Genomic DNA, 56,260 nt, shown 5'->3' on the forward strand with positions numbered 1-56,260 from the left:
GTCGTCGGAGTCGTTCAGCAGGCGGGCGTAGGCCCCGCTCAGCGGCTGTCCGTCACGGGTGACCGTGCCCTGGATGACCGCCTGGTTCCCGGCGTCGACATCGGCGAGGGCGACCCCGCCGACCGGCGCTCCGCAACTGTCGCTCACTTGGCCTCGGCCTCCCCCAGCTCGACCGGGACGCCCACGAGGGAGCCGTACTCGGTCCACGAGCCGTCGTAGTTCTTGACGTTCTCCAGGCCCAGGATCTCGTGCAGGGCGAACCAGGTGTGCGAGGAGCGCTCGCCGATCCGGCAGTAGGCGATGATGTCCTTGTCCAGGTCCACGCCCGCGCCGGTGTAGAGCTCGCGCAGCTCGTCGGCGGTCTTGAAGGTGCCGTCCTCGTTGGCCGTCTTGGCCCACGGGATGTTGCGCGCGGTCGGGATGTGGCCCGGGCGCTGCGAGGTCTCCTGCGGCAGGTGCGCGGGAGCGAGCAGCTTGCCGGTGAACTCGTCGGGCGAGCGCACGTCGACCAGGTCCTTGGTGCCGATGGCCTGCACGACCTCGTCGCGGAAGGCGCGGATGGAGGCGTCCTGCTCCTGGGCGGTGTACTGGGTGGCGGCCCGCTCGGGGACCTCCTTGACGAGCTCGCGGGAGTCGAGCTCCCACTTCTTGCGGCCGCCGTCCAGCAGGCGGACGTTGGTGTGGCCGTAGAGCTTGAAGTACCAGTACGCGTAGGCGGCGAACCAGTTGTTGTTGCCGCCGTACAGGATGACCTGGTCGTCGTTGCCGATGCCCTTGGCGGACAGCAGCTTCTCGAAACCGGTGCGGTCCACGAAGTCGCGGCGGACCGGGTCCTGGAGGTCCGTCTTCCAGTCGATCTTGACGGCGCCGGGGATGTGGCCCTTGTCGTAGGCGGACGTGTCCTCGTCGACCTCGACCAGGACCACGTCGGCGTCGTCCAGGTGAGCCTCCACCCAGTCGGCGTCCACGAGGACGTCGGAGCGGCTCATGGGGAACCTCCTGTGTTTCTTGTGCGGTGTCGCGTGTGCGGGTCGGTGCTCCCGGGGGCTGCCGTCCCGGGAGCGGGGATGTCGAAAGTCTGCGAAGTGGTGCGGGGCTCGCGGTTCCGGCGCGGGCCGGAGCCGCCGGACGTGCTCCCACGGGTCGGGGACACGCCGGATCCCGGACGTACGGGGAACGCGGACAGCAGGTTGCGGAGCGGTTGCCGGACCCTCCCGACCACCGCGCCCGCGCAGGACGGAGGACGGCGGCCGAGGACGCGAAGGTCGGCGGCTGCCGGGGCTCCGGCTGGTACGGAAGTGGTCAGGGCAGGCGCGAGGCGCTGCCCGTGAGGGTCGACCCGCATGTGTGCTGTCCCCGGATGCGTACGCGGAAGAGGAGAACCAGTCGCACGGAGGGGGCGTGGGCTCCGGGGCCCGTCCGCCCTAGGGACACAGACAGAGCGCGGTGGCGACGCGGCAGAAGTCCACTGCCCGTCGCTTCGTCAGATACGCGCTCGTCAAAGAGGTCACACCGAAGACGCTACAGGCCCCGTTACGCGTTTGTCACTGGTGGCCTGGATCACAAAGAAGTCGTACGCGCCGGCGCGGCGTCCTCGGGGAGGCGGTTCAGAGGACGGCCGCGCCGATCGCGGCGATCACGTCCGCCTTGCGGGGCTGGCCCGCCGCCCGGCACACCACGCGGCCGGAGGCGTCCAGGACCAGGACGGTGGGGGTGCCCGTGACGTCCAGGCGGCGGACGAGGTCGAGACGGGACTCGGCGTCCACCTCCACGTGCGCGACGCCGCCGACCATGCCCGCGACCTCGTCGAGGACGCGCCGGGTGGCCCGGCAGGGCTGGCAGAAGGCGGTGGAGAACTGCACGAGGGTGGCCCGCTCCCCCAGCGGGGCGCCGACCTCCTCCGCGGTGAGCACGTCGCCCGCCGCGTCCGCGTCCTGTCGCGCCATGGCGCTTCCCCTCCCCTGGTGTGTCCTCTTCCCCGGTCCTCCGGCCGCCGCTCCCGCCGCGCGGGCCGCCGGGGCCGGCGTCAGACCGCGTCGGCGCCCATGAGCGGGACGTCCGAGCCGGTGCCGGTGACCCGCAGGCCGCTGGAGGTGGCCTCCATCTCGGTCACGGTCAGGCCGAACGGCAGCTGCGGGGCCTGGGCGCTGAAGGTGAGCATGGTCGCGGCCATGCCGCTGAGGTCGACGGGGGCGTCACCCACCTGGACGTCGACGGGGGTGACGGTCACGGTGTCGCCCTCGACGGAGAACTCACCGCCCGCGTTGACGGAGGTGCTGATGCCGAACTCGGGGAACGCCAGCTCACCGGTGATACGGGGCTCGCCGCCCTCGGTCGTGATCGTGATGCCCTCGGGGAGGTAGGCGTTGAAGAAGGAGTAGGGGACGGTGAAGGAGCCGTCCAGCTGCCCCGCCACCACGGTCGGCTGGTTGAGCAGGTCGGCGGGGGGCGCGTCGACCTCGGTGGCGGTGACGTCGATCTGCTCGACGGTGATGCTGTCCATGGTGGCCGAGGCGGCGGTGATGTTGACCTCGGAGTAGGTGCCGCCGACGGCCTGCGGCAGGAAGGCCCAGCCCTCGATGGACACCTCCGGCTCCTCGGCCATCTGGAGTCGCTGGGCCAGCTGGCTCGCGACCATGTTCTGCGCGAAGCTGCGTGCCCCGATGTCGGCCGCAACCACCGCGACCGCCAGGAGGATCAGGAGAACGACGAGAAACTTACGCATCGGAGATCCCAGCACACTTTCTTTCGTTCCGGCGCGCTCTCGGCTGGGTCATCCCGCCGGTCGTGGTCACACGCCATCGGCGCCCGACGGGCGCCGGTCATGGAAACCTGTCGGAAAGGCTACTTCACCACAGGTGGGACGCCCGGGGTCTTCCACCGGTTTGTCCCGACTGGACAACTAGACCGGTTCGAGACCTCTCGCGGGGCGAGAAGGGGCGCTGCGGCCCCGTCCGCGGGCCTTACGGGCCCTGCTCAGCGGGGCATCAGCATGGCGGCGAGGCCGTCGCTGGCCGCCGCGCCCGCGAGGGAGAGTTCGATCACGTTGGTGGCGACCACGTGCTGGGGGCTGAGGCGGGCGAACTCCAGGACGTGCGGCTGCTGCTCGTGCTCCTCCTGCGCCAGCTCGTCGCGGTACATCGCGTAGACGATGCGCTGGAGCGGCGCGCTGGGCACCGTGTGGCAGGCGAACAGCAGGGTGTCCGGCTCGCTGTGGGAGACCTGGGCGACGAGGGCGTCGGCGATGCGGTCGAAACCCGGGCCCTGGCCGTCGGCGAGCGTGTAGATGGTGATGACGCCGCGCAGCTTGCCGGGCGGCGCCTGGCGGACCGGCGGACCGTCGTAGTAGTCGTCGTAGGGGTCGGCTTGGCGACGCTTGCGGCGCACGGGCTCCTCCGGGAGTTCGTCGTCGGGGTCCGCGCCCCCGTCGTCGTCGTAGTCGTCGTAGTAGTCGTCATCGTCGTAGGGGTCGCGGCGCGGGCGCGCGGCCATGGCGGCGGCCCCCCACAGCGCGGCGACGGAGCCGAGCATCAGCAGCGGTCCCCCGAAGCCGAGGCCGAAGCGGCCGACCACGACGGAGAGCAGCGCGGCCAGGCCGACCAGCCCCAGCACCGTCAGGTCGGTGCGGCGGTGGTCGGAGGCGCGCCTGGCGACCGCGACGAGCGCCGTGACGAGGAAGACCGCGACGAGGACCTGCGCGAGGTTGACGAGCGAGCGCGGGATGAGGTCGTAGTGGTCGCCCATGGCGGGGTAGGAGGCGTCGAAGCGGGTGCTCACCCGGTCGACGGACAGCACCACCAGGGGGACGATGGTGAAAGCGCTCAGGAACAGCCGCGAGGTGAACCGGCCGCGGGGCGAGCGGACGCCGTACTCCAGCGCACCCCAGGCCATGTAGAGCGGGCCCAGGAGGCTGATGCCGATATGCAGCAGCCGGAAGGTGATCCCGCCGAAGTCGAACATCGCGCCGATCACGGCCGCGCTGAGGCCGACCGTCGTACCCAGTGCGGCGACGAGCCATCCGACCGCGGCCACACTGGGACGGCGCTGGGCGTACGCGGCGAGCGCGGCGGTGGCGCTCCAGCCCACCAACGCGCTTATGAATGCCAGTCCTACCGTCACCATCCCGACAATGATGCTGCACGTTAGCGGGTGGATGTGCACTAGATACAGATTCGGGGGGCCAGTGTGGGCGACGATCCCGCAGAGTGGAGGCCACAACGGGGATTTACACTGTGATCTTCATCACCGGGTTTGCCGCCGCATCCCAGGGGCCCCACCCTGCCCGCGGGTGGCCGTAGGCTCGCACTACGCGGGGAGCGCCGCCCCGACACCGAAGGGCCGCTTCCCCCACCCAAGCCAGGAGAGAACCGTGTCACACGACGCCGTGTCCCCGAACGCGCGCGGGGCCGCCTTCTTCGACGTGGACAACACCCTGATGCGGGGTGCGTCGATCTACCACTTCGCCCGGGGCCTGGCCTCCCGGGACCTGTTCACCACCCGCGACCTGATGCGGTTCGCGTGGGGGCAGACGGTGTTCCGGGTGACCGGCAGCGAGCAGCCCGAGCACATCAACGCCGCGCGTGAGGCCGCGCTGGCGTTCGTGGCCGGACACGACGTGAACGATCTGGTGGCGCTCTGCGAGGAGATCTACGACGACACCATGGCCGACAGGATCTGGGAGGGCACCCGGGCGCTCGTCCAGGGGCACCTGGACGCGGGGCGGCCGGTGTGGCTGGTGACCGCGACGCCGGTGGAGCTGGCCCAGATCATCCGGCGGCGGCTGGGCCTGACCGGCGCTCTGGGCACCGAGGCCGAGTGCGTCGACGGGGTGTACACGGGGCGGTTGAACGGGGACCTGCTGCACGGTCCGGCCAAGGCCGTGGCGGTGCGCGCCCTCGCCCACAGGGAGGGGTGGGACCTGGCGTCCTGCTCCGCCTACAGCGACTCCTCCAACGACCTGCCGCTGCTGTCCCTGGTGGGGCGTCCGCACGCGGTCAACCCGGACACCGACCTGCGCAGGTACGCCCGCACGCACGGGTGGCCGGTGCACGACTTCCGGCGGCACCGGAACGCGCTACGGGTGGCCGTTCCGGCCGCCGTGGGCGCCGTAGCCGGTGCCGTGGCGCTGCGAGCGGTCAGACAGAGACGGACCGGCTGAGCCGGGACGGAAGGGCCGGGACGGAAGGGCCGGTCACCGGGACCGGACAGGTCGGGCCGAGCGGCCCGGAGGCGGGCGGGACCGAGCGGACGGGGCGACCGGTCGAGCCGGGTGACCGAACGGGCGGGGTGCCCGCGCGTCGGGGGGCCGCCGCACGGGGGCGGGCCCGGGACCGGAGTCGTCCACGGGCCACGCGCGGGCGTGGCGCTGGCGGGCGACCGCCTGGTGGAACGGATCAAGGGGCCCAAGGGCCCGGGACACCTCATGCTGCCCGCAAAGCCCTCAAATGCGCTTTACGGGCGTTTCGCACCGTGGGCCGCACCCAGGGCCGACCGGAGGCCCCTCAGCGTCCCAGCGTGGCCCTGGCGAGGGCGAGCACGTGGACGGGCCGCAGACCGCCTCCGCGCGAGGACGTGCCGCGGCGGCTGCCCGCGTAGGTCTCGAAGGCCTCCACCGAGCTGTAGGCGGGCGACCAGTCCAGCACCCGCTCCAGGGAGTCGGTGCGCATGCCCGAGGTGTTCAGGCCCGCGCGCACGGCGCGGGAGGTGCTGGAGCTCGCGTAGTCGATCCGGCCGTGCTTGGCCAGGCCGCGCAGCACCCGTAGGCCGCGTGCCGGGACGGGGAGCCGCTGGCCGCCGACGCGGCGCAGGCAGTGCGAGAGGCGGACCGAGTCCTCGCCCGCCACGTCGAAGAACCCGGTGCCGTCGCTGAGCGCCATGCGCACCAGCGCCTCGGCGCCGTCGTCCTCGTGCAGGAACTGCACGTCGGGGTCGCTGCCGAGCACGGTGGGCACGAACCGCGAGTCCAGGTAACGCGTGAGCGGGGTGCTCACGGAGGGGCCGATGAGGTTGGCGAACCGCAGGACGGCCACCGAGAGGTCGGGGCGGCGGCGCTGGAGGCCGCGGGTGTGCCGCTCGACCTCGGCCGCGTCGTCGGCGTCCAGGGTGGCGCTGGACCGCACCACCAGGCGCCGGACGGTGGTGGAGCGCTGGGCCGCGCCGAGCACCCGCATGGTGCCCAGGACGTTGTCCTCGCGGTTGGGACGGCCCGTGGTGTCCAGGCCCAGGTGCAGGACGAGTTCGGCGCCGGAGTCGGCGACGATCCTGTCCAGGCTCCCGTCGTGCAGGTCGACATGGGCGTACTCGACCCCCGGCGTGTCCGTGGGCGGCGGCGAGGAGTCGGCGCCGATCACCCGGCGGACCCCGGGCTCTTCGCTCAGGGTCTGCGCGACCCTGGCGGCCAGGGGTGTGGAAACCCCGGTGACGAGTACGACACGAACCATGGCGACACGTTCCTTGGGAGGAGACGGGAGCTGTTCCGGCGGGTCCGCGGACCGTTCACCCCCCGGGGGTGAACCGGCGACCGCGACCCGTGAGGCACAACAGCGCCTCACCCAGAAAATTCCATTGCTCCGGCAAAGGCCGGGCAAGGACGGCGGTGTCTCCGCGTCCGGGGCGTGCCTGGAGCGCGCCCGCGCCCGCGGAGAGACGACGTTCGCCGCTACCGGTCCTACTTCTTGTTGCGACGCGCGACACGCGTGCGCTTGAGCAGCTTGCGGTGCTTCTTCTTCGCCATCCGCTTGCGGCGCTTCTTGATGACGGAACCCATGGGATCACCTTCTCGCTGACGGAGGTTACGGACATGCCGCACCGCTGGGCGGTGGAAACCGGCAAGGGGCTCGGATGCGGTCACCGGAGCCGTTCGGACACCGGCGTGCCCGGGCCCGGATCGGCCGGTGCGACCGGGGTGGTGTCCCCCGGGTCCGGCGCTGGAGAGCGCGCACCTACCGCACCCGAAGGCCCAGCTTACCGTTACGGGTGCGCGCTCCGGGTCACGCCCCGGGAAGTGCGGGCTCGTCCTTGTACAGGACGGCGGCGGGTTCCGCGTAGCTGACGCTGGTCAGCCGCTGGTCGCTGAAGGTCAGCGACGTCACGCTCGCCAGGTTGCACTCGCGCAGGTCGGGGCGGTGCCAGAGGCGTTTGCCCTCGGCGGCGCGGCGGGTCATCCAGATCGGCAGCTGGTGGCTGACGCACACGGCCTCGCGGCCCCACGCCGCCCGGCGGGCGACCTTGACGGCCTCCACCATGCGCGTGACGATCTCGGAGTAGGGCTCGCCCCAGGACGGCAGGAACGGGTTGTACACCCGGCTGAACACGCGGGGATCGCGCACCGACCGCCGCGACAGGCTCATCCCCTCGAACTTGTTGGCCGCCTCGATGAGCCGGTCGTCCAGGGTGACGGGCAGGTCCGTCGCCTTCTGGAGGGGCACGGCGGTCTCCTGGGTGCGGTCCAGCGGCGAGGAGAACAGCGCCGCGATGTCGTGGCCCTCGAACCACTCCGCGGTCATCTCCGCCATCTGCTGGCCCCGGTCGCTGAGGTGGAAGCCGGGGAGTCTTCCGTAGAGCACCTTGCCGGGGTTGTACACCTCTCCGTGTCGCAGCAGGTGCACGACGGTGGTCGTCGTCATCGTGAGTGTCTTTCCTTCGGGGTCGTGGGCGTCGGGGCTGTACCGGCCCTGGGCGTCAGCCCTGGGCCTCGGCCGCGGCGCGGGCCGCCCTGGGCAGCGCCGAGACCACCCGGTCCACGGCGGCGTCGTCGTGCGCGGCGGAGAAGAACCAGGCCTCGAAGGCGGCGGGCGGCAGGTACACGCCCTGGTCGAGCATGGCGTGGAAGAAAGCGGAGAAGACCGCGGTGTCGGTGGTGCGCGCGGTGTCGAAGTCGACGGCCTCCTGGTCGGTGAAGAACACCGTGAAGAGGTTGCCGCCGTTCTGGAGCCGGTGGACGACCCCGGCCTCGCCGAGCGCCTTGGAGACCTCGGCCGCCACCTGGGCGGAGACCTCGTCGATGCGGGCGTAGACCTCGGGGGTGGCCCCCCGCAGGGTGGCCAGGCCGGCGGCGGTGGCCAGCGGGTTCCCGGACAGGGTGCCCGCCTGGTAGACGGGGCCGTTCGGCGCGAGGCGGTCCATGATCTCGGCGCGTCCGCCGAACGCGGCGGCGGGCAGGCCGCCGCCCATGACCTTGCCGAAGGTCATGAGGTCGGGGGCGACGCCCTCCAGGCCGAACCAGCCCGAGGCGCTGACGCGGAAGCCGGTGAGGACCTCGTCGAGGATGAGGAGGGCGCCGTTGGCGTGCGCGATCTCCTTGATCCGGGCGTTGAACCCGTCCCGGGGTGCGACGACGCCCATGTTGGCGGGGCAGGCCTCGGCGATCACGCAGGCGATCTCGTCGCCGTGCTCGGCGAAGGCGCGCTCGACGGCCTCGGGGTCGTTGTAGGGCAGCACGAGGGTGTCGGCGGCGCTGGCCCCGGTCACGCCCGGGGAGTCGGGCAGGGCGAAGGTGGCCAGACCCGAACCGGCGGAGGCCAGGAGGGCGTCGACGTGGCCGTGGTAGTTGCCCGCGAACTTGACGATCTTGCTGCGCCCGGTGAAGCCGCGCGCGAGGCGGATCGCGGACATGGTGGCCTCGGTGCCGGAGTTGACGAGGCGGACCTTCTCCACGGGGGTGCGCTCGACGATCAGCTCGGCCAGCTCGACCTCGCCGGGGGTCGGCGCGCCGTAGGAGGTCCCGGCGTCGACCGCGCCGTGGAGGGCCTCGACGACGGCGGGGGCCGCGTGGCCGAGGATCAGCGGCCCCCACGAGCACACCAGGTCGACGTACTGGCGGCCGTCGGCGTCGGTGAGGTAGGGGCCCTCGCCCTTGACGAAGAAGGGCGGGGTGCCGCCGACGGCGCCGAAGGCGCGGACGGGGGAGTTCACGCCACCCGGCACGACGGCGGAGGCACGCTGGAAAAGCTCTGCTGAAGTCTGTTGAGTACCCACCTCACCAGTGTGTCAGCTGTGTCCTGTACCAGGACCATGACCCGCCCCGCGTCGGCCGAGGACCCGGCGTCGGCGCCTGGACCGGTGTCGGGGTCAGGGGCGGATCAGAGCACGGACCAGCTGGTGGATCCGTGTGCTGGGGTCGCCCGTCGGCGGCAGGCGCTCGGCGCGCTCGCAGGCCTCCTGGAGGTCGTGGGCGAAGTCCTCGAAGCGGGTCCCGCCCTTGTTCCACCTCGGCAGGAGCGTCCTGAGCTCCTTCTCGGCCCTGGCCCCGGTGACGAGTGCGGACCGGTGGTCCCTGAGGTGGAGGAGGAGCCAGGTCTCGAAGGTGGGGGTGGAGGGAGCGGCCTCGATCCCCTCCCGCGCGGCGGACGCCACGAGCGCGGCGACGTCCTCACCGTCGGTGTCGAACACCGCCCAGCGCTCGGTGTAGTCGTCCCGCTCCGCCTCGGCCGCGCTCCTGACCACGACCTCGCGCTGGGGGTGTTTGGCCTTGCGGGCGTGGACGGTGTGCAGCCGCACGTCCGGGTGCTTCTTCATCGTGTCGAAGTAGCGCTTCTCGGTCTCGCCCTCGCAGACGACGAGGTAGACGCGTCTCTCCTCGCGGTGCGGCCTGCGGCGGTCAAGGCTCGTCTCCCGCTGCTCCCTCTTGCGCCGCTTGCTCCGACTCCCGTGACTGCTCGCGCCGGTGTAGGGCGTCCCGGAACAGTTCGTCGTCCACGTCCGGAACCGCGCCGTAGCGGCCCGTGAGGTAGCGCCGGGCGCGGTTGTCGTCTCCCCGGGGCCTGAAGTCGCTGAGCGGGTAGAGCGAGGTCCGTCCACGGTCGTCCTTGTCCACGAACCAGATGTGGTCGCGCTTGAGGACCTCCTCACCGCGTACGCGCCCGAGCAGGGCCGCGTCGTGGCTGGTGAAGATCAGTTGGGCGCCCTTGGGGTTGTGCTCCTCGTCCTGGAAGAGGGAGATGACCTTGGCGGAGAGGTAGGGGTGGAGGCTGGCGTCGATCTCGTCGACCACGAGGGCTCCGCCCGTTTCCAGTACACGCTGGGCGTCGAAGCCGATCGTGGTGAACGCCCGGGTGCCCAGTGACTCCTCCTCCCACAGGAGCGGGGTCGCGGACTCCTCTCCCCTGTGGTGGAAGAGGAGTGTGGTGCGTTCGCGGATCAGGTTTTCGAAGAGCGCCAGATAGCTCGCCGTCTTACCGCTGCCCGTCGCGAGGTGGTGGACGACACTGGATCCGCGGTCGTCCCGCCGCTCCTGTGAAGACTGCTTCCCAGCCCACAGACGGGGCCCTTCCCCTGCGGCCAGCACTGCTTTGGAGGTTGCCGTCCCAGGCCCGGAACCGGAACCCTGCTCATGCAGTTCCACGGCCTCGATGCCGGTGTCGGCGGACTTCAACAGGCGGCCGAGAGCGGTCATGCGCTCCTCGGAGGCCGCTCCTCCACGCAACCAGGCCGGGTGGTCCGGGCTGCGTTCCGTGGCGGACACCAGGCTCTCGGAGAACCAGCGGTAGGCCGGTTCCACCTCCGCGTTCGAGGCGCGGGCGGCGACGGTGAGGAAGAGGACGTTCCGACCGGTGATCTCCTTGACCTGGCGCAGTTTCCCCGAGGCCTGGTCACCGAAGGAGAACTCCTGCCCGTCGCGCTCGAACACGACGCGCTTGCGCTGTCTGGGGTAGCTGTACAGCCACTCCTCCACGACCCGCTCGTCGTCGACCCCGAAGCCGTAGGTGTGGCGGACCCGGTCGATCACGAGGTCGACCACGAACGTGGAGGGCTCCTCCCGGGCGTCCGCGCTCAACTTGAAGGGGTGGCGCTGGATGCCGCTCCCCGGCTCGTTGTGGCTCATCGACCACCGGACGGTGTCCCGCATGAAGGAGAGCGCGTCCAGCAGGTTCGACTTGCCCGAGGCGTTGGCCCCGAAGATCCCCGCGACCGTGGCTGCCTCCCAGTCGGCCTCCTGCGGGCGGGCGTCGTCGTAGACGGGAGTGAGCAGGAGCTGTTGCTCCTCCCGGATGGACTTGTGGTTCTCGACGCGGAAACTCAGCAGCATCGCGGCACTCTCCCCGGAAGTTGAGCGGCTTCACCGCGTTTCACGCGGGAAAACCACACACGACAAGCATGCCATGTGGTCGTGGCCACATACGCGTGTGCCCCGCCCCCGGGGCGGGGACGGGGCACGCGGGAGTCCGCTCAGTGCCGGGCGGCGTAGCCGTCCCGGGCGGGGGCCTCGGGCGGGGGCGGCGCGCCCGTGTCGGAGGCGGCCGGGGCGGCCGGCCGCTCGGCGCGCACCAGCGGGCGCAGGCGGTCGTTGCGGGCGAGCAGCTCCACGAGGGCGGTCATCGGGCGGGAGGCGGCCAGGGAGACCAGGGCCGCGACGGTGGCGCCGACGAGGAGGCCGACCGTGACGTCGTGCGGGTAGTGGGCGCCGACGAAGACCCGGGAGAAGGCCTCCAGGACGGCGAGCAGCACGGCGAGGACGGCGATGCGGCGCCAGGCCAGGATGAGCGCCGCGGCGGCGGCGCCCGCGATCGCGGCGTGGTTGCTCGGGAAGGACCAGTCGCCGAGCGGGTCGCAGGTGGCGATCGTGGTCAGGTCGGTCATGGCCTGACAGGGGCGCATCTGCTCGAAGAACGTCTTCACCGTGCGGCTGACCGTGTAGGCGACGACGGTGGCGACGGGAGCGAACAGGGCCAGGCCGACCAGGCGGGAGTCCACGGAGCGGGCGCGCCACCAGGCGGCGAGGAAGAGGACGGCGAACACTCCGAGGAAGAGGTCGGTGCCCACGTAGGCGACGCTCTGCACCCAGGGGTCCAGGTCCGCCGTGAACTCGATCAGGGCCCGGGACCAGGCAGCGCTGACGGCGAGGATCTCAGAGACCATCTCTCTCCATTGGGTCGTTCAGGGGGGGAGGGTCGCGCGCAGGGGGGAGGATCTGGGCGACGCCCCGTCCGAAGGTGACGGGAATCCCATGATTCGGTGACAGGAAAGGCTTCATCCTGTCATCAACCGGGGCTTTCCGGGCCCGTGAAACGGCCGTATCGACGAAAGAGACGGAGGGCACCGACGAAGGAGACGCCGTGCCGCCCGAGAGGTCCGGCGTACCGATGAGTAGCTTGGGGGTGACCACCCTCCCGGCGGCACCCATCCGCCCTCCCGAGACGGAGCCCCGATGACCTCGCACTTCACCACCGCGGACCTCATCGACGACCACGGCGACACCCTGCGCAGCTGCTCCACGCAGTTCCGCCGGTTCGGGGGGCGCGCGGTGTTCTCCGGCCGGATCCGCACCGTCCGCTGCCACGAGGACAACGGCCTGGTCAAGCAGGTCCTCAACACCCCGGGCGACGGCGCGGTCCTGGTGGTGGACGGCGGCGGCTCGCTGCGGTCGGCCCTGATGGGCGACATGATCGCCGAGGCGGCCGTGGCCAACGGCTGGGCCGGAACCGTGATCTTCGGCGCGGTCCGCGACACCCGCGCCCTGGGCGGGCTGGACCTGGGCGTGAAGGCGCTGGGCTCCAACCCCCGCAAGTCCCTCAAGGACGCCGCCGGTCGCCTGGACGTGCCCGTGACCTTCGGCGACGTCACGTTCGTGCCGGGCGAGTGGCTCTACAGCGACGAGGACGGCGTGGTGGTGAACGCCGAGGAGATCCGGCTCTGACGCAGGGCCAAGCGGAGGCGAACGGAGGAGGTCGCGGGGATGACCTCCCCGGAACCTCCCCGGTGCGTCTCCGGCACCTCCTGCCGAGCCCTCGGACACCCCCAGCGGGCTCCGAGGCCTTCCGCGCGCCCGGCCACCATCCACCCCCTCCTCACGCCCGGCCACAACCCGCCCCTGCCCGACCTGCGCCTCAGGCCCGACCGCGCAGGAGCGGAAGCACCACGGCCGCGCACATCGCGGGGAGCAGCAGCAGCGGAACGAGGAGCCACGCCAGCGTGTGGTCGACGAACAGGACGACCGCCGCCTGCGCCAGGCCGACCAGCACGAACCCGGTTCTCATGAGGCGGTGGGCGGCCGACCACCAGCGGACGAGGGGCCCGTCGTGGTCCGCCCCGGGCTCCGGCGCGGGCAGGACGGCGCCGACACCGACCAGGAACAGACCGGTCGCCACGCCCAGCACCCGGCTGATCGGGAGGTCCCATCCGGCCTGGCCCAGGACGAGCACGCCGTGCGTCACGAGCAGGAACAGGGACAGCAGGCCCAGGAGGGCGCTCATGCCCCGCGCGGCGCTCCGCGCCGTCGGCGCCGCCGGTAGCCCCAGCGCGCCCTGGAGGCCGTTCTGGAGACGGGTTCCGAAGACCACCGCGGCCGACAGCACGACCGCCAGGAGGCCGGTCGTCAGGGGCAGGGCCAGCGCGAGCACCGCCCGGGGGACCGTGTCGGGGGTGCCGTCCAGGTTGGTCCGTCCGCTGAGCACCGTCCCCGGCAGATCGGGCCAGGCCGTCCAGGAGACGAGGGCCATGAGGACGACCGAGACCGCCGTGACGAGAATTCCCGCAAGGGGAATGCGGGGCCTTTCCACATTCGCCTCCACCGGGTTGTCCGTGCCGCTCATTCTTTTTCTTCCTCTCCTTCGCCGTTCTCGTGGCACAACACTAGGAAAAGGGGTTTCGGAACCGCATCGACCGCGAGGCACGGTGCGGTCACGCGGTTCGCGGACACCGGACATGCCTGAGGTCATGGTGCGGACATGCCACTGACCATGACCTCCTCCGGCGGTCCGCGCGGGACCGTTCCGACTACGCTCGGAAGAATGCGCACCCCCGGATCCCCGACCGACCCGTCCTCCTGGGTCACGCTGCACGAGAACCGTCCGCCCCGCGTTCTGGAACTGCTGTTCTGGGGCGCGGTGGCACTCACCCTCGGCCTTTACGCGCTGCTGTTCCTGAGCGGCCAGATGCGTTTCCACGGCGGCGATCCGGTCGCCAACACCGCCGTGCTCGTCAGCGTCGGCGTCCTGCTGCTCTGCTGCGCGCTGTGGCCGTTCCTGGCCTGGTCCCCGGCGTCCCCGTGGCCGCGCAGGGCCGTCAGCGCCGCCTTCCTCGCCCTCACCGTGCTCTGCATGCTCAGCAGCAACCACACGACCTTCCTGCTGTTGTGCGTGGGCACCATGAACGCGGTGGCCGTGTTCGGGCTGCCGGGCGGCATCGGCTACGGCTCCGCCGTGCTCGTGTTCAGCGTCGGTCTGACCCTGGTGGTCCCCGACCTGCCGTTCGCGGTGGGGCTGTTCGCCGGGATGATCCTGCTGTTCATCGTGGCGGCGTCGGGAACGGTGTTCCTCGGCCTGACCGTGGCCGCGCGGCGGGCCGAGCACACACGGGAGCTCCTGGCCGCGCTGGAGGAGGCCCACGGGGAGCTGCGGCGCCGCTCCGACCGCATCCGCGAGCTCACCGTGGCGGAGGAGCGCGCCCGCATGTCCCGGGAGATGCACGACAGCACCGGCCACTACCTGACCGCGCTCACCATGTCGCTGTCGAACGCGCTGCGCTTTCGCACCGCGCGGCCCGACTCGGCGTGGGAGGAGGTGCGGCAGGCCCGCGAACTCGCCCGGGAGGCGCTCACCGACACCCGGCGCTGGGTGCGCGCGCTGCGCCCCCTGGTGTTGGAGGGGCGCGCGGGGCTGGCCGCGATGCGGGCGATGGCGGCCTCCTTCGACGGCGGGGGCGTCCGGATCGGGTTCGCCGTCACCGGCGACGGGGTCTGGCCCGACATGTCGGAGGAGGCCGAGCTGGTCTGCTACCGGGCGCTCCAGGAGGGTCTGACCAACGCCATGCGCCACTCGGGCGCCGACCTGATCGAGGTGGAGGTGCTGACCCGCGCCGATGGGGTCGCGGTCACGGTGACCGACAACGGCGGCGGCGCGGCGGAGGAGGCGGTGCGCGCGGGGTTCGGGCTGCGGGGTCTGTCCGAACGGGTCGCGGCCGTCGGCGGGACGGTACTCAGCGGCAACGTGTGCGCGACCGACCGGACGCGGGAGGACACGACGCCGGAGGGCCGAGCACGGGAGGGCACGACGCCGGAGGGCGGAGCACACGGGAGCCCGACCTGTCGGGAGCGCGCGTGTGGGGCCACGGCACCGGGGAGCATGCCTCCGGCGGGCCCCCTCGGCTTCCGGCTCCGCGCGGAGGTCCCCGCGGACGCCGGTACGCGGGAGACTGTTCCCGGCACGGCTGGGGGCACCACATGACCACTGTTTCGGTCCTGATCGTCGACGACCAGATCCTGATGCGGCAGGGCCTGCGCAAACTGCTGGAGATCGAGGAGGGCGTCGACGTCGTCGGCGACGCCGCGGACGGCGTCGAGGCCCTGGAGTTCCTGTCGGCCGCCGACCCGCTCCCGGACGTGGCCCTGGTGGACGCCCGCATGCCGCGCATGGACGGGGTGGCCCTCATCGGGCGGATGCGCGCGGAGTACCCGGACGTGCCCGCCCTGGTGCTGACCACGTTCGACGACGACGAACTGGTCTTCGGCGGCCTGCGGGCCGGAGCGCGCGGCTACCTGCTCAAGGACGTGCCGCCGGAGGAACTGGTGGCGGCGATCCGCCGCGTCGCCCGGGGCGAGACCGTTCTCGGCGGTCCGGCGGCCGAGCTCCTGGTCGCCGCGCTCGGCGAAGGCCCCTCCACCGTCCCCGCGGCGGACCCGCCTCGCCCGTCGGGGCGCGAGGAGGCGCCCCGGTTGTCGGAACGCGAGGAGGAGGTGGCCCGCCTCGTCGGCACGGGCGCCACCAACCGGGAGGTCGCGCGGGCCCTGTTCATCACCGAGGGCACCGCCAAGAACCACGTCACGAGCATCCTGCGCAAGCTGGGGCTGCGCGACCGCACCCGGCTCGCCCTGTGGGTACGGGAGCGCCGGGGCGGCTAGGCAGTGTTCTTCGGGCCTCCGCCTCGCTTCGTCCCGCCCGTCGCCCGCCGCCACCCTCGACAGAACCTGGGGCCGGCCCTCGAACGCCGAACGGACCCGGCCCCTTGAAGACCCTCCGACGCGTGCGCCGGGCTCGGCCCGGACGTTGAGCGCCCCTCGCGGGCGCGGAGGGGCGCCGGAGCGCTGTCCGCGCTCGCCCTCCGGCGAAGTGACCGGCGGTCCGGCCGTGACCCCACTCTCAGAACCGGTATAGTATGGCCGGTATAGTTATTGGTTGCGTGAGAGGCCGCCGCATGATCGAGATCCTGAAACCCGCCGAACTCGCCCGAGCCAAGGACGCGGGCGCCCTGGTCGCCCACATCCTCCGGACGGCACGGAGCCGCGCCACGGTCGGCACCAACCTCCTGGACATCGACCGGTGGGCCCGGGAGATGATCGCCGAGGCCGGAGCACAGTCCTGCTACGTCGACTACGCGCCCTCCTTCGGGCGCGGGCCGTTCGGCCACTACATCTGCACGGCCGTCAACGACGCCGTGCTCCACGGGCTGCCCCACGACTACGCGCTCGCCGACGGCGACCTGCTCACGCTCGACCTCGCCGTCTCCCTGGGCGGGGTCGCCGCGGACTCCGCCATCAGCTTCGTCGTGGGCGAGTCGAGGCCCGCCGAGAGCGTCGCGATGATCCGTGCGACCGAACGCGCGCTGGAAGCGGGGATCGCCGCCGCCCGGCCCGGGGCCCGCGTCGGCGACGTCTCCCACGCCATCGGCTCGGTCCTCAGCGCGGCGGGGTACCCGATCAACACCGAGTTCGGCGGTCACGGCATCGGGTCGACGATGCACCAGGACCCGCACGTGGCCAACACCGGACAGCCCGGCCGCGGCTACAAGCTGCGCCCCGGCCTGATGCTCGCCCTGGAGCCGTGGGTCATGGCGGACACCGACGAGCTGGTCACCGACGCCGACGGGTGGACGCTGCGCAGCGCGACGGGCTGCCGGACGGCGCACAGCGAGCACACGATCGCCATCACCCGCGAGGGGGCCGAGATCCTCACCCTGCCCAGGTGACCGCCCGGCCGCCGCTCGCGCGTCCGAGCGGTACCGCCACCGGTACGCCCGGCGCGCGCCCCCGGGGTCAGGCGGGGAACTCCTCGCTCGCGTCGGCGAGGATGTCGAGCACCACGATCGGGTCGGGCAGCACCACGGCCCCGTCCTCGGCACGCGGCGGGCGGATCCAGGTGACCCGGTCGCCGGAGGGCAGCAGCGAGGGGGCGCCGAGCACGAAGCTGTCCCGGCAGTGCCAGCGCAGCCCCGGCATCTCCTCCACGGCCTCGGGCACGCAGTCCAGGTGGCAGGACCACCACTCGTCCTCGTCCACCGGCGAACGGGTGGCCACGAAGAACAGGTAGCGCGAGGACTCCACCGCCGCGACCGGGCCCGCGGGGACGCCCGAGCGGCCCATGCGCGCCAGCGCCATCACACCCGCCTCACGGGGGACGTCGAACACGTCGAAGACCCGCCCCGTGGGCAGGATGATGTTCGCGTCGGGGGCGGCCGTCCACCACCGCCGGATGGTGTCGGTGTCGGTGCTGGCCTCCACGCCCCAGGCCATCGTCACCGGGTGCGCCGCCGGGTCCGGACAGCCCATCCGGTCGCAGCTGCACGCGCGGTCCTGTCCCGGCGAGGTGCCGCGCGCCACCGGCCAGCCCAGCTCGGCGTAGCCCAGGGCGGCGGCCAGCATGCTGGCCGCCGCATGGCGGCGCTTACGTCGGTACAGAACCTCGGCCATGGAGCCTCCCCGGTGTTCGCTCGTGTTCCAGGCGCGGCCTCGCCGTCGTGGGAGGCCCTGCGCCCGGGGACCGCGGCCGGGGCGAGGGGCCTGGTCGCGCTACCGCAGCAGGCGGGCGGCCTCGGTCGCCCAGTAGGTGAGGATCTGCTCGGCCCCGGCCCTGCGGTAGGAGGTCAGGGTCTCCACGATGGCCCGCTCGCGGTCGATCCAGCCCCGCTCCGCGGCCGCCTCGATCATCGCGTACTCGCCGCTGACCTGGTAGGCCGACACGGGTACCGGGGAGGCCTCGGCCACCTTGGCCACGATGTCGAGGTAGGCCAGGCCGGGTTTGACCATCACCATGTCCGCGCCCTCGGCGACGTCCAGGGCCACCTCGCGCAGCGCCTCGCGCGCGTTGGCGGGGTCCTGCTGGTAGCCGGAGCGGTCGCCGAACTGCGGCGCGCCCTCCGCGGCCTCGCGGAAGGGGCCGTAGAACGCCGACGCGTACTTGGCGGCGTAGGCCAGGATGGGCACCTGGCCGTGCCCGGCGCGGTCCAGCCCGGCGCGGATCGCCGCGACCTGGCCGTCCATCATGCCGCTGGGCGCCACCACGGCGGCGCCCGCCTCGGCCTGGGCGGCGGCCACGGACGCGTACCGCTCCAGGGTGAGGTCGTTGTCGACGTGCCCGTCCGCCTCCAGCGGGCCGCAGTGGCCGTGGTCGGTGTACTCGCACAGGCACAGGTCGGCCATCACCACGAGGTCGTCGCCGACCTCGGCGGACAGGTCGCGCAGGGCGGCCTGGACGATCCCCTCGGGGTCGTCGGCGGCCGAGCCGTGCGCGTCCTTGCGCGCGGGGATGCCGAACAGCATCAGCCCGCCGACCCCGGCGGCGGCCGCCTCGTGGGCCGCCTTGCGCAGGCTGTCACGCGTGTGCTGCACCTGGCCGGGCATCGAGGAGACGGCCACCGGCTCGGTGATGCCCTCCTTGACGAACATCGGCAGGACGAGGTTCTCGGGGCGGACCCGGGTCTCGGCGACCAGGCGGCGCAGCGCCGGACCTCGGCGCAGGCGGCGCGGCCGGACCACGGGGAAGGCGGCGTCGTTGCTGGAGGCGTTCATCACGGGGCTCCCGGGAAAGGTTCGTGCGTCGGTGGCGGTGTGGTCTCTCAGAGCTTGCGGCGGCGACCGCGTCTCTTCTGACTGGGCTTGAGAACGGGCTTGCCCGCCTCGACCGCCTCGCGCCTCTTCTCGGCACCGTACTCCGAAAGGGCCTGTGCGAGGGCGGAAACCGAGGCTTTGGGCGCCACGACGTCGACGCGCAGGCCGAACTCGATCGCGGTCCTCTCCGTCTCCGGGCCGATGACGGCGATGGCGGTGGTGTTGTGCGGCTTGCCCGCGATCCCCACCAGGTTGCGCACCGTGGAGGAGGACGTGAACAGCACCGCGTCGAAGCCGCCGCCCTTGATCGCCTCCCGGACGGGCGCGGGCGGGGGCGCGGCGCGCACGGTGCGGTAGGCGGTGACGTCGTCGACCTCCCAGCCGAGCTTGTCCAGCCCGGCGGACAGGGTCTCGGTGGCGATGTCGGCGCGCGGCAGCAGGACCCGCTCGATCGGGTCGATCTCGGCGTCGTAGGGCGGCCACACCGAGACCAGGCCCGAGCTGGACTGCTCCTCCTCGGGCGGGGCCAGGTCGGGCTGGATGCCGAACTCGCGCACGGCGCGCGCGGTGGCCTCGCCGACGACGGCGACCTTGACCCCGGCGAACGCGCGCGCGTCCAGGCCGTAGGACTCCAGGCGCTCCCGGATGGCGCGGACCGCGTTGACGGAGGTGAAGGCCACCCACTGGTAGCGGCCGGTGACCAGGCCGCGGACGGCGCGCTCCATCTGCTGCGGGGTGCGCGGCGGCTCCACGGAGATGGTGGGCACCTCCTCGGGCACCGCGCCGTAGCCGCGCAGCTGGTCGGACAGGGCGGCGGCCTGCTCCTTGGTGCGGGGCACCAGGACGCGCCAGCCGAACAGCGGACGGCTCTCGTACCAGGACAGCTCGGGGTGGCGGCCCGCGGCGGAGCCGACGATCATCAGCGCGGGCGCGGTGACGTGGTGGCCCTTGGCGTCCTTGGACTTGAGGTCGGCGACGAGCCGCCCCAGGGTCGAGGAGACCGTGGTCTGACGGGTGGTGCCGCCCGCGCGCACGACCGCGACCGGGGTCGTGGCGGGCCGCCCTCCGGCGATGAGGGTCTTGCACAGCACGTCGAAGCCGGGTCCCTGGTGCTCGACCGGCTCACCGGCGGGCGCGTCGCCGCCCATGACGACCAGGGTGGCGCCGCTGGCGGCGGCCTCGTGCCAGTCGACCCCTCCCCCGCCGTGCGCGCGGGCGTTGAGCACGCGCACCTCGGGGCTGTCCGCGTCCAGCAGCGGCACGCCCGCGAAGGTCGGCACGGAGGTGATCGCGGAGACGCCGGGGGCGACCTCGACCTCGACCCCGGCCTCGTGGCAGGCGGAGACCAGTTCGGCGCCGCGGCAGCCGAAGAACGGGTCGCCGGAGTAGAGGCGGACCACCCGCTGCCCTTCGCGGGCGCGCGCCACCGCCAGGGCGTTGACGTCGCCGCCGCACTCGCCCGCCTCGATCACGGAGACGTCCTCGGAGCAGTGGGAGAGGAGTTCGGCGCGAAAGCCCGAGAGCTCCTCGGCGGCGGGCTCGCGCAGGGTGATGACCACGTCGGCGTGGCTCAGCAGCTCGGCGCCGCGCAGGGTGAGCAGGTCGGCGCCGCCCGGACCGGAACCGACCAGGGCGACGTGCCCGGCCCGCGCTGCGGCGCGCGGCTCCTCCGGCTGGGGGTTGGCGTTGGCGTTCACGTACTGGCTCCTCTGTGTGGGTCGCCGCGCCCCGGTGTGCGGTGCCGGGGGCGGCGGTACGGCGGGCCCAGGCCGAGGAGGCCCGCCGACTGCTCCTGCTTAGGGCGTGTCCCTCTCGGCGAAGGCCTCGGCCACGATGCGGTCGGCTCCCTCGGCGATCATCTGGCGGGCCAGGTCCCGGCCGAGCGCGGTGGCGGCGGCCAGGTCCCCGGGCGAGGCGAGGTCGGCGGCGCGCTCGCGGCGCACGGCCCGGGCCCCGTCGGTGGCGACCACGGCGGCGCGCAGGCGCAGGCGGCCCGTCTCGGCGTCGTACTGGGCGTAGGCGCCGACCGGGGCGGCGCAACCGGCCTCCAGTTCGGAGAGCACGGTGCGCTCGGCGACGACCTCGGCGCGGGTGGCGGGGTGGTCGACCGAGGCCAGATAGGCGAGGTCGCCGTCGAGGCGCTCGGCGGAGCACTCGACGGCGAGGGCGCCCTGGCCGGGCGCGGGCAGCATCTGCTCGGGCTCGAAGACCTCGGTGACGTCGTCGGTGCGCCCCACCCGGCCGAGTCCGGCGTAGGCCAGGACGACGGCGTCCAGCTCTCCGGAGGCGACCTTGCCCAGGCGGGTCTCGGCGTTGCCGCGGATGGGGACGTAGACCAGGTCCGGGCGCAGCGCGGCGAGCTGGGCGACCCGGCGCGGGGAGCCGGTGCCGATCCTGGCCCCCGCGGGCAGGTCGGCGAACTTCAGCCCGTCGCGCGCGCACAGGGCGTCGCGCGGGTCGTCGCGCTCGGGGATCGCGGCCAGCACGAGCCCCTCGGCGGGCGTGGTGGGCAGGTCCTTGAGCGAGTGGACGGCGAAGTCGACGGTGCCCGCGTGGAGCTCGTCGCGCAGGGCGTTGACGAACACGCCGGTGCCGCCGAGCTGGGTCAGGTGCGCCTTGGTGACGTCGCCGAAGCTGGTGATCAGCTCCAGCTCGATCACCCTGCCGGTGCGTTCGGTGATGGCGTCGGCGACCATGCGCGACTGGCTGGTGGCCATGGTGCTGCGGCGGGTGCCGAGCCTGGCCGGGGCGCCGTGGTCGGGTGCTCCGTCGGCGGTCGTGCCGTGGGAGGGCGTGCCGGTCATGACTTCTCCTGTGCGGTCCGTGCCGCGGTGGCGGTGCCCTCGGGGGCGGTGAGCGCCTCGGGGCTTCCGGGGTCGAGTGCGAAGAGTTCTCTCAGTGCCGCCTCGTAGGACTCCCCGTCCGGTGCGGCGGCCAGTTCCTTGACGCGCACGGTCGGTCTGTGCAGGAGCTTGTCGGCGACGCGGCGCATGGCGCGGCTAATCTCCTCGCGCGTGCGGTCGTCGAGGTCGGCGGGCAGTCGGCCGTGCAGGCGCGACAGCTCGGCGTCCACCACGTCCCTGGCCTGGGCGCGCAGGGCGACGACGGTGGGGGTCACCTGGTGGGCGCGGCGGACCGCGCGGAACTCGGTGACCTCCTCGTCGACGATGCCGCGCACGAGGGTGAGGGCGCTGTCGCGGCCGGTGTCGGCTCCGGGCGCGGTGGCGGCGGCCTGGCGCAGGTCCTCGATGTCGACCAGGCGCACGCCGGGCAGCCCGCGCACGGCCGGGTCGATGTCGCGGGGCAGCGCGAGGTCGAGGAAGACCAGGGGCCGCGTGCGCCCGGCGGTGGCGGCGGCCACGGCCTCGGCGGTCAGGACCAGGCCCTGGGCTCCGGTGCAGGAGATGACGAGGTCCACCTCGGCCAGGACCCCGGCGGCGTCGGCGAAGGGGACGGCGCGGGCCTCGACGGTGTCGTAGGCCTCGGTGAGGCACTCGGCCAGGCGCGCGGCCCGGTCGAAGGTGCGGTTGGCCACGACGACCGCCTCGGCGCCCTGGCGGGAGACGGTGTTGGCGGACAGGGCGCTCATGGATCCGGCGCCGAGGACGAGGACGCGCACGCCCGTGAGGGGGCCGTGCGCGGGCCGGGCGAGCCCGGGCGCGTCGGCGGTGTCGCCCGGGACCGCGGACATGGGGCAGCCCGCGGGGGGCAGCGAGCCCACGGTCTGGGCGGTCTGGAGGGCGGTGGTCTGGGGGGCGCCGGTCGGGCCGAGCCCGAGGCCGCCGGAGGCGACGGTGAGGCCGAAGCTGACCATGTCGGCGCCCGCGTGGTCGAGGTGGGTCTCGGTGTGGGCGCGCTTGCCCACGCGCAGGGCGCGCTGGCCGAGGTCGTTGAGGACGCGGCCGACGGAACCGGTCTCCTGGCCCTCCTTGAGGGCGTCGCGCACCTGGCCGAGGATCTGCCCCTCGCCGAGGACCATGGAGTCGAGCCCGCAGGTGACGGAGAACAGGTGCTGGACCGCGCGGTCCTCGTAGTGGACGTAGAGGTGCTCGGAGAGCTCCCCGAGGGGGACCCCGGTGTGCCAGGAGAGGAGTTCGGTGATGGCCGAGACGCCGCCGTGGAAGGCCGAGACGTCGGCGTAGACCTCGGTGCGGTTGCAGGTGGAGACCACCATGACCTCGTTGACGGGCTCGGAGCCGACCATCTCGGCGACCGCGTTGGCGCGGGTCTCCCCGTTCAGCGCGACACGTTCGAGGAGCGCCACCGGCGAACTCCGATGGCTCAACCCCACGGCCAGGACACTCATCCGCACTACTCCTATGCAGGCACCACACAGCGTCTTCGTATGCCCCGGCGGCGGCCAGACCGCCGGAGGCGCGGCGCACGCTCGCTCATCGCCCACCGCTCATGCGGGCCTCACGGCCCGGATCGTCCATCCCTCAGGTCACGTCAGCTCCAGTCCCGCGCGTTCCGCGCCGCGGCCGTCGCCATCGGCCCTGCGCTGCGCGTGGAAGGCGAGGATCTGGAGTTCGATGGACAAGTCGACCTTACGCACATCGACTCCGTCCGGCACATTGAGTACGACCGGTGCGAAGTTGAGGATGCTGGCCACCCCCGCCTCGACGAAGCGCGTCGCCACGCCCTGCGCGGAGACCGCCGGTGTCGTGATGACACCGATGGAAACCCTCTCTGAACGGACAACCTCCTCCAGGTTGTCAATATGCCTCACGTCCAGGGAGGCGACACTCTGCCCCACCATCGCCGGGTCCGCGTCGAGCAGCGCCGCGATACGGAACCCGCGGGTCCCGAACCCCCCGTAGTTGGCCAGTGCGCGGCCCAGGTTGCCTATCCCGGCGATGGCCACGGCCCAGTCCTGGGTGAGACCAAGCTCACGCGAGATCTGGTAGACGAGGTACTCCACCTCGTAACCCACGCCACGCGTCCCGTAGGACCCGAGGTGGGACAGATCCTTGCGCAGCTTGGCGGAGTTCACACCGGCGGCGGAGGCGAGGTCCTCGGAGGAGACGGTGAGGGTGCCGCGGTCCTGGAGGGTCTGGAGGGCCCGCAGGTAGACGGGGAGCCGGGCCACGGTGGCCTCCGGGATGCCCCTCTCCCGGGGCCGTGGTGGACGACTGGTCACAGGCGGGCGCTCCTGGTCGGCGGGCGGGCGCGGGGGCGGTCCGGACGGGAGGCGGGCCGCCGGGACCGGCGCGGGGAGCGGGCGGGCTGCTGCCGCCGCGCTCCTCAGGCGTGTCTTGGAGTACCTAGATTACGCGCTTGTGAAAGCACGCACAAAGTGGGGCCCGCTGTGACGGCGGGCTCATAAGTTCCCACCGGTAAGGGCCTTGGCGCTCCCGCGGAAACCTCCGGCGCCTACGCCGACAATTCGGGACAACCAAAGACCGTCATATGTGCATATTTGTGGGCACAGTCGTAGTTTTCGGGCTTACTCAGCTCTCCGGAGGAGGCGCCCCGTGGGAGAGGCCGGAAACGTTTTCGCCCATCGCCCGGCCCGCTGACGGCACATCCCCCGGAGAACCGACGAAAACCCCTTCAGCCGCCCAGGGCGGAGCGCAGGCGGTCCTCGCCCACCCTCCAGAAGTCGTGGCGCCGCCCGTCCACGAACGTCACCGGGATCTTGTCCCAGTACTCCTCGCGCTCGTCCGCGCCGACCTCGTCGAGCTGGCGCACCGCCCGGCTGGCGCCGAGCTCGTCCGTGACCCGCTCGATGACCCCCCAGGCCTCCTCGCACAGGTGGCATCCCGGCTTGCCGAGCATCACCACGCGCGCCCGGTCCGCCCACTGGGGTGTTTCCGCCATGTTCCCCTCCTGTTTCCGGAGCCGTACGGCCCCTCAGCCGCCCGCGAAGGGCGGTAGGACCTCGATCACAGTGCCGTCCGCGACCGGCACGTCACCGTGCGCTCTGCGCCCGACCGGCCGCTCGTCGACCAGCAGCGAGGAGGATCCGAGTACGCGCTGGAAGCGGTCGTCCGGGTGCAGCCGACACGCCGCCTCCAGAGCCTCCGCGAGCGTGGCGGCCCCGACCGTTTCCTCGGCGGTTCCGGCGGCCTCCTTGGCCGCTGCCCAGTACCTGATAGTGCACTTCGCCATCCGTTGATTATCCTTGGTGTTGCTCGGAGGCGACGAATTGGACATCTTCACCGGGGGCAATGGCGCCTTCGATCGCCCGCACAGAGCGGGGTGACGAGAAGAGACGCATGAGCCATCTGCTGCTGTTGACGAACTCGAACGAACCGTCCGACCACGTACTTCCCGCCCTCGGTCTCCTTCTGCACTCGGTGCGGGTGGCGCCGGCGGAGGCGGGGGCCCTACTGGCGTCGAGCGCGGGCGGCGGCTCCGGCGCGCCGGTCGACGCCATCCTGGTGGACGCGCGGACCGACCTCGCCGCGGCCCGCAACTTCTGCCGCCTGCTCGACACCACGGGCCTGGACTGCCCGCTGATGGTGATCCTGACCGAGGGCGGCGTCGCGGCGCTGACCCCCGACTGGCAGGTGAACGACTTCATCCTGTCCACCGCCGGTCCCGCGGAGGTCGAGGCGCGCCTGCGGCTGGCCGTGGGATCGGCCGAGGCCGGGACGGACGACCCCGACGAGATCCGCAGGGGCGATCTCGTCATCGACGAGGCCACCTACATCGCGCGGCTGCGCGGCCGCATCCTCGACCTCACCTTCAAGGAGTTCGAACTGCTCAAGTTCCTGGCGCAGCACCCCGGCCGGGTGTTCACCCGGGCGCAGCTGCTCCAGGAGGTGTGGGGCTACGACTACTTCGGCGGCACCCGCACCATCGACGTCCACGTGCGGCGCCTGCGCGCCAAGCTGGGCTCGGAGTACGAGTCGCTGATCGGCACGGTGCGCAACGTGGGCTACCGCTTCGTGCCCGACCCGGTCGCCAAGGCGCCCTCGGCCGTGCCGGAGGGGGTCGACGCACCGCCCGCCGCGCGCTCCGCCGAGCCCAGCGCGACCTAGGGCGGCACGCGGGGAGCCGCCTCCCTCCGCCCGAGGACCACCCCGGGGCGCCCGCACGGGCGCCCCGGAGTCGTTTCCGGGCGCCCGGGAACCCGGCGCTTCCGCGTCCACCGCCGCGGACCCCACCCGCCGCGTTCCAGGGGTCGGCCGTCCCGCGGGCGAACGGTGTGAGAACGGACGTCCGAACACTCGTGTTCGACGGCCCCAGGTCCTAAGATCGTGTGGGCACCCCCACGCCGGGACGTCAGGCGCGGCGAAACTCCCCGCGAGCGGGTGCGCAGAAGCTGCCTTGGCGCGCCATCCGCGAGGAGGAGAACGCCCCGATGCCCACGAACGCCGCGAGACCCCCGCTCACCCCCGGACGCCGTCGCACGGCCATCGCCCTGGGGGCCGTCTTCGTCGGTTCCAGCCTGGTGGCCGTCATGTCCCCGGCCCACGCCGAGCCGAGCCCCTCCGCGTCCGCCTCCCCGTCGCCCTCCACACCGCCGTCCTCCCCGGAGCCGGTCCCGTCGGCTGTCGTCTCCTTCGAGCGGGACTCCGACGAGGTGGAGTTGGGCGAGTCCGCGGCCAACCCCCTCACCGCGACCAACACCGGCGACGCCAGCGTCTGCCTGCTCGCGATGAGCGTGGACACCGGCGGGTTCGGCGTCAGGGGGTTCACGCCCCAGGAGGTCGCCCCCGGCGAGGCCGCGTCCGCCGGAGAGGTCACCGGCGCGACCCGCGGGCAGGCCGAGGTCACGGCCACCCTCACCTACGCGCTCGCGCGGGAGGGCGTCGCGTGCGCGGTCCTGGAGCCCGCGAGCACGCACACCGTCGCCACCGGCACGTGGACGGTCTCGATCGCCAGGCCCGAGCCCACCACTCCCCAGGAGCCGACCGAGGAACCCACGGACGAGCCCACCGAGACCGAGGAGCCGGACGACACCACGAGCCCCTCCGACACGCCCCGCCCCGACCCCACCCGTGACGACGACCGCGGGGGGAACTCCGGCGGCGGTTCGGGCGGTTCGGGCGGTGGCAGGTCCGGCGGCTCCGGCGACGCGCCCCGCTCCTCCGGCCGCGTGGACGACGTGCCCACCAGCGACGTGCCCACCACCCGCGACAGCTTCCCGGACCTGCCCAGCGACGAGGCGGCCCTGCCCGGGGTCGTGCCCGGCGCGGAGAACCTCGCCGAGCTGCCGACCGTGACCCCCGGCGCGCGGGACGACGACCTCGACGAGACCGAGGTGGCCGCCGACCACAGCGACCTGGGGCCGAACATGGCCCCGGCGGTGCTGCTCGCCGCGTTCCTCCTCGCGCTGCTGCTCGCGGCCCCGCTCGCACCGGTGCGGCGCGTCCGCGTCGGGGGCGGCTACCAGGGCAGGCGCCGCAGGAAGTAGGACGTCCCGGAGCCGTTCCCCTGCGGCCGCGCCGCCGGGGAACGGCGCTGCGGCGACGCGCGGATCGGGGCAGCTACCAGGACAAACACCCCACCTGCCGTGGCTGACAGAAGTCTTGCCGTCGCCCCGTCGTAGGCTTTCGGTCCATGGACACCCCGCTAGTCACCGATGACCTGGACCGGACCCTGGCCGAACAGGTGCTGACGCTCGCCGAGGCCGCGCGCGCGGCCGACGGCGTCGCACCGCTGTCGGAGCACACCCTGCTCCGCGTCCGACACGGCGCCCCCTCGGGGAGCAGCCGCTTCCACCTGGCCCTGGAGGACGGACGCGCGGTCGGCTTCGCGTTCGTGGAGCGCGTCGCGGGCGAGCCCGACTCCGGAGAGGTCGTCGTCCACCCCGACCACCGCGGCCGCGGGCACGGAACCGCCCTGCTGCACTCGGTGGACCGGGACGCCGGACCGGACGGGGTCCGCGTGTGGGCGCACGGGCGCACCCCGCAGGCGGTGTCGGTGGCGCGGGAGGACGGCTGGACCGCCGTCCGCGAACTCCACAAGATGCGGATGCCGCTGCGCGACATCGCCGAGGACGAGCCGGGCGGCCCCTGGGCGGCGCCCGAGCTGCCCGAGCCCGAGCTGCGGCCCGAGGTGGCCGAGCGGGTCCGGCTGCGCCCCTTCGTCGTGGGCCAGGACGAGCAGGCGTGGCTGGCGGCCAACGCGCGGGCGTTCGCCGACCACCCCGAGCAGGGCCAGCTCACCCTGGACGACCTGCTCCAGCGCGAGGTGGAGGACTGGTTCGACCCGCACGGCTTCTTCCTGGCCACCGCCAAGGACGGCGGGGTGGCCGCGTTCCACTGGACCAAGACCCACGCCGACGGCGCCGGGCTCACCGACGGCGACCCGGTGGGCGAGGTCTACGTGGTGGGCGTGGACCCCGAGTGGCAGGGCAGCGGCCTCGGCCGGGCCCTGACCCTGGCGGGTCTGCGACACCTGCGCGACGCCGGTCTGCCGTGGGTCCACCTGTACGTGGACGGCGACAACGAGGCGGCCGTGCGGCTGTACGAGTCGCTCGGATTCGCCATGTGGGACACCGACGTGATGTACGCGCCGCCGAGGGACGACGCCCCCCGCCCGAACGTGTGACCTGTCACATTAACCGGGCAATCCCCGGACCGCCACGGGAGTGCGACATCTCGTTCATCTTCCGTTCATCTTGTTTGGGACAACTGGTCACCTGTTGCACCTACCTTCACATTCGGCGCAGCACGGCCACCCTCCACCACGGACCGTGGCACGGTGACCGGCGATCGCCCCAGTACGGGACGCGGAGGGGACCTCGGCGGGGAGGCATCCCCGACCGACGGGAGAACCACGCGTCGCAGGGAACAGACCAGGCACGCAGAAGGTGCACGGAACGCACCGCACCATCCGGGCGACCCGCCCCGAAACCTTCCGAACCGGAGCCAACCCATGACGACCACGGACGCCCCCGAGGCGGCACCGCCGCCCACGGGCAAGCGCCGGATCGGCGACGTCGCCTTCGCCGGGCTCGCCCGAGGCTCGGGCATCCTGATCCTGCTGATCCTCGCCGGTGTCGCCGCCTTCCTGCTCGTGCAGGCCTGGCCGTCCCTGACCGCGAACACGGTGAACTTCCTCACCAGCACGGAGTGGGACCCCAACGTCCGCGAGGAGCCCGCGTTCGGTGTCGCCGCCCTGGCGTTCGGCACCGTCCTGGCCGCGGCCATCGCGCTGCTGCTGGCCACGCCGGTGGCGATCGGGATCGCGCTGTTCATCGTCTTCTACGCGCCGCGCAGGCTCGCCTCGGTACTCGGCTACCTGGTGGACCTGCTGGCCGCCATCCCCAGCGTCGTCTACGGCCTGTGGGGCATCGGCTTCCTCGCGCCGGAGCTGGTCCCCGTGTACCAGGCGCTGACGCGCTACCTGGGCTGGATCCCGCTGTTCCAGGGCCCCGCCTCCACCTCGGCCCGCACCATCCTCACCGCGGGCGTGGTGCTGGCCGTCATGATCCTGCCGATCATCACCGCGATGGCGCGCGACGTGTTCCACCAGACCCCGCAGGGGCACCGCGAGGCAGCCCTGGCCATGGGCGCCACCCGCTGGGAGATGATCCGCCTGGCCGTGCTGCCCTTCGGCAGGTCCGGCGTGATGGGCGGCGCCATGCTCGGCCTGGGCCGCGCCCTGGGCGAGACCATGGCCGTCGCGATGATCCTGTCCCCCTCCCTCATCGTCTCCTGGAACCTGTTGCAGAGCGGCAACCAGACCATCGCCGCGCACATCGCCCTCCAGTACCCCGAGGCCACCGGGTACGGCGTCTCCGCGCTGATCGCCGCCGGACTGGTCCTGTTCGCGATCACCCTCGTCGTCAACATGGGCGCGCGCTACGTCGTGACCCGGGGGAGCAAGGAGTCTTGATGGACACGACGACCACGCAGCCTCCCGGCCCCGAGGCGGGCTCCACCTCGGCCGACCTGCGCCGCGGCTCCCTGCCGCCCCACTTCCCCGCCGCCCTGCTGGCCTCGGCCGCCGCCGTGGTGGCCGGGGTCCTGCTGGCCTTCTCGTCCTTCGGGTTCCTGCTGTGGGGCCTGCTCACCGCGGCCGCGTACGTGGTGATCATCGTGACGGCCTCCGTCCGCGTCGAGGGCGGCCGCAAGGCCAAGGACCGGCTGGTCACCTCGCTGGTCTACCTGTGCTTCCTGCTGGCGATGCTGCCGCTGGTGTCGGTGCTGTGGACGGTGCTGAGCAACGGCATCGTCCGGTTCGACGCCTACTTCCTCACGGTGTCCATGAACGGCGTCCTGCCGAGCATGGACGCGGGCGGCGTGTACCACGCGATCGTGGGCACCCTGGCGATCACCGGTATGGCCACGCTCATCTCGGTGCCCATCGGCGTGATGACCGCCGTGTACCTCGTGGAGTACGCCGAGGGCCGCATGAAGCGGATCATCGTGTTCTTCGTCGACGTCATGACGGGCATCCCGTCGATCGTCGCCGGACTGTTCGTGGTGGCGCTGTGGATGATCCTGTTCGGCCCGGGCCGGACCAACGGGGCGGCGGGCGCGATCGCGCTGGCGGTGCTGATGATCCCGGTCGTGGTGCGCTCCAGCGAGGAGATGCTGCGGCTGGTACCGCAGGACCTGCGCGAGGCCTCCTACGCCCTGGGGGTTCCCAAGTGGCGAACGATCACCAAGGTGGTGCTGCCCACCTCCGCCGCCGGCCTGACCACAGGAATCATGCTCGCCATCGCCCGCGTTATCGGGGAGACGGCTCCCCTGATCCTCACCACGGGGTCGTCCGCGGTGTCGATCAACTGGAACCTGTTCGACGGACAGATGATGAACCTCCCGGTGTTCATCTACTCGCAGGTCCGCATGGGCGGCGCCGTCAACTACGAGAGGGCCTGGGCGGCGGCGCTGACCCTGATCCTGGTGGTGATGCTGCTGTTCTTCCTGGCCCGCATGATCGGCCGCCTGTTCGCGCCGAAGGCCCGTTGACCCCTACACACACCGCCCACGCCCCGCGCGCGGAGCAGATTCACGAGGAACTTCCAGTGGCGAAACGTATCGACGTCTCCGGTCTCCACGTCTACTACGGCGACTTCAAGGCCGTGGAGGACGTGTCGATGACCATCGAGCCTCGGTCGGTGACGGCGTTCATCGGATCGTCGGGCTGCGGCAAGTCCACCTTCCTGCGGACCCTCAACCGGATGCACGAGGTGACCCCGGGAGCCCGCGTCCAGGGCAAGGTGCTCCTGGACGACCTGGACATCTACGGGCCCGACGTGGACCCGGTCATGGTGCGCAGCGAGGTCGGGATGGTCTTCCAGAAGGCCAACCCGTTCCCGACGATGTCGATCTACGACAACGTCATCGCCGGGGCCCGCCTCAACAACCGGCGGATGAGCAAGTCCGAGGCGGACGAGCTGGTGGAGGGTTCGCTGCGCGGCGCGAACCTGTGGGAGGAGGTCAAGGACCGGCTGAACAAGCCCGGTTCGGGCCTCTCCGGCGGCCAGCAGCAGCGGCTGTGCATCGCCCGAGCCACCGCGGTCAAGCCGTCGGTGCTGCTGATGGACGAGCCGTGCTCGGCCCTGGACCCGATCTCGACCCTGGCGATCGAGGACCTCATCCACCAGCTCAAGGAGAACTACACGATCGTCATCGTGACGCACAACATGCAGCAGGCCGCGCGTGTGTCCGACCGGACGGCGTTCTTCAACCTGTCGGCTCCGGGCAAGCCGGGCAAGCTCATCGAGATGGGCGAGACGAACCAGATGTTCACCCGGCCGGAGAAGAAGGAGACCGAGAACTACATCACCGGTCGCTTCGGCTAAACCGCTGCCGTTATCCCTCTGACCAGGGACGACCGGCGATCGGGTGGCCGCTTCGGCTAAACCGCTGCCGTTGTCCCTCTGACCAGGGACGACCGGTGATCGGGTGGCCGCTTCGGCCAAACCGCTGCTAGGGCCCCTGGGACGACCGGTGGGCGAGTGACCGCGGGAGACCGCGCGGACGAGAGAACACGAGGACAGGCGTGACCACACCGCTGGTGATCGACACCGACACCGCGCAGGACGACTGCGTGGCCCTCCTCATCGGGCTGCTGGACCCCGAGGCGGACCTGCGGGCCATCACCATGGTCGCGGGGAACGTCGGCTTCGACCAGCAGGTGCGCAACGCCTTCCTCACCCTCAGCGTGGCCGGTCGCCTGGGCGAGGTGCCCGTGCACCTGGGCTGCCGCCGTCCGCTCGTGCGCCCGTGGGTGAGCGCGGAGAACGTGCACGGCGACGGGTCGGGGGGCCTGTCCATGGACGTCTCCGGGCTGGAGACCGAGCGCGAGCACGCGGCGGACGCCCTCGTCCGGCTGGCCGCGGAGAACCCCGGCGAGCTGTCGATCGTGGCGATCGGACCGCTGACCAACATCGCGATGGCGGCCGCCAAGGACCCCGACTTCGCCCGCAACGTCGGCGCCCTCTACGTCATGGGCGGGTCCAACAACGGCCGCGGCAACATCACCGCCGCCGCGGAGTTCAACTTCTACGTGGACCCGGAGTCGGCCAAGGCCGTGTTCGCGGCGGGCTTCGAGATCACCGTGGTCCCCTGGGACCCGCTGACGCTGCGCCAGGCGGTGTTCGGCCAGGAGCGGCTGGACGCCCTCGCCGCCCTCGGCACGCCGCTGTCGGACTTCTTCGGGCGCGTGTGCGCGGCGACGCTGGAGTTCGACCGCAGCGTGGGCATCGACGGCACCACCCACCCCGACTCCCTGACCGCCGCGGTGCTGCTCCACCCGGATCTGGTGCGCCGCTCCGCGCGGTACCACGTGGACGTGGAGACCGCCGGGGAGCTGACCCGCGGCTACTCGGCCATGTCCTGGGGCGTGCACGGACTGGAGGCGAACGCGACGGTGATCGAGGAGATCGACGCCGACGGGTTCTTCGACCACCTCGCCGGACTGCTGTCCCGGCGCACCGTCCCGAACCGGGCCGTCACCGGCCTGTAGCTTCCGACCTCCGGTCGCCCGGCACCTGACGGACGCATTCTCCGCGCCATGTGCCACGGATCCATAACATCCACACGAACACGGAACACCGGGCCGCCACGCTCATAGCATCGATGCTATGAGCTGGGGTAGCATCGAACTGGAGCCGGAAGTCGAGCTATGGCTGGAGGCGCTGTCTGACGAGGAATGGGCGCAGGCCATGTTCCACCTGGACCTCCTTGAGTCCCGCGGAGTCGGCCTGGGGTTCCCCTACACGAGCCAACTGGACGGCAAGCTGCGGGAACTGCGCTTCTACTGCGGTGGACAGCGGGTGCGCGTCACCTACTACATCGCGGGCGAGCGACGCATCATCATGCTGACCGTGTTCCGCAAGACCCGGGCTCGCGAGTCAGCCGAGGTCAGGCGGGCGACGAGGGCCATGAACGAGTGTGCCCGAGCCGGTCACACCGTCGACGGCGAGGAGGAATGATGAGTACCTCACCGAGAAGGACCCTGTCCGAACTGAAGTCGTCCGAGCGCTTCGACCGGCCCGGGGTCCGGGAGGCCTACGAACTCACCCGGCTGCGTTTCGAACTGGCTGAGACCGTCCGGCTACGGCGGGAGCGGCTCGGCTGGTCCCAGGCCGAGCTCGGACGCCGGGCGGGCATGCCCCAGTCCAGCATCGCCCGTTTCGAACACGGTGGCACGGAGCCGACGCTACCCACACTGGAGCGCATCGCCGAAGCCCTGGGGCTGGTTCTCCGGGTACGCATGGAAACCCCTACGGAACAGGAACCCGACTCCAGCGCCGCGTAGCCGTTGACACCATCCGACGCCGTCCGGCGCACCGTCCCGAACCGGGCCGTCACCGGCCTGTGAACCCGCCCCCTCGGCCCCGGCCGGGACGAGGGGTGTGCGCGGCAGGGCGAGGGGACGCTCCAGCGGCCCCTGGGGGCTTCGGCGTGCGAGGGGGCACCCCGCGCCCGCCGGCGGTCCCCGCGGGGCGGTCCGGGGAGCCTCAGCCGTTCTTGACGACGATGGTCTCCACCGTGTTCGCGACGTGCTCGAACGCGTCCGCGGCGGTCTCCAGCTCCTCTATGACGTCCTTGAGCTTGAGGACCGTCAGGGCGTCGTACTCCCCGCTGAACAGGCGGGCCAGGAGCTTGCGGTAGATGCGGTCGGCCTGGTTCTCCAGCTGGTTGATCTCGATCCAGTACCGGGTCAGGTCCTCCAGCGTGCGCAGGCGGGGCATCGCCTCGGCGGTCAGTTCGGCGGCGCGCTCCAGCACCTCGATCTGGTCGATGATCCCCTTGGGGAGGCGCTCCAGGCCGTACAGGCCGATGAGGTCGACGGCGGCCTCCATGGAATCCATCACGTCGTCCAGGTTCGAGGCCAGACGGTAGATGTCCTCCCGGTGGATGGGTGTCCCCGAGCTCTTGTTGAGGCGTCGCATGATCGCGTGGGTGGCGTCGTCACCCGCGTGCTCGCAGGCACGCATCTTCTCGGTGATGGCCTCGCGGTCGGCTCCGTCACTCATCAGCTCCACCAGCAGGCGAGCCGCGATGACCAGGTTGTTCGCCGAGTCGGTGAACATCTCGTAGTAACTGTCATCACGCGGGCGCAAGCGCAGGCGCACGTCGTTCTCCCGATGGTGCGGTGGTGTTCCTTGGTGGATGTTAAGCGCGTCGGCCAGTTGGTCCGGCGCGGCCGGGCTGGGCGGCGCCGGTCCGGCGCCGAGGGGTTGGGCTGGCACGGCCTTAGTCACCGCTTATTCATCTGGTGGTGCCGCCGCGTGGAACACCCTGGGGGTGCGGGGTCCATCGCAATCCTCCCAATCTCGACAACACCGGGACGGTTCGGGACGCTACCGTGTCCCGCTCCCGCTGGCCAGCGTCGCGCTGAGACAGGAATCACCCAATCGAGCGGAGACCGGTGGACAGTTCCGCCGGGGTTCTTCGATGTCCACCTTCGGTCTATTTGGCCGCAATAACAAGTACCCCCTCCGTTCATCGGGCCGATCACCCGGCCATGCCGCGGTTCGGGCCCGTAGGCTCACCTCCATGCCTTCCGCCCTGAGCGCGAGCGCCGTGCGGCGCCTCCGCGATTCCCTGGACGAACAGCTCTCCGAACTGGGAGAGGCCCCCTTCGAGGGGAACGACGAGGCCGCCGTGGCCGCCTGCGCCGAGGCCGTGCTGCGCGCCGGGGAACCCCTGCGCGCGGCCCTCAAGGCCGCGGTGCGGGGCACCCTGGCGGTGCTCGCCGACCGTGCTCCCGGTCACAGCCTGGAGGTGCGCGTGCCGCCGTACGGCGCCGTGCAGGCCATTGAGGGCCCCCGGCACACCCGCGGCACACCGCCGGGCGTCGTCGAGACCGACCCTCTCACCTGGCTGCGCGTGGCCACCGGCCGCACCCCCTGGGAACAGGCGGTGTCGGAGCACCTGGTGCGGGCCAGCGGCGTGCGCTCCGACCTGTCCGGACACCTGCCCCTGTGGCCGGTACCTCCCCCGGGTGGTGCCCGGCCGACGGCCAGGCACTAAGCTGTGGGTGTGTCGTACTCCGACGGCCGGCTCACCATGGATCTCGATCCGCTCGAACGCGGCCCGCAGGACGCCTGCGGTGTCTTCGGGGTCTGGGCGCCCGGCGAAGAAGTCAGCAAGCTCACCTACTTCGGCCTCTACGCTCTGCAACACCGCGGTCAGGAGTCCGCGGGCATCGCGTTGAGCGACGGGGAACGGATCGTCGTCTACAAGGACATGGGACTCGTCTCCCAGGTCTTCAACGAGGCGACCCTGGACTCCCTGCGCGGCCACCTCGCGATCGGCCACTGCCGCTACTCCACCACCGGGTCGCCGGTGTGGGAGAACGCACAGCCGACCTTCTACACGGCGCGCGAGGGGGGTCTGGCGCTCGGCCACAACGGCAACCTGATCAACACCCCGGAACTGGCGGCGATGCTGCCCGACACGCGCCGGGGGGCCACCACCGACACCGAGGTCCTCACCAACCTGCTGGCCGAGCGGGCCAGGAGCGGCAGTTCCGTGGAGGACGCCGCCCTCGAACTGCTCCCGCAGGTCAGGGGCGCCTTCTCCCTGGTGTTCATGGACGAGGACACCCTGTACGCGGCGCGCGATCCCCAGGGCATCCGCCCGTTCGTGCTGGGCCGCCTGGGCGAGACCTCCGGCGCGGGCGGCTGGGTGGTCGCCAGCGAGACCGCCGCCCTGGACATCGTGGGCGCCAAGGTCGTGCGCGAGATCGAACCGGGCGAGCTCCTCACCATCGACGAGCGCGGGGTCCGCTCGCGGCGCTTCGCGCCCGCCCGCCGCAAGGGCTGCCTGTTCGAGTACGTCTACCTGGCCCGCCCCGACACCACCATCGCGGGCCGCAACGTCAACTCCACCCGTGTGGAGGTGGGCCGCCGCCTGGCCAGGGAGCACCCGGTGGAGGCCGACCTGGTCATCCCGGTGCCCGAGTCCGGCACGCCCGCCGCGGTCGGCTACGCCGAGGCCAGCGGCATCCCCTTCGCCCAGGGCCTGGTGAAGAACTCCTACGTGGGGCGCACCTTCATCCAGCCCAGCCAGACCCTGCGCCAGCTGGGCATCCGGCTCAAGCTCAACCCGCTGCGCGACGTCATCGAGGGCCGCCGCCTGGTGGTCGTGGACGACTCCATCGTGCGCGGCAACACCCAGCGGGCCCTGGTGCGGATGCTGCGCGACGCGGGCGCCGCCGAGGTGCACGTGCGCATCTCCAGCCCGCCCGTGCTGTGGCCCTGCTACTACGGCATCGACTTCGCCACGCGCGCCGAGCTCATCGCGGCGAACATGTCCGTGGACGAGATCGCCGCCTCGGTCAACGCAGACTCCCTGGCCTACGTGGACCTCGACGAGCTCATCGCCGCGTCGGAGGTGCCCAAGGACAACCTGTGCCGGGCCTGTTTCGACGGCGTGTACCCGATCGAGGTGCGCGACGACGCCCGGGGCAAGTACCTGCTGGAGAAGTCCTGCGGCACGCCCGAGGGATCGACGCTGGCCACCAGCGACAAGTAGTCCGCCGCCGGGCCCGCACGGGCCCGCGCGGCGGCTCCGCCGTGCCCTGGGAGGGGAGGCGGGGACCGCACCACCAAGCGACACAGCACAAGGAGAACTGGCGTGGCAGCCGAAAGCACGGGGACGTCGGGCGCGTACGCGGCCGCCGGGGTGGACATCGCCGCCGGCGAGCGCGCCGTCGACCTGATGAAGCGCCACGTGGCGCGCACCCGCAGGCCCGAGCAGGTGACCGACGCCAGCGGCTTCGCGGGCCTGTTCCGGCTCGACACGAACAAGTACAAGGACCCGGTCCTGGCGACCTCCACCGACGGCGTGGGCACCAAGGTGATGCTCGCCCAGCAGATGGACCGGCACGACACGATCGGCATCGACCTGGTGGCGATGGTCGTCGACGACCTCGTGGTCAGCGGCGCCGAGCCCCTGTTCATGACCGACTACGTCGCCTGCGGCGCGGTGGTGCCCGAGCGCATCGCCGAGATCGTCGGCGGCATCGCCGAGGGGTGCCACCAGGCGGGCTGCGCGCTGGTCGGCGGTGAGACCGCCGAGCACCCGGGCGCCATGGAGCCGGACGAGTACGACCTGGCCGGTGCGGGCACCGGCGTGGTGGAGGGCGACGCGATCCTGGGCCAGGACCGGGTCCGCGAGGGCGACGCCGTCATCGCGATGGGCTCCTCGGGCCCGCACTCCAACGGCTACTCGCTCGTCCGCAGCATCGTGGACCGGGCGGACCTGGACCTGTTCGCGCACGTCCCCGAGCTGGACGGGGTGCTGGGCGAGGTGCTGCTCACCCCGACCCGGGTGTACGCCAAGGACTGCGTGGCGCTGACCGCGGCCGTGGAGGTGCACGCCTACGCGCACATCACCGGCGGCGGGCTGGCGGCCAACCTGGCGCGCTCCCTGCCCGACCACCTGGACGCGGAGTTGGACCGCTCCACCTGGGCGCCCGCCCCCGTGTTCGGCTACCTGGCCGACAAGGGGGGCGTGGGCCGGGAGGACATGGAGGCCACGTTCAACATGGGTGTGGGCATGGCGGCGGTCGTCGCGGCGGACGACGCCGAACGCGCCCTGCGGCTGCTGTCCGACCGCGGCGTCCCGGCCTGGCGGCTGGGCACGGTGACGGCCGGTTCGGGACGGGCCGTCCTGACCGGCGAGTACCGCGGCGCGTGAGGAGCGGACGCGAACATAGCCGGTGCGAACCACCGCAGTGGTTCGCACCGGCTATATCCACCTGTCCGCTACGGCTCCCGGGTCCGGGAGCCGTGACCGCCACAGGTCAGCGGTTGTTGTCCGAGCGACCTGAAGGTCTCGGTATGCCGGGTACCAGTCCTACCGGGTACCGGTCCTGCTGGGCACCGGCGCTGCCGGGTACTCCGGGTACTACTTGTCCGAGTCCGAGTACTTGTCGGCAAGATCCGCGTAGCGGTCGACCAGGTCGTCGTGAGAATCCACGTAGGAATCATCCGGACCCGACGGCCCGGAGGGAGACCCCTCGTCCTCAGCGACACCCAGCTCCGACCGCAGCCGCTCAAGGTCGGTCCCGCCGGAGCTGTACTTGAGCTTCCGGGCGACCTTCTGCTGCTTGGCCTTGGCTCGGCCGCGCCCCATTGGCTCGACCCCCTCAACGATTGGGTTCCGACGAACCCCAGATCACTTACAAACCCGCACTATCGGGCTGACGGCCGTCAAACGCGACTGACGACAGGCGCCAGCTTACGTACACACACAACCGTACCTGGTCGGCCCCCGTCGTGCCTACGCCACCCGGGTGTGACGGATGTGGTGAGCGCACGTAACGGCGGCCGCACAGGCTATCCGTGGTGAGTGCCACAGACAACGATATGTGCCACGATGCGTTCGTGCTGCCCTACACCGCCTATCTCCGCGTCTACCAGCCGATCAACGCCTTCTCTCCGTACGAGCGCGGTTACTGGGAGGAGTACGCCGCCTCCCCCGACCGGCCCCGGCGGATCAACGCGCTGGCGGCGGAGCACGCCGAGAGCCTGAGCCGCCTGGTGGCCACGCCCCCGGTGGTGGCGCCGGCCGAGGAGAGCCGCAACGCCTACCTGCGGCGGGTGAACGAGCGGCTGTACGTCTGCCCCTGGCAGACCCGGCTGCGCTCGTGGCGGGCCTTCACGGAGTTCACCAGCACGATGCCGGTGGGGGTGAGCACGGCGTTCGTGCCCGTGGACGAGGCGGAGCGGGCGGAGGAGGAGTACCGCGAGTGGCGGGACTCGGGCGCGCTGGCGCGGCCGGGGATCCTGTCGAGCAACTGGACCGTGCCGATCCCCTGGTTCGTGCCCTTCGAGGCCCAGGAGCGGTGCCTGGTGCTGTCGGCGAACTCCACCCGGACCCTGCTGTACCTGACGCGGACCTCGCTGGCCCTGAGGCGGCTGGAGCAGACGGCGGCGGTGCTGCGGGAGCACATCGGCGAGCACGCGGTGTCGGCCGCCACCGAGCAGCTGACGGACTGGCTGACGCTGACCGCGCACCCCGACTCGCTGCTGGAGCTGGACTACGGCGGGCTGCCGCACCTCCTCAGCGACGACCACCTCGGCGAGGACCACTCGGTGGCGGAGGTGGCGGGGGCGATCGAGGCCCTGGCGACGGGGGACGGCCGACGCGTGGTGGAGCTGCGCGAGAGGCTCACGCGGCGCTGGAGGTCGGTACGCGCACTGGAGCACGCCAACTGAGGGTTACGGTGTGACCACGTTTTCATGGACACCCACCGCCTTCTGTCGTCATCCGACAGGGCGGACACGTGCGCGCCACGCCGGTTACCAACCTGGTACACCAGGTTTCTCTCCCTTCCTCCGCCGTCTTTTCGCACGTGACAAGGGTGCGAGCCCGGACGTCGTCCGCGCACGACATCAAGAGTCGTGAAACTGGGCATAACGCCCGATAGGGATCGGCGTAGACTGTAGCCAAACGATCACAGAGCGCACCCTCAGTAACCAGGAAACCCTTGTCACGCGGGGAATCCGCGCGACCCGACCGTCAGCCGAAGCACACGGCGCCCCTCCCCCGCCGGTCCGCCTCCTCCCCCGCACGCGAACCGCCCACCGAGGGCCAAAGGCTCCACCACGCTCCACAGAGCCGGGTTTCGGTCAGGCAGCCGTAACACTTCGGGCACTCCGCATCGAGAAAAACGAGGCCGGAGAACGAAGTTTTGACCGAATACGCCACATGCCACTAAACGTGTCGCTAGAATCACTTAGCGTGACGCGGCCACGGGCGGCTTTCTTTGGCCTCCCACGTGCAAAGTTGCTTGGAGTGGTCGTACAATCACCTCGGGTGATGCCAATATAGACCTAGAGGGAATATTGGACATCCGGGCCAAGTGCCAGGATTAAGGCTCAAGGATCGGCACACAGATCCAGGAGGAGAGGCCGTACACATGTCAACTCGCACGCCCGAGGCGGAGCCCCTGTTGACCCCCGCCGAGGTTGCCACCATGTTCCGTGTGGACCCCAAGACCGTGACACGCTGGGCGAAGGCGGGCAAGCTGACCTCGATCCGCACCTTGGGCGGACACCGCCGCTACCGCGAGACCGAAGTCCGCGCCCTGCTGGCCGGAATCCCCAGCCAGCGTACGGAGTGATCTCCCCTGTCTGCGCCGATTCCGGGGGGAACGGTCGGACGGGCTCCGGCCGCTGAAAGCGGCTGACAAAGGTCGAGGGCGGGTCTTCCCACAGGAGGCCCGCCTTCCGCGTGTCCGGGCGCCGAGGGGCGGCGGGCACGGGCGCTCCCCCGGACGGGACCTCCGCCCGGGGCCGTGTCCGGACACCCGGCGAAGCCGGGCACGCGGTGAAGCCGGGCAGGCGGATGTCCGGGCACGCGGTGAAGCCGGGCGGCGGGCCGGAGGGCGCCGGCTAGAAGTCCTCGATCCGGTCGTCCATGGCGGTGGTGCGGTCGCGGGCCAGGAAGGTGGCGGCCGCGCCTCCGCCGACCGCCACCACCGCGGCGGTGATCAGCGCGGCGAGCGAGCTGCCCGTGGTCGCCAGGCGGTTGTCGTCCCCGGCGGCCTCCTCCGGCCGCGGCGACTCCTCCTCGGGGTCGCCCTTGTCGCCCGGGGAGGGCGGGGTGGTCGCGGCGTAGGTGGACCCGAGCGCCCACGCGTCGGCGAAGTCCACCGCGAAGCCCCTCTCCTGGCCGACCTCTCCGACCTGCACCCACACGGTCATCCAGCTGCGGCTCCCCCGCCCGTCCCAGTCCTCGTCCCGGTCCTGGAAGGTGGTCTCGTTGGCCTCGAAGCGGATGCGGACGGGCACCTCCAGGGCCACGTCCCCGTCCTCGTCGAAGACCTCCAGGACCTCCGCCACCACGGTCCCGTCAGCGTTCTTGCCCAGCGGCCCGGCGGAGACGCCGAACGCGGTCAGGTCGCCGTGCGCGAAGGTCGTCTCGGTCACGCCGTCGTACCCGGCGGTGGCCGTGGCGGTCACGTCCGCGAGGGTGAACTCCACGGCGTTGCCGTCCGCGGACACCGTCTCGGCGGCGGTCCCGTCCAGGAGGAGCACGTCCCCGGCCGCGCTCGGGGAGGAGCCGGAGGGGCTGGGGGACGCGCCCTCCTCCGGTTCGTGCCGGGGGGCGTCGGAGGGCTCCTCGCTCGCCTGGGCCGCGTCCTGGTCCCCCGTGTCCGCGGGGGTGTCTCCGCCGTCCCCGGAGCCCCCGTTCGCGGTTCCCCCGTCGGCGGGGTCCCCGCCCGAGGGGGCCCTGTCGTCCGCGCCGCCACCCGCGCCGCCCGTGCCGTCGCCGCCGGTGCCGTCCGGCGAGGGCTCGTCCCGGAAGGGGATGTCCTCCGAGGACGGTTCGGCCTCCGGGGAGGGGGACGGCGGCGCGGAGGGCTCGGGCAGGTCCACCTCCGGCGGCACGTCGATCAGCCCCTGGGCGGCGAGGTCGGCGACCTCCATCCGGAAGGATGCGGTCCGCACGGTGGAGGCGGCGCGCGCGCTGTCGGCGTCGACCACGGTGTGGCTCTCGCCGTCGATCTCCAGGTAGGCGGCCATCGGCCCGAAGAGGTCCTCCGCCGCGGCGCTGCCCTCGGTCTCGCCGCCGAAGCCGGTGGCGGTGGAGTAGCCGGTGACCACGTCGCCGTCGGCCACCCAGGCCTGTGCGTTGCCCCAGACGAGCTGATCGGCGGCGGCGGGGAGCGCGGGCACGGCGCCCAGCACTCCGAGAGCGACGAACAGGACGCCGCCGCGGACGAGGCGGCGCGCGGTCAGCTTGGCGGGAGACACCACAACACTCCTGTTGTATGCGGGGGATGTCCGACCCTGGGGTCGGCCCGTGACCGCCGCGAACGGCGGACAGGGTTGCCGGACCGGCCTGAGAGGACCGGTCGCGGTGTGCGGGGTGGATCGTGTCGGGGCCTTCCCACCCCGGGAAGGTGACTCTGTGTCGGGCGGTGTGTGCGGGCGCCCTACGGCGAGCCTAACCTCTGGATCACGAAACGGAAACCGTTCGCCGTGGGCCGATCGGCCGGTGCGCGGACACCGGCCACCGGTCAACGGAGGCCGCCGCCGCGAAGTTCCGGGCGCCCCGGGAGGCAGCGGAAGCGGTGCCGGACGGAAGGCTCCGGACAACGGAAGCGGCCCCGGGGAACGTGTCCCCGGGGCCGGGTCGGCTCAGCCGACGCCAAGCGCGTGCTTAGCCCTCGCTGGTCTCCGCGGCGGAGTCAGCGGTGTTCTTCTTGCGGCGCGCGAAGTACGCGGCCAGACCGCCACCGGCGGCGATCGCGGCACCGGCCGCGATCAGACCGGCGATCGGGCTGCCGGTCTGGGCCAGGGACTCGGCGTTCTCCAGCTTCTCCGGCTGCGGCTTCTTCTCGGTCTTGTCCTCGGGGTGGGTGGGCGCGGGCTTGTCGTCGCCGTCGTCACCGCCGTTGTCGCCGCCTCCGTCGCCGATCTCGGCGGCACCGACGCTGGCGAGGCTCTCGGCCAGGTCCACGTAGTAGAAGGGGGCCTCGGCGCCGTCGACGGTGAAGGTCACCGCGAAGCCGGTGTAGGCGTCGTTCCAGGTGACGCCGTTCTCCTCGTCGGCGTACTCCTCGACGTACTCGTACGACTCCAGGTCGATCAGGACGGCGACCTGCTCGCCGCTGTCGAGGGTGACGACCTCGGGGTAGGAGATGTCGGCGACGTCGGCGCTGTGGGAGACCTCGCCGTCCCAGCTCTGGGTGGTCGTGGTGGTCACACCCGACAGGGTGGCGTCGAGGACGATCTCGTCCGAGCCGCTGACCAGCTCGGTGCTCTCCTCGTCCAGGACCAGGGTCTCGGCCTCGGAGGCGGGGTCGGTCTCGGGGGCCGGGCTGGTCTCCGGCGCCTCCGGGGCGTCGGTCTCGCCGCCGCTACCCTCGCCGCCGGTCTCGCCACCACCGGTGTTCTCGTCACCGCCGGTCTCACCGCCGTCGGCGCCCTCGCCGCCGGTACCGCCGTCCTCGGGCTGACCGTCGTCGACGCCGGGCTCGGTCTCCTCGCCCTCGGGGGCCGGGGACTCCTCGGCTTCGGTCTCCCCGGTCTCCTCCGTGGCCTCGGGCTCCTCGTCGAGGTTGTCCTCGACGATCTCCTCCACGTCGGAGACGGTGATCTGGAGACGGGCGGTGTCCACGGTGGCCGTGGCGGTGACGCCGTCACTGCCGACCGTGGCGCTGCTGGTGCCGGAGAAGGTCAGCCAGTTGCCGACGGAACCGGAGTAGCTGTTGGTGGTCGTGCCGTCGTAACTGACGGCGACGCCCTCCCAGTTGCCGACGGAGGCGTAGGCCCAGCCGTAGTACTCGGTCTCGGCCGCGGCGGGGAGAGCCGTGGCGATGCTGAGCGCGCCGAGAGCGGCGAAAGCCGCTCCGCCCTGGAGAATGCGGCGCGCGGTAACGCGAGTGTTCTTCAAGTCAATCCTCTTCGGATCGGCCGCAGTCCGCACTGGTCAGACTGCTCTGGATACGCGCGCCACCGGCCGACTGCGGGGGGAGTCGTGGGAACACAGGGCGCGAACCAGGATCGGATGGGGGATGGCGGGAGCACACAGAAAGCTCACTGCCAGCGGAAACAGGAGGGCGCGGTCGCGACCACCGGACGGAGGGGGCGCGGGAACCGGGCCGTGGAGTACTTCCGATTTCCTAACCCAGACCTTACCTCCCCACAAAGGACAAATTCCCCCGCAGCCCATCACGAAAAGATCACAGAGAAAGACTTCCTCACTCTGAGCGACACCGCAATTATCTGTGGAAGTTTTTCTCGGAACCGGTAAACCGAACACCGTATGTCGCGTCTTACAAAGGAAGCGCGTCCCCGGGGAATGCCTTTGACCCGCCCATGGGCGTACGACCCGGGTGGCGGGCGGCACACCCCCGGGCGGGGCCCGTTCCCGTCAGCCGCGGCCTCCCCCGCGCCCGCGCTCCTTTCCCCCGCGCCCCACCGCCGGACGCCCGGGGTGACGCCCGGGTCCCCGGAGCGGCTAGGTTGTGGGCATGCCCGTCTCCGCACCATCAGGGCCCCGGAGCCGCGCCACCCGCGCCCTGCCACTCGCCTCCGTCCTCCTCCTCACCGCCGTCGCCTGCTCGACGGCGCCCGGGGCGCCCCCCGGCAGCGACCCCACCGCCGCCCTCCCCCTCCCCGGACCGCAGGACGGTGACGACCGCGAGGCCCCCGGGGGCGGGGATCAGGAGGGCCCGCCTCCGGGCCAGGGCCCCCTCGGCGACAGCGTCGTGGTCATCGACCCCGGCCACAACGGCGGCAACGCCGCCGCCCCCGACGAGATCAACGCGATGGTCCCCGCCGGACCGAACGAGAAGGCCTGCGACACCGTCGGCACCGAGACCGCGAGCGGCTACGCCGAGCACGAGTTCAACTGGCAGCTGTCCGTGCTGGTCAAGGAGAGGTTGGAGGCCGACGGCGCCACGGTCGTCCTCACCCGCGAGGACAACGGCGGGGTCGGGCCGTGCATCGACGAGCGCGCGGGCATCGGCAACGAGGAGGGGGCCGACGCGGCCGTGTCCCTGCACGCGGACGGCGGACCCGAGACCGGTCGCGGGTTCCACGTGATCATGCCGGGCGAGGTCGAGGGCTTCACCGACGACATCACCGAGTCCTCCCGGCTGCTCGGTGAGGACATCCACCGCGCGTACCTGGAGGGGAGCGGTGTCCCCACCGCCGACTACCTCGCGGACGAGGGCCTGGACGTGCGCACCGACCTGGGCGGGCTGAACATGTCCGACGTGCCCAAGGTGTTCCTGGAGACGGGCAACATGCGCAACCCCGAGGACGCGGCGCTCATGGAGGACCCCGCGTGGCGGGAGCGGGCCGCCGACGCCATCGCGCAGGGCCTGGCCCTCTACCTCATGCGGGGCTGAGGGAGGGCGGACGGCGCGACCGCCCCCCGCGCCCACCGGTTCCCGGCCTTCCCCGGAGCCGTCCCCCTGTCTCGTCCCGGACCTCGCGCGGCCCCCGCGCCCATGACGACGTGTCCGCGCCGGACCGCCCGGGGCGTCCACACCCGGCCACAGTGCCCGCCGCTGTGGCGGAGGCCGCTTCCCCGCGGGCATAATGCGCCCATGACATCCCCTGCCCCGCGTCCCTTCCCCTTCCCCGGTTTCGACATCGTCCTGCGCGGCTTCGACCGCCACCAGGTGGAGGACCTCGTCCTCCGCGCCTCCTCCACACTGACCGCCCTCACCGGCGGCCCCGTCCTCATCGACGAGGACGGGCGGGCCCTCGACCGGCCCTCCGCGCCGGCGCCCGACCCCATCACCTCCGCGGAACTGGCCGACGCACCGGTGGACCTGGTCCTGCGCGGGTACGACCGTTCCCAGGTGAAGGACCTCCTGTCCCGCCTCGTGGAGCTGCTGGCCGAGGCCGAATCACACACGACCCGGGGATAAGACAGCCCTGCGAACCTCGTCTTCTGCACAATGGGGACCATGCCTCTGACACCGGCGGACATCCGCGAAAAGAAGTTCCACACGGTGCGTCTGCGCCCGGGGTACAACGAGGAGGACGTCGACGCGCTCCTCGACCGGATCGAGGCGACGCTCGTCGCCCTGGAGGGCGGCCCGAGCACGGGCGCGCTCATCACGGCCGACGAGGTGCGCAACTCCCGGTTCCGCACCACCAGACTCAGTCCGGGCTACCGGGAGGACGAGGTCGACGACTTCCTCGACGTCGTGGTCGCCGACCTGGCCGGTCGCGGCCTCGGCCGCGCCCGGGACCAGTCGCCTCCCCGCTCCGGTGCGGCGGGCGCCTCCGCGCGGCCGCGGCACCAGCGGCCCGACCCCGACGCGAGCCCGGACGCGCCGCGGCGGCAGGAGGAGGGCCCGCCCCGGCCGCCGCGGCGTTCCGGGATGACCCCGAGGGACGTCCGGGAGAAGCAGTTCGCCACCACCCGGCTGACCACGGGCTACAACGAGCAGGAGGTCGACGACTTCCTGGACCGGGCCGAGTTCACGCTGGACGTCCTCCAGCAGGGGCGGCCGGACCGGGCCACGCTCACCGCCGCCGAGGTGGAGCGGATCCAGTTCAGCACCACGCGCGCGCGGCCGGGGTACGACCCGGCGCAGGTGGACCACTTCCTGGACCTGCTCGCCGAGGAGCTGCGCGGGTACGAGCAGCCGCACTGACGGTGACTCCGGGTGAGGGTCCCGGGCGGAGCGGCGGGCCGCGGACCGCGTACGAACCGGGCCGCGGCGACGGCCCCGGACGCGTTCGCGCCTGTCGGGCCGGGGTGGAGGGGCCACCGGCCACGGACACGCCGTAGCGCACACTCCCCATCTTCAGGACAGCGGAAAGTAATATTTGGACACAGGAAGTAGTCATCCCCCCGCTGTCCCGCAGACCGCGACCCGAGGGGAGGCAGGATGTCCCACGCGATGCCGCCGGAGGGGCGCGCCACCGCGTGTCCGGCGCACGACGCGCCCCGCCGCTGCTCCGACGCCGACGCAGGCCCCAGAACCCGTTCCAGGGAGGGGTTGCGGGTGCTCGGCGCCGACGAGGAGGTCGTCCCGGCCTCCGCCCACCCGTGGGAGGCCCCGCTCCTGGCCGCGTGCGTGGGCGCCACCCTGCTGACGGCGGCGGGACTGGCCCACGCGGTGTGGTCGCTGTCGGGGTCGTGGCTGTGGGCGGTCGCCGCCCTGGCGGTAGTGCCCGCCGTGTACTGGCAGGCGCGGGGACTGCTGTACGCCCGGCGCAGGGCGGAGTCGGTGAAGATCTCGCCCACGCAGTTCCCCGAGGCGCACCGGATGGTGGTGGCGCTGGCCGCCGAGACGGGGCTGCCCCGGACGCCGGAGGCCTACGTGCGGGTGGGGCCGCGCCGCTGGGGGACCGACGCCGCCGGGCACGGGCTGCGCCGGTACCTGGTCCTGTCGGACGACCTGTTCGGCCCGTGCGGCCGGGTCCGCGACCCCGAGGCGCTGGCCTTCCTGGTCGCGCACCAGCTGGGGCACGTGGCGGCGGGGCACACCGGTTTCTGGCGGCGGACGGCGGCGCTGGGCGGGGAACTGGTCCCGGGGCTGGGGGCCGCGCTGTCGCGGGCCATGGAGTACACGGCCGACAACCACGCCTACGCGCACGTCCCCGAGGGCGCCCACTCGGTGCGCGTCCTCGCCGGGGGCGGCAACCTGTACACGCGGGTGAACATGGGCGAGATGGCGGACCGCGCGCGCACCGACCGGGGCTGCTCGCTGCTGCTCTACCACCTGCTGACCCGCCGACCGGGCAACACCCGCCGCATGGCCGCCCTGCGCGACCGCACCCGGCGCGGCCGGATCTTCCTCTAGGCCGTACCTTCCGGGCCCCGCTCCCGCCCGCCCGGCGGGGTCCGCTCGACGGCGCCGGGCGGGCTCCGGATCAGTTCCAGTGGCGGCGCATGGTCCAGCGGTCGGAGGCGAGATCGCGGGTGATATCGATGATGCTCGGCTCCCCCGTGTCGGACTCGGCCGAGACGCGGAGCAGGTGGACCTGCGTGGCCGGGACGCCGGGCGTGCCCGGGCGGGCGGGCCAGTCCCCGATGACCCTGCGCACCCGGTAGGCGCGGCCGCGCCAGGTGAACTGGGCGGGGGTCCCGCCCTCGGTGGAACGGACGTCGATCTGCTCGTTCAGAAGACTCACCCCGCTAGATTACCGAACACCAGTTCGAACAAGTCAAGCGTTTCCGGTCCGTGTCGGGGCCCCGCCGGCGACGGCGGGTCAGTCCGCCCAGGACCGGTCGTACTCGGGGTGGTTCCGGTACACACCGGCGAGGTACTTGACCGCCAGCCGCCAGGCCAGCAGCTCCGACCAGGGATCGCCGCCGTCGCCGCGCCGGGCCTCGGGGAGGGTGCCCGCGGCGTCGGGGGCCACGAGGGGTTCGAGGCCGCGCATGCCCGCCCGGTGGGCCTCGACGTACCCGCGGACGATCTTGCGCTTGGCCGCGACCTCCGCCAGCGCCCGGTCACGGCCGCGGGTTCCCGCGGGGACGGCCTCCGACGCGCGCTCGTCCTCGTCCAGACGCGCGTTGAGGAACTCGACGATGGTCAACGGACAACTCCCATCCTGTCCACCACTGCCCCGCTGCTCGGTGCAGGACCCGTACCCGCGCCGGGCCGCCCCGGCGACGGTCCGGCGCGGAGCGGGGCTCCTCCGTCCGGTTCCGGCCACGGGCCCCGCTCCTGCCGTTCGCCACCCGCGCCCCGCACCCGCCCGCGGGCGCACGCGCACCACGTTCCCGGGCCTCACGTCGGGTCGCAGCCCTCGAACTGGGGCACGCTCGTCACGACCTGGAGGCCGGTCCTGCCGAACCAGTGCTCCAGCAGCTCCTCAGCGGTATCGTCCTGGTACATCTGGCTGATGGCCCTGTTGACGGCCTCACAGGCGCGCACGTCTCCGTGGGGCAGGCCGACGCCGTACTTCTCGTCGGTGAAGGGCTTGTTGAGGAGCCGGAAGGCGTTGGGCTCCTCGGCGAGGAACCCGGCCAGGATCAGGTTGTCGGTGGAGACGGCCTCCACCTCCCCCTCGCGCAGGGCGTCGATGCAGGCTCTGTAGCTGGTCTTCTCCCTCTGCTCGACGTCGATGCCCAGGCCCTCGCTGATGCGGGCGAGGGAGTTGGACTCCTTCTCGTAGCAGACACGGTCGCCCTCCAGATCGCGCACCCTCCAGATGTCGGTGTTCTCGGCGCGCACCAGCACGTCCTGCTTGGCCACGTAGTAGGGGCCGCCGAAGGTGACCTCGGTCTTACGGGCGGGAGTGATGGAGTAGGTGGCCACGACCATGTCCACCTCGCCGCTGATCAGCTTCCTCTCGCGGTCGGCGGAGGCGATGCCGACCACCTCCACGTCCTCGGAGGCGAAGCCGAGCCTGTTGGCGATGTAGAGGGCCACGTCCACGTCGAAGCCCGTGAGGTCGCCCTCGTGGTCCTCCATCCCCAGGCTGGGCTGGTCGGCCTTGACTCCGATGGTCAGCGTGTCTGCGTCGAGAACCGACTCCTCCTCGCCCAGCACCGCGGAGCAGGCGGGCAGCCCGGTCACCGCCGCGGCTGCCAGGGCGGCCGCGGCGGCGGCGCGCCGGTGTCGAAACCTCATCGGCCTGTACCTCGTCTCTCGGGGGGGGCGGATCCAGGTGGGGGTGAACTCGGGGCGGGAGGCCGGACTCAGCGGTACTCGGCCAACCGGGGTCGGACCCCGAGCACAACCAGGGCCAGTAGGAGGGCCGTCGCGGCGGGCAGCAGCCACGTCCAGGGAGCGAGCGCCGCTTCACCGCGCGCGATGCCCTGGTCGAACGCGCCCTTGTGCAGGCCGAACAGCTCCGACAGCGCGTTCTCGTAGACCTCGAAGGCGCCCGTGGGCTGTGCGACGTCCACGCGGATGTCGACAGCCTCTGCCAGGTCGTCGTTCTCGGCGGCCGAGCGCAGCTCCCGGTCCTCGGCCTGGAGCGCGCTGTAGGACTCCAGCACCTCGGCGAGCGCGTCCTCTTGGCCGGGCAGCAGCGCGTCCCGGTCCTGGGCCCGCTGTCCCAGGTAGCCGAGCGGGCCCGGGTCGTCCTCGCGATCGCCCCCCGCCGGCTCCGGCGGATCCGGGTAGGCGGCGACCACGCCATCGATCGCCGTGTAGTACTCCTCCAGGTTGTCAGCCGGGCGGTACAGCACCTGCTGCGCCCGTTCGAAGTAGACCTGTCGGTAGTTGTCGGCCTGGTAGTTGTCGTCCGTGTCCTGGACGAGCAGGTAGCGGCTCTGGTCCGCCTGCATGTCGGTGGAGATGGCCCCGGCCCGGGACAGCGCCATGGCCGCGTCCAGCCCCTCCTCCTTGGCCTCGCGCTGGTGCCCGCCGCTGACGGTCAGGACGAGGACCACCCCGCCGGTGAGCAGGACGGCGACCGCCGTGGCGGCCAGCAGCGGCGCGCTGAACCGGCGCCGGAACCGCACGCGCAGGTACAGCTGGAGGCCGAGCAGCACGGCGACGGCGACCACACCGGACGCCCCCACCCACAGCATGCCGAGCACGACGGAGGACTGCCCCGCCTCGTGGTTGGCGCGCACGTCCGCCGACGCGTTCAGCCCCAGGTTGAACGCCTTGGGCAGCAGTTCGGTGTGCATCAGCGACGTGGCCTCGCGGTAGGCCTCCAGAGCCGCCTCGTCCACCTGACCGGACGGGGCCCGCGCCTCGTCGTTGAGCACCTGCGCCTGGCTGGCGAGCTGCTCGTAGGCGCCCATCCCGTCCTGGACCGCCTTGACGTTGGGCCCTTCCACCTCGTCGCCCTCGGTCAGCGAGGCAGCCTGAAGCAGGGCCTCGTTGGCCCGCGCCCGGCTGGCCTCGTACCGCTCCAGGGCGTTCTCGCGGTCCGCTCTCAGGTCGTGGTCGGTACCCATGAGCAGTACGTCGGCCACGCGGGCGTCCATGTCCGCGAGCGCCAGGTACAGGTCGGTGGTGGCCAGTGCCTGGGGTCCGGCGTCGTCCCCGAGCACGCGCAACCCGTCTTGGGCCTGGCCGAGGGCGGCGGCCGCCGAACCGAACAGCCCGAGGACGGCCAGCACGCACACGGAGGACAGCAGCCACACCCGGGCCGGGGTGGTGCCGGCCCAGCGGCGGAGTCCGGAGGCCCGTTCACGGGCGCCGGACCCGCCCCGCCCGCGTCGGGGCGGGCGGGCGCCCTCACGGTCGGACGCCGGGGCCCGCGGGGGCTCGCCGCCCGGTACCGCGGGGAGCGCGCCGTGCGGGGCGTCCGGAGGACTGGTTCCGGTCCCGTGCGGGGCCCGGTCGGGGGTGGGGGGCGTCAACGGGGTTCACCCCTTCTGGAGGATGATGACGGTCCATGCGCCGACGTAGATCCGGTCGCTGTCATTCAGGGGAACCTCCACGTTGGGGGCGATGGGGTTGGCGGTCCCGTTGACCGTGGTGCCGTTGGTCGAGCCCGGGTCGAGGATGGACCAGGTGCCGTCGGGCTTGGCGACGAGGATCGCGTGGACGTGGGAGATGGCCGGGTCGCCGCCCGGACCGCCCAGGTCGATCTCGGGGGTGAAGCCGCGCGTGGCGCTGCGCCGTCCGATGTGCACCCTGTCCCCGGTGAGCGGCACCCGGCGCTGCGCGCTGCCCTTGGGGAAGGAGATCTGGTCGGGGTCGAGCATGCCCTGGTGGACCATGTACTGGTAGTAGGCGGGGTCGGCGACGACGACCGCGCGCCAGCGCGCTCCCGCCCGCCCTTCGTCGGCGCGGGCGCGCCGGTGGTCCTCGGAGCGCGAGGCGAAGTCGTATCCGCACTCCTCGCAGAACCGGCCCGCGCGGTAGGTGCCGCACTCGGGGCAGGGACCTCCCCTGGGCGGGGCCACCGGACGCGGCGGCGCGGGGGGCCGCGCCGGGGCCACGGGGGGCGTGGGCGGTGTCGGATGGCGCTGCGACGGGGGCCGCGACGCGGGGGAGTAGGCCTGGAGGCGCAGCCCGCAGACGTCGCAGAAGTCGGTCGCCGTGGAGCGGTGCCCGGAAGGGCAACTCGGCATGGGTCCCTCCTACCCGGGTGTGGGGGCACCGCCGGTGTCCGGCCCGCTCTGCCGCGGCCGGGTCCGTACGGTCCGGGTCGAGTTGGTGTCCAGGGTCATCTCGTCGACCTTGCTGACACCGGGCTTGAGCCGGACGGTTCCGGTGACGGGGTCGGCCACGTCGACGACCCTGCCGAGGAGCCTCGCGGTCTCCTCGTTGCCCGACTCGTGGGCGAGTGCGACGGCGCGGCCGAGCCGCGTGGTGGCGGTGTCGTCGTCGCCGTCGCGACGGGCCGCGAGCCCGTCCTGGATGGCCCGGGCCAGTTCGACCTGGCCGGTGTAGTGGGCCACGCGGGGGTTGATCTCGGTGGCGAGGGCCTCGTCGGCGGTCCACTCCGCGAGGATGTTGCCCGAGGCCAGGATTTGGTCCTCGGCCCCGGCGGTCCCGGGGAGCACCACGCGCACCCATCCGGCGCGCAGCTGGCGGCCGGGGGCGCCGGGCGGCACCTGGACGCACACGTGGTAGTCGCGGCTCTCGGTGCCCCAGGAGCCCGTGGGGTAGTCGCCCGACTGGGGCACGCGCTCCACACCGCGGCCGGTGAGGTCGCTGACGGTGGGGGCGACCTGCTTGACGTGGCGCACGACGGCGTTCTGGGGCGTCCACAGCCGCAGCACCACGTCGGCGACGGTCTTGCCCATGGAGGCCTGCGCCATCGCCCGGAAGTCGGCCACCATGTCGGCGGGGTCGGCGATGATGCCGGGGCCTCCGCCGAGCAGGGCGGAGTCGATCCGGCGCAGCTCCTCGACCCTCCAGTCGGTGCCCACGCCCCGGCAGTCGCAGACGAAGGAGCCCGCGACGCCGTCGAGCGCCTGCCCGAAGACCGCGGCGGGCTCGTTGTTCTGGCCGTCGGTGAGCAGGATGGCGTGCTTGATGCCGCCGTCCACGGTGGAGAACAGCTCGGCGGCCCGGGTGAGCCAGGAACCCATGCGGGTGCCGCCGTCGGCGCGCAGTCCGCCGATCGCCTCCGCCGCCTCGGCGCGGGTGGCGGCGTCGGCCCGCACCATCCGCCCGCCGCCCTCGGGGAAGATCACGGAGGCGTCGCTGTGCCCGGCGACCACCGCGAAGTGGACGCCCTCGCGCAGGACGCCCACGGCGGCGCGGGCGGCCCGCTTGGCCGCGTCGATCTTGGCGCCGTACATCGAGCCGGAGGTGTCCACGATGATCACCTCGGCGGCGCGCACCGAGTCCCCCACCACCACGGAGCCCGTGGAGGTGACGCTGACGATCGCGTGCACCTCCCGTCCGCCCACCGGCAGGAGGACGTTCTGGTCGACCTCGATCCGGAAACCCGGTTCGGCCGCGCGCTCAGTCGTGTTGGGCACGGGGACCCCCAGCGGGCACGGGAACGATCACGACGGTGATGTTGTCCTTGCCGCCCGCCTCCAGGGCGAGGTCGACGTAGGCGCGCGCGGCCTCGTGGGGTCTGGCCCCCGCCCCGGGGACGGCGTCGGTGAGCGCCTGCGCCTCGGGGAAGTAGTTCCACAGGCCGTCACTGCACAGCACGACCGCGCCTGGGCCGGTCGGGGTCACGGTGGAGATGTGGGCGTCGATCTCGCCGGAGTCGGCGCCCATCCACGCGACGAGGGCGTGGGCGTTGGAGGAGCGCATCGCCTCCTCGCGGGAGAGCGCCCCCATCTGCACCATCGCCTCGCTCCAGGAGTCGTCCCTGGTCAGCAGGGCCGAAGCGCTGGAGGTGGGGCCTCCGGAGAGCCAGTAGGCGCGGCTGTCGCCGACCCAGCCGACGGTGACGGTGCCCGCGGCGGGGTCGTACACCGCCGACACGAAGGTGCACGCGGGCGCGGAGCGGGGGGAGTCGGCGATCCCGGCGACCGCCTCGGCGGCCCGGATCATCGCCGCGCCGGTGGCCTCGCGGGGGTCGGCGCCCTGGCTGACGCGCTCGGCGAGGACGGCCACTCCGGTCTCGGCGGTGACGCGGGAGGCCTCGTCCGAGCGCGGCGAGCTGGACACCCCGTCGCAGACCACGGCGCAGACCACGCCGGGCGCGCGGGGGTGGTCGGCGTCGATGACGCGGATCGCCATGGCGTCCTCGTTGCGCCTGTGCCGCAGCCCGCGGTCGCTGACGCCGACGGCGGCGCGCGTGCGCACCTCGACGTGGTCGCGCCCGGTGGGCTGGAGGAGGCCGCACCGCTCGCAGTAGCCGTCGCTGACCGCTCCGGGGCACCACGCGCACAGGCCGGGGTCGGCGGCCCGCACGGGGTTGCTCCCGGTGGCGGGCGGCGGCCAGTCGGGGGCGGCCTCCGGCTGGGCGGCCGGGGGCGCGGAGGACGCGAACGAGGGCAGGCTGTCGCGGCGTATCGGCTGGGTCACCATGGAGTCGGCCGCGTGCGGGGCGGAGTCGGGCAGCGCCTGCGGCGGGGGCGCGTCCCGCCCGCCCGTGTCGAGGGACCGCAGGCTCACCTGCGGAGCCGTGGGGGCGCCGTCGTCGGGCACCAGGCCCGGACGCGCGTCGGCGCCGGGCGGCACGGCACCGGACGGACCCGGGGCTCCCCCGTTGCGCGCGCCGCCGTCGGCCCCGTCCCGGGACCACCCGCCGGGCGGTACCGCACCGGCCAGGCTCGCCTGCGGGGCGGTGGGCATGCTGTCGGGGTGCCCCGCGTTCTCCGCGCCCTGGGGGAGGGGGTGTCCGCACCCCTCGCAGAAGGCGTCCTCCGTGGACACCCTGTCCGAGCAGGCGGGGCAGGTCCGCACCTTGGTCATCGCCGTTCCCTCGTTCCTCACAGCAGCGTCACGGGGCGTAGGGAGTTGGCCCTGTCGACGAGCTCATAGCGTTCCGACGGCGCGACGGCGCGCTGGGCCAGCGCGCGGTAGCGGCGCTCCAGGTTGGCCCGCACACCGTTCTCGGTGAACGGGGCGCCGAGGAGCCCCTCCCCCGCCGGTGCCCCCGCACCCGCGCCGAGCCAGCCCAGGGCCGACTCCAGGACCCGGACCGCCAGGCGGTCGGCGGACTCGCCGTCCAGGCCGATCCGCTCCAGGCGCCGTCCGGCCTGCACGAAGTCGGCGGCCTCGGTGCCCTGGTGGTGCGCCGCGAGCACGGCGATCAGCGCGGTCTGGGCGTGGACGTGCAGCCGCGACAGCTCCGGGACCGTGTCCAGGACGGCGGTGGCCGCGGCACGGTCCCCCTGCGCCAGGCGGATGCGGGCAAGGCCGAACGCGGCGCTGACGAAGGAGTGGTCGGTGTTCCAGACCGCCCGGAACAGGCGGGCGGCGGTCTCGTGCTCACCGGTCCGTTCGCAGGCCAGGGCCAGGGCGAGCTTGGGTGCGAGCTCCCCGGGCAGGTGGTCGTACAGCTCGTCGAAGTGATCGCGGGCGTCGCGGAACCGGCCGGTGCTCAGCTCGGCGACGGCCAGGTACCACATGGTGCGCCAGTCGCCCGGGACCACTTCGCTGAACCGCTGGAGGACGTCCATGGCCTCGCCCTGGCGTCCGACGGTGACGAGCGCGCGGACCAGCATCAGCAGGGTCTCGGGGGTGGGCGAGGGCATGGCGCGCAGCGCGGGGACGAGTTCCTCGGGCGGCAGGGTCTGGAAACCGCGCAGGTGCTGGGCGGCCGGGTCGGACTGGTCGATGAGGGGGGCGGGCAGCAGCGCCGCCGCGTCGGTGGGCGGGGGCGCGAGGAGCATGCGGTCGGCGTTGTGGGCGCCGGGGTCGGGTCGGGCGGCGGAGTTCTCCGCGCCGAACAGGGTCGAGGGGGCCGGGTGCGGCGTGCCCTCCAGGTCGGAGAGCACCTCGCGCAGGACGCCGGTGAGCTGGTCGGCCATGTCCTCGGCGTCGTGGAAGCGCAGTTCGGGTTCGCTGTGCGTGGCGCGGCGCAGCAGCCGGTCGAAGGACGGGTGGCGCTGGAGCAGCGGCACGGTCTCCCGCGGCGGGATGCTGTGCGGGTGGTCGCGCATGAAGCTGAAGCGGAAGCTGAGCACGGCCAGGGCGCGGCCGACCGAGTACAGGTCGGCGCTGACCGTGGGGCCGGGGCCGCGCAGCTCCTCCTCGGGCACCCGGTACCCGGGCGTGGTGTAGACGGGGCTGACGGTGTCGTCCATGCGCCGCACGCCGCCCAGGTCGATCAGCTTGATCTGCTCCTCGCTCTGGATGACGTTGTCGGGTTTGAAGTCGCAGTAGAGCAGGCCCCTGGAGTGCAGGTAGCCCAGCGCCCGCAGGACCTCCAGGCCGTAGGCGATGACCTGGTCCGGGGGCAGGACGGCGTCGGGGTCGTCCTCGCGGCGCTCGATGAGCAGCTCGCGCAGGGACTTGCCGCCCACGTACTCCATGACGATGTGGCCGCCGGGGATGCCGGTGCGCGGGTCGGGGTGCTGGGAGAAGTTGATGATCTTGACGATGTTGGGGTGCTCGACCTCGGAGAGGAACGCGCGCTCGGCGGCGGCCGCCTTGTGCGCCTCGGCGTCACCGGCGTTGAGCAGGCCCTTGAGGACCACCCAGCGGTCGTTGACGTTGCGGTCCCGGGCCAGGTAGATCCAGCCGAGGCCGCCGTGGGCCAGACAGCCGAGCACCTCGTACTGGCCGCCGACCAGGTCCCCGGGGGAGAGCTTGGGCGTGAAGGAGAACTGGGTCCCGCACTTGCGGCAGAAGCCCTCGGTGCGCCCGGGC

56 protein-coding genes and 1 pseudogene (2 of these 57 running past the window's edge) are annotated in these 56,260 nt (G+C 72.5%); 23 read left to right on the top strand and 34 right to left on the bottom strand.

The window, feature by feature from the left end; genetic code table 11:
- The 6 genes from EV372_RS07905 to EV372_RS07925 form a co-directional block, all read right to left on the bottom strand.
- A protein-coding gene (locus EV372_RS07905; protein WP_130395465.1) for a DUF1416 domain-containing protein crosses the window boundary here: on the bottom strand, positions 1-147 show its beginning. It extends 159 nt beyond the left edge of the window; only the first 147 of its 306 coding nucleotides appear in the window; its start codon is at positions 145-147; its stop codon lies beyond the left edge, outside the window.
- Positions 144-989, bottom strand: a complete 846-nt coding sequence (locus EV372_RS07910; protein ID WP_013155347.1) for a sulfurtransferase — start codon at positions 987-989, stop codon at positions 144-146. Before EV372_RS07910 ends, EV372_RS07905 begins: the two co-directional genes overlap by 4 nt.
- Positions 990-1,424: 435 nt before the next feature.
- A complete protein-coding gene (locus EV372_RS29360) occupies positions 1,425-1,511 on the bottom strand; it encodes a putative leader peptide (RefSeq protein ID WP_352231633.1) in 87 nt (28 codons plus the stop codon).
- Between the two features lie 96 nt (positions 1,512-1,607).
- Complete coding sequence (locus tag EV372_RS07915; protein ID WP_130395466.1) at positions 1,608-1,946, bottom strand: thioredoxin family protein; 339 nt, start codon at positions 1,944-1,946, stop codon at positions 1,608-1,610.
- Positions 1,947-2,026: 80 nt separating this feature from the next.
- Positions 2,027-2,725, bottom strand: a complete 699-nt coding sequence (locus EV372_RS07920; protein ID WP_130395467.1) for an LmeA family phospholipid-binding protein — start codon at positions 2,723-2,725, stop codon at positions 2,027-2,029.
- Between the two features lie 251 nt (positions 2,726-2,976).
- Complete coding sequence (locus EV372_RS07925) at positions 2,977-4,122, bottom strand: putative quinol monooxygenase (protein ID WP_130395468.1); 1,146 nt, start codon at positions 4,120-4,122, stop codon at positions 2,977-2,979.
- Positions 4,123-4,369: 247 nt separating this feature from the next.
- Here EV372_RS07925 and EV372_RS07930 point away from each other — a divergent pair, with 247 nt between their 5' ends.
- A complete protein-coding gene (locus tag EV372_RS07930) occupies positions 4,370-5,158 on the top strand; it encodes an HAD family hydrolase (RefSeq protein ID WP_013155351.1) in 789 nt (262 codons plus the stop codon).
- A gap of 343 nt (positions 5,159-5,501) precedes the next feature.
- On the opposite strand, the gene EV372_RS07935 is transcribed toward EV372_RS07930, so the two are convergent.
- From EV372_RS07935 to EV372_RS07965, 7 genes and pseudogenes are all read right to left on the bottom strand, one after another.
- Complete coding sequence (locus EV372_RS07935; protein ID WP_130395469.1) at positions 5,502-6,440, bottom strand: NAD-dependent epimerase/dehydratase family protein; 939 nt, start codon at positions 6,438-6,440, stop codon at positions 5,502-5,504.
- Between the two features lie 227 nt (positions 6,441-6,667).
- Entirely contained in the window at positions 6,668-6,766 is a 99-nt protein-coding gene (locus EV372_RS07940; RefSeq protein ID WP_013155353.1) for a 30S ribosomal protein bS22, read from the bottom strand.
- Positions 6,767-6,989: 223 nt separating this feature from the next.
- Complete coding sequence (locus EV372_RS07945) at positions 6,990-7,625, bottom strand: histidine phosphatase family protein (RefSeq protein WP_130395470.1); 636 nt, start codon at positions 7,623-7,625, stop codon at positions 6,990-6,992.
- Positions 7,626-7,680: 55 nt separating this feature from the next.
- Entirely contained in the window at positions 7,681-8,976 is a 1,296-nt protein-coding gene (gene hemL, locus EV372_RS07950; protein WP_130395471.1) for a glutamate-1-semialdehyde 2,1-aminomutase, read from the bottom strand.
- 93 nt (positions 8,977-9,069) lie between these two features.
- Positions 9,070-9,552, bottom strand: a pseudogene (locus EV372_RS07955) (RloB family protein); the annotation flags it as partial.
- Between the two features lie 46 nt (positions 9,553-9,598).
- On the bottom strand, positions 9,599-11,026 hold the full coding sequence (locus EV372_RS07960; protein WP_130395472.1) for an ATP-binding protein: 1,428 nt from the start codon (positions 11,024-11,026) through the stop codon (positions 9,599-9,601).
- A 140-nt stretch (positions 11,027-11,166) separates the two neighbouring features.
- Positions 11,167-11,856, bottom strand: a complete 690-nt coding sequence (locus EV372_RS07965) for a phosphatase PAP2 family protein (RefSeq protein ID WP_130395473.1) — start codon at positions 11,854-11,856, stop codon at positions 11,167-11,169.
- A 289-nt stretch (positions 11,857-12,145) separates the two neighbouring features.
- Between EV372_RS07965 and rraA the strand changes: the two genes are divergently transcribed.
- Positions 12,146-12,634, top strand: a complete 489-nt coding sequence (rraA, locus tag EV372_RS07970; protein WP_130395474.1) for a ribonuclease E activity regulator RraA — start codon at positions 12,146-12,148, stop codon at positions 12,632-12,634.
- A 190-nt stretch (positions 12,635-12,824) separates the two neighbouring features.
- Here the strand turns inward: rraA and EV372_RS07975 are convergent, their stop codons facing one another.
- Entirely contained in the window at positions 12,825-13,529 is a 705-nt protein-coding gene (locus tag EV372_RS07975; RefSeq protein WP_130395475.1) for a hypothetical protein, read from the bottom strand.
- A 198-nt stretch (positions 13,530-13,727) separates the two neighbouring features.
- Here EV372_RS07975 and EV372_RS07980 point away from each other — a divergent pair, with 198 nt between their 5' ends.
- The 3 genes from EV372_RS07980 to map all read left to right on the top strand — a co-directional run bounded on the left by EV372_RS07980 (position 13,728) and on the right by map (position 16,899).
- Positions 13,728-15,161 carry a sensor histidine kinase gene (locus EV372_RS07980; protein ID WP_130395476.1) on the top strand — a complete coding sequence of 478 codons (1,434 nt, stop codon included), beginning with the start codon at positions 13,728-13,730 and terminating at the stop codon, positions 15,159-15,161.
- Complete coding sequence (locus tag EV372_RS07985) at positions 15,158-15,835, top strand: response regulator (RefSeq protein WP_130395477.1); 678 nt, start codon at positions 15,158-15,160, stop codon at positions 15,833-15,835. The genes EV372_RS07980 and EV372_RS07985 overlap by 4 nt, the downstream gene beginning before the upstream one ends.
- Before the next feature lie 293 nt (positions 15,836-16,128).
- Positions 16,129-16,899, top strand: coding sequence for a type I methionyl aminopeptidase (map, locus tag EV372_RS07990; protein WP_130395478.1), 771 nt, complete (start codon positions 16,129-16,131; stop codon positions 16,897-16,899).
- Positions 16,900-16,966: 67 nt separating this feature from the next.
- Here the strand turns inward: map and EV372_RS07995 are convergent, their stop codons facing one another.
- The 8 genes from EV372_RS07995 to EV372_RS08030 all read right to left on the bottom strand — a co-directional run bounded on the left by EV372_RS07995 (position 16,967) and on the right by EV372_RS08030 (position 24,868).
- Positions 16,967-17,620 (bottom strand): bifunctional DNA primase/polymerase, encoded by a 654-nt coding sequence (locus EV372_RS07995; protein ID WP_130395479.1) that lies wholly within the window; start codon positions 17,618-17,620, stop codon positions 16,967-16,969.
- A gap of 99 nt (positions 17,621-17,719) precedes the next feature.
- On the bottom strand, positions 17,720-18,718 hold the full coding sequence (hemB, locus tag EV372_RS08000) for a porphobilinogen synthase (RefSeq protein WP_130395480.1): 999 nt from the start codon (positions 18,716-18,718) through the stop codon (positions 17,720-17,722).
- 47 nt (positions 18,719-18,765) lie between these two features.
- Positions 18,766-20,454, bottom strand: a complete 1,689-nt coding sequence (locus EV372_RS08005; RefSeq protein ID WP_130395481.1) for a bifunctional uroporphyrinogen-III C-methyltransferase/uroporphyrinogen-III synthase — start codon at positions 20,452-20,454, stop codon at positions 18,766-18,768.
- A gap of 99 nt (positions 20,455-20,553) precedes the next feature.
- A complete protein-coding gene (gene hemC / locus EV372_RS08010) occupies positions 20,554-21,561 on the bottom strand; it encodes a hydroxymethylbilane synthase (RefSeq protein WP_130395482.1) in 1,008 nt (335 codons plus the stop codon).
- Positions 21,558-23,063, bottom strand: coding sequence for a glutamyl-tRNA reductase (locus EV372_RS08015; RefSeq protein ID WP_130395483.1), 1,506 nt, complete (start codon positions 23,061-23,063; stop codon positions 21,558-21,560). Before EV372_RS08015 ends, hemC begins: the two co-directional genes overlap by 4 nt.
- 138 nt (positions 23,064-23,201) lie before the next feature.
- On the bottom strand, positions 23,202-23,897 hold the full coding sequence (locus tag EV372_RS08020) for a redox-sensing transcriptional repressor Rex (protein ID WP_013155369.1): 696 nt from the start codon (positions 23,895-23,897) through the stop codon (positions 23,202-23,204).
- 413 nt (positions 23,898-24,310) lie between these two features.
- On the bottom strand, positions 24,311-24,577 hold the full coding sequence (locus EV372_RS08025; protein WP_130395484.1) for a glutaredoxin family protein: 267 nt from the start codon (positions 24,575-24,577) through the stop codon (positions 24,311-24,313).
- Between the two features lie 33 nt (positions 24,578-24,610).
- Complete coding sequence (locus EV372_RS08030; protein WP_013155371.1) at positions 24,611-24,868, bottom strand: MoaD/ThiS family protein; 258 nt, start codon at positions 24,866-24,868, stop codon at positions 24,611-24,613.
- 107 nt (positions 24,869-24,975) lie between these two features.
- Here EV372_RS08030 and EV372_RS08035 point away from each other — a divergent pair, with 107 nt between their 5' ends.
- From EV372_RS08035 to EV372_RS08075, 9 genes are all read left to right on the top strand, one after another.
- Positions 24,976-25,743, top strand: coding sequence for a winged helix-turn-helix transcriptional regulator (locus EV372_RS08035; protein WP_130395485.1), 768 nt, complete (start codon positions 24,976-24,978; stop codon positions 25,741-25,743).
- A gap of 323 nt (positions 25,744-26,066) precedes the next feature.
- Complete coding sequence (locus tag EV372_RS08040) at positions 26,067-27,122, top strand: MSCRAMM family adhesin (protein ID WP_130395486.1); 1,056 nt, start codon at positions 26,067-26,069, stop codon at positions 27,120-27,122.
- Between the two features lie 146 nt (positions 27,123-27,268).
- A complete protein-coding gene (mshD, locus tag EV372_RS08045) occupies positions 27,269-28,261 on the top strand; it encodes a mycothiol synthase (RefSeq protein ID WP_130395487.1) in 993 nt (330 codons plus the stop codon).
- A 327-nt stretch (positions 28,262-28,588) separates the two neighbouring features.
- Positions 28,589-29,551, top strand: a complete 963-nt coding sequence (gene pstC, locus EV372_RS08050) for a phosphate ABC transporter permease subunit PstC (protein WP_130395488.1) — start codon at positions 28,589-28,591, stop codon at positions 29,549-29,551.
- Entirely contained in the window at positions 29,551-30,630 is a 1,080-nt protein-coding gene (pstA, locus tag EV372_RS08055) for a phosphate ABC transporter permease PstA (protein WP_130395489.1), read from the top strand. Before pstC ends, pstA begins: the two co-directional genes overlap by 1 nt.
- A gap of 56 nt (positions 30,631-30,686) precedes the next feature.
- A complete protein-coding gene (gene pstB, locus EV372_RS08060) occupies positions 30,687-31,466 on the top strand; it encodes a phosphate ABC transporter ATP-binding protein PstB (protein WP_013155377.1) in 780 nt (259 codons plus the stop codon).
- A gap of 200 nt (positions 31,467-31,666) precedes the next feature.
- Complete coding sequence (locus EV372_RS08065; RefSeq protein WP_130395490.1) at positions 31,667-32,632, top strand: nucleoside hydrolase; 966 nt, start codon at positions 31,667-31,669, stop codon at positions 32,630-32,632.
- Between the two features lie 118 nt (positions 32,633-32,750).
- Positions 32,751-33,101 carry a type II toxin-antitoxin system RelE/ParE family toxin gene (locus EV372_RS08070; RefSeq protein WP_130395491.1) on the top strand — a complete coding sequence of 117 codons (351 nt, stop codon included), beginning with the start codon at positions 32,751-32,753 and terminating at the stop codon, positions 33,099-33,101.
- Complete coding sequence (locus EV372_RS08075) at positions 33,101-33,427, top strand: helix-turn-helix domain-containing protein (protein WP_130395492.1); 327 nt, start codon at positions 33,101-33,103, stop codon at positions 33,425-33,427. Before EV372_RS08070 ends, EV372_RS08075 begins: the two co-directional genes overlap by 1 nt.
- Before the next feature lie 202 nt (positions 33,428-33,629).
- Here the strand turns inward: EV372_RS08075 and EV372_RS08080 are convergent, their stop codons facing one another.
- A complete protein-coding gene (locus tag EV372_RS08080; RefSeq protein ID WP_013155381.1) occupies positions 33,630-34,247 on the bottom strand; it encodes a DUF47 domain-containing protein in 618 nt (205 codons plus the stop codon).
- Between the two features lie 424 nt (positions 34,248-34,671).
- Here EV372_RS08080 and EV372_RS08085 point away from each other — a divergent pair, with 424 nt between their 5' ends.
- From EV372_RS08085 to purM, 3 genes are all read left to right on the top strand, one after another.
- A complete protein-coding gene (locus tag EV372_RS08085; protein ID WP_130395493.1) occupies positions 34,672-35,148 on the top strand; it encodes a sterol carrier family protein in 477 nt (158 codons plus the stop codon).
- A 9-nt stretch (positions 35,149-35,157) separates the two neighbouring features.
- A complete protein-coding gene (gene purF, locus EV372_RS08090; RefSeq protein WP_130395494.1) occupies positions 35,158-36,654 on the top strand; it encodes an amidophosphoribosyltransferase in 1,497 nt (498 codons plus the stop codon).
- Positions 36,655-36,756: 102 nt separating this feature from the next.
- Positions 36,757-37,821, top strand: a complete 1,065-nt coding sequence (gene purM, locus EV372_RS08095) for a phosphoribosylformylglycinamidine cyclo-ligase (protein ID WP_130395495.1) — start codon at positions 36,757-36,759, stop codon at positions 37,819-37,821.
- A gap of 210 nt (positions 37,822-38,031) precedes the next feature.
- Here the strand turns inward: purM and EV372_RS08100 are convergent, their stop codons facing one another.
- Positions 38,032-38,259: a DUF3073 domain-containing protein gene (locus EV372_RS08100; protein WP_130395496.1), complete on the bottom strand. Its 228-nt coding sequence runs from the start codon at positions 38,257-38,259 to the stop codon at positions 38,032-38,034.
- Positions 38,260-38,492: 233 nt separating this feature from the next.
- Here EV372_RS08100 and EV372_RS08105 point away from each other — a divergent pair, with 233 nt between their 5' ends.
- The gene (locus EV372_RS08105; RefSeq protein WP_130398815.1) at positions 38,493-39,344 is read left to right on the top strand and encodes a DUF8083 family protein; all 852 of its coding nucleotides are present in this window, start codon (positions 38,493-38,495) and stop codon (positions 39,342-39,344) included.
- Between the two features lie 704 nt (positions 39,345-40,048).
- Positions 40,049-40,252: a developmental transcriptional regulator BldC gene (gene bldC / locus EV372_RS08110; RefSeq protein WP_013155387.1), complete on the top strand. Its 204-nt coding sequence runs from the start codon at positions 40,049-40,051 to the stop codon at positions 40,250-40,252.
- Between the two features lie 271 nt (positions 40,253-40,523).
- On the opposite strand, the gene EV372_RS08115 is transcribed toward bldC, so the two are convergent.
- Together EV372_RS08115 and EV372_RS08120 are read right to left on the bottom strand one after the other, a co-directional pair.
- The gene (locus tag EV372_RS08115) at positions 40,524-41,888 is read right to left on the bottom strand and encodes a hypothetical protein (protein WP_486484110.1); all 1,365 of its coding nucleotides are present in this window, start codon (positions 41,886-41,888) and stop codon (positions 40,524-40,526) included.
- A 409-nt stretch (positions 41,889-42,297) separates the two neighbouring features.
- Entirely contained in the window at positions 42,298-43,533 is a 1,236-nt protein-coding gene (locus EV372_RS08120) for an LPXTG cell wall anchor domain-containing protein (protein WP_130395498.1), read from the bottom strand.
- Between the two features lie 580 nt (positions 43,534-44,113).
- Between EV372_RS08120 and EV372_RS08125 the strand changes: the two genes are divergently transcribed.
- The 4 genes from EV372_RS08125 to EV372_RS08140 all read left to right on the top strand — a co-directional run bounded on the left by EV372_RS08125 (position 44,114) and on the right by EV372_RS08140 (position 47,413).
- Positions 44,114-44,995 carry an N-acetylmuramoyl-L-alanine amidase gene (locus EV372_RS08125; RefSeq protein WP_130395499.1) on the top strand — a complete coding sequence of 294 codons (882 nt, stop codon included), beginning with the start codon at positions 44,114-44,116 and terminating at the stop codon, positions 44,993-44,995.
- 201 nt (positions 44,996-45,196) lie between these two features.
- On the top strand, positions 45,197-45,523 hold the full coding sequence (locus EV372_RS08130; RefSeq protein ID WP_130395500.1) for a hypothetical protein: 327 nt from the start codon (positions 45,197-45,199) through the stop codon (positions 45,521-45,523).
- A gap of 30 nt (positions 45,524-45,553) precedes the next feature.
- Complete coding sequence (locus EV372_RS08135) at positions 45,554-46,258, top strand: DivIVA domain-containing protein (RefSeq protein WP_130395501.1); 705 nt, start codon at positions 45,554-45,556, stop codon at positions 46,256-46,258.
- A gap of 237 nt (positions 46,259-46,495) precedes the next feature.
- A complete protein-coding gene (locus tag EV372_RS08140) occupies positions 46,496-47,413 on the top strand; it encodes a M48 family metallopeptidase (RefSeq protein WP_197044377.1) in 918 nt (305 codons plus the stop codon).
- A gap of 70 nt (positions 47,414-47,483) precedes the next feature.
- On the opposite strand, the gene EV372_RS08145 is transcribed toward EV372_RS08140, so the two are convergent.
- The 8 genes from EV372_RS08145 to EV372_RS08180 form a co-directional block, all read right to left on the bottom strand.
- The gene (locus EV372_RS08145) at positions 47,484-47,744 is read right to left on the bottom strand and encodes a DUF6504 family protein (protein ID WP_130395502.1); all 261 of its coding nucleotides are present in this window, start codon (positions 47,742-47,744) and stop codon (positions 47,484-47,486) included.
- Between the two features lie 78 nt (positions 47,745-47,822).
- Positions 47,823-48,152 (bottom strand): DUF6221 family protein, encoded by a 330-nt coding sequence (locus EV372_RS08150; RefSeq protein ID WP_130395503.1) that lies wholly within the window; start codon positions 48,150-48,152, stop codon positions 47,823-47,825.
- 194 nt (positions 48,153-48,346) lie between these two features.
- On the bottom strand, positions 48,347-49,192 hold the full coding sequence (locus EV372_RS08155) for a glutamate ABC transporter substrate-binding protein (protein WP_130395504.1): 846 nt from the start codon (positions 49,190-49,192) through the stop codon (positions 48,347-48,349).
- A gap of 68 nt (positions 49,193-49,260) precedes the next feature.
- A complete protein-coding gene (locus EV372_RS08160) occupies positions 49,261-50,883 on the bottom strand; it encodes a hypothetical protein (protein WP_130395505.1) in 1,623 nt (540 codons plus the stop codon).
- Positions 50,884-50,889: 6 nt separating this feature from the next.
- On the bottom strand, positions 50,890-51,600 hold the full coding sequence (locus EV372_RS08165; protein ID WP_130395506.1) for an FHA domain-containing protein: 711 nt from the start codon (positions 51,598-51,600) through the stop codon (positions 50,890-50,892).
- 9 nt (positions 51,601-51,609) lie between these two features.
- Entirely contained in the window at positions 51,610-52,962 is a 1,353-nt protein-coding gene (locus EV372_RS08170) for a vWA domain-containing protein (protein WP_130395507.1), read from the bottom strand.
- Complete coding sequence (locus EV372_RS08175) at positions 52,946-54,358, bottom strand: protein phosphatase 2C domain-containing protein (protein ID WP_130395508.1); 1,413 nt, start codon at positions 54,356-54,358, stop codon at positions 52,946-52,948. Before EV372_RS08175 ends, EV372_RS08170 begins: the two co-directional genes overlap by 17 nt.
- A 17-nt stretch (positions 54,359-54,375) precedes the next feature.
- Positions 54,376-56,260, bottom strand: the 3' portion of a protein-coding gene (locus EV372_RS08180) for a tetratricopeptide repeat protein (protein ID WP_130395509.1). Its footprint extends 461 nt past the window's final position; the window shows 1,885 of its 2,346 coding nt (coding positions 462-2,346); its start codon lies off the right edge, out of view — the gene reads right to left on this strand; the stop codon is at positions 54,376-54,378.

Source organism: Nocardiopsis sp. CNZ308, assembly GCF_004217075.1.

Excerpts from the sequence above, each read along its gene's own strand:
- EV372_RS07995 (WP_130395479.1), bottom strand. The coding sequence starts at position 17,620 with ATGGCCGAGGTTCTGTACCGACGTAAGCGCCGCCATGCGGCGGCCAGC.
- EV372_RS08085 (WP_130395493.1), top strand. The coding sequence starts at position 34,672 with ATGCCTTCCGCCCTGAGCGCGAGCGCCGTGCGGCGCCTCCGCGATTCC.
- EV372_RS08025 (WP_130395484.1), bottom strand. The coding sequence starts at position 24,577 with ATGGCGGAAACACCCCAGTGGGCGGACCGGGCGCGCGTGGTGATGCTC.
- EV372_RS08040 (WP_130395486.1), top strand. The coding sequence starts at position 26,067 with ATGCCCACGAACGCCGCGAGACCCCCGCTCACCCCCGGACGCCGTCGC.
- EV372_RS08030 (WP_013155371.1), bottom strand. The coding sequence starts at position 24,868 with ATGGCGAAGTGCACTATCAGGTACTGGGCAGCGGCCAAGGAGGCCGCC.
- EV372_RS08130 (WP_130395500.1), top strand. The coding sequence starts at position 45,197 with ATGACATCCCCTGCCCCGCGTCCCTTCCCCTTCCCCGGTTTCGACATC.
- EV372_RS08155 (WP_130395504.1), bottom strand. The coding sequence starts at position 49,192 with ATGAGGTTTCGACACCGGCGCGCCGCCGCCGCGGCCGCCCTGGCAGCC.
- EV372_RS08125 (WP_130395499.1), top strand. The coding sequence starts at position 44,114 with ATGCCCGTCTCCGCACCATCAGGGCCCCGGAGCCGCGCCACCCGCGCC.
- hemC (WP_130395482.1), bottom strand. The coding sequence starts at position 21,561 with ATGACCGGCACGCCCTCCCACGGCACGACCGCCGACGGAGCACCCGAC.
- EV372_RS08015 (WP_130395483.1), bottom strand. The coding sequence starts at position 23,063 with ATGAGTGTCCTGGCCGTGGGGTTGAGCCATCGGAGTTCGCCGGTGGCG.
- EV372_RS07910 (WP_013155347.1), bottom strand. The coding sequence starts at position 989 with ATGAGCCGCTCCGACGTCCTCGTGGACGCCGACTGGGTGGAGGCTCAC.
- EV372_RS07965 (WP_130395473.1), bottom strand. The coding sequence starts at position 11,856 with ATGGTCTCTGAGATCCTCGCCGTCAGCGCTGCCTGGTCCCGGGCCCTG.
- EV372_RS07945 (WP_130395470.1), bottom strand. The coding sequence starts at position 7,625 with ATGACGACGACCACCGTCGTGCACCTGCTGCGACACGGAGAGGTGTAC.
- EV372_RS07935 (WP_130395469.1), bottom strand. The coding sequence starts at position 6,440 with ATGGTTCGTGTCGTACTCGTCACCGGGGTTTCCACACCCCTGGCCGCC.
- EV372_RS08175 (WP_130395508.1), bottom strand. The coding sequence starts at position 54,358 with ATGACCAAGGTGCGGACCTGCCCCGCCTGCTCGGACAGGGTGTCCACG.
- mshD (WP_130395487.1), top strand. The coding sequence starts at position 27,269 with ATGGACACCCCGCTAGTCACCGATGACCTGGACCGGACCCTGGCCGAA.
- EV372_RS08135 (WP_130395501.1), top strand. The coding sequence starts at position 45,554 with ATGGGGACCATGCCTCTGACACCGGCGGACATCCGCGAAAAGAAGTTC.
- EV372_RS07925 (WP_130395468.1), bottom strand. The coding sequence starts at position 4,122 with ATGGTGACGGTAGGACTGGCATTCATAAGCGCGTTGGTGGGCTGGAGC.
- rraA (WP_130395474.1), top strand. The coding sequence starts at position 12,146 with ATGACCTCGCACTTCACCACCGCGGACCTCATCGACGACCACGGCGAC.
- map (WP_130395478.1), top strand. The coding sequence starts at position 16,129 with ATGATCGAGATCCTGAAACCCGCCGAACTCGCCCGAGCCAAGGACGCG.
- EV372_RS08075 (WP_130395492.1), top strand. The coding sequence starts at position 33,101 with ATGAGTACCTCACCGAGAAGGACCCTGTCCGAACTGAAGTCGTCCGAG.
- EV372_RS07915 (WP_130395466.1), bottom strand. The coding sequence starts at position 1,946 with ATGGCGCGACAGGACGCGGACGCGGCGGGCGACGTGCTCACCGCGGAG.
- EV372_RS08105 (WP_130398815.1), top strand. The coding sequence starts at position 38,493 with ATGTGCCACGATGCGTTCGTGCTGCCCTACACCGCCTATCTCCGCGTC.
- EV372_RS07920 (WP_130395467.1), bottom strand. The coding sequence starts at position 2,725 with ATGCGTAAGTTTCTCGTCGTTCTCCTGATCCTCCTGGCGGTCGCGGTG.
- EV372_RS07975 (WP_130395475.1), bottom strand. The coding sequence starts at position 13,529 with ATGAGCGGCACGGACAACCCGGTGGAGGCGAATGTGGAAAGGCCCCGC.
- EV372_RS08140 (WP_197044377.1), top strand. The coding sequence starts at position 46,496 with ATGTCCCACGCGATGCCGCCGGAGGGGCGCGCCACCGCGTGTCCGGCG.
- EV372_RS08100 (WP_130395496.1), bottom strand. The coding sequence starts at position 38,259 with ATGGGGCGCGGCCGAGCCAAGGCCAAGCAGCAGAAGGTCGCCCGGAAG.
- EV372_RS07940 (WP_013155353.1), bottom strand. The coding sequence starts at position 6,766 with ATGGGTTCCGTCATCAAGAAGCGCCGCAAGCGGATGGCGAAGAAGAAG.
- hemB (WP_130395480.1), bottom strand. The coding sequence starts at position 18,718 with ATGAACGCCTCCAGCAACGACGCCGCCTTCCCCGTGGTCCGGCCGCGC.
- bldC (WP_013155387.1), top strand. The coding sequence starts at position 40,049 with ATGTCAACTCGCACGCCCGAGGCGGAGCCCCTGTTGACCCCCGCCGAG.
- EV372_RS07960 (WP_130395472.1), bottom strand. The coding sequence starts at position 11,026 with ATGCTGCTGAGTTTCCGCGTCGAGAACCACAAGTCCATCCGGGAGGAG.
- EV372_RS07980 (WP_130395476.1), top strand. The coding sequence starts at position 13,728 with ATGCGCACCCCCGGATCCCCGACCGACCCGTCCTCCTGGGTCACGCTG.
- EV372_RS07985 (WP_130395477.1), top strand. The coding sequence starts at position 15,158 with ATGACCACTGTTTCGGTCCTGATCGTCGACGACCAGATCCTGATGCGG.
- EV372_RS08165 (WP_130395506.1), bottom strand. The coding sequence starts at position 51,600 with ATGCCGAGTTGCCCTTCCGGGCACCGCTCCACGGCGACCGACTTCTGC.
- EV372_RS08070 (WP_130395491.1), top strand. The coding sequence starts at position 32,751 with ATGAGCTGGGGTAGCATCGAACTGGAGCCGGAAGTCGAGCTATGGCTG.
- EV372_RS08035 (WP_130395485.1), top strand. The coding sequence starts at position 24,976 with ATGAGCCATCTGCTGCTGTTGACGAACTCGAACGAACCGTCCGACCAC.
- pstA (WP_130395489.1), top strand. The coding sequence starts at position 29,551 with ATGGACACGACGACCACGCAGCCTCCCGGCCCCGAGGCGGGCTCCACC.
- pstC (WP_130395488.1), top strand. The coding sequence starts at position 28,589 with ATGACGACCACGGACGCCCCCGAGGCGGCACCGCCGCCCACGGGCAAG.